General features: G+C 54.6%; 47 protein-coding genes (1 of these 47 only partly in view). 12 read left to right on the top strand and 35 right to left on the bottom strand.

What is annotated here, in order from left to right:
- Both acrD and bioH read right to left on the bottom strand, forming a co-directional pair.
- Positions 1-687, bottom strand: the start of a protein-coding gene (gene acrD, locus BUB06_RS16205) for a multidrug efflux RND transporter permease AcrD (RefSeq protein WP_039474125.1). Its footprint begins 2,427 nt before the window's first position; 687 of the gene's 3,114 nt are visible here — the first part of the coding sequence; the start codon lies at positions 685-687; its stop codon lies off the left edge, out of view.
- Positions 688-869: 182 nt separating this feature from the next.
- Positions 870-1,637, bottom strand: coding sequence for a pimeloyl-ACP methyl ester esterase BioH (gene bioH, locus BUB06_RS16210; RefSeq protein ID WP_039474128.1), 768 nt, complete (start codon positions 1,635-1,637; stop codon positions 870-872).
- Between the two features lie 99 nt (positions 1,638-1,736).
- On the opposite strand from bioH, the gene gntX reads away from it, so the two are divergent.
- Positions 1,737-2,438, top strand: a complete 702-nt coding sequence (gene gntX, locus BUB06_RS16215) for a DNA utilization protein GntX (RefSeq protein ID WP_039474131.1) — start codon at positions 1,737-1,739, stop codon at positions 2,436-2,438.
- A 60-nt stretch (positions 2,439-2,498) separates the two neighbouring features.
- Positions 2,499-3,074 (top strand): Fe-S biogenesis protein NfuA, encoded by a 576-nt coding sequence (gene nfuA / locus BUB06_RS16220; protein WP_039345583.1) that lies wholly within the window; start codon positions 2,499-2,501, stop codon positions 3,072-3,074.
- A 70-nt stretch (positions 3,075-3,144) separates the two neighbouring features.
- Here the strand turns inward: nfuA and malQ are convergent, their stop codons facing one another.
- The 4 genes from malQ to glpG are packed head-to-tail and all read right to left on the bottom strand — an operon-like array spanning position 3,145 to position 9,447.
- Positions 3,145-5,229 (bottom strand): 4-alpha-glucanotransferase, encoded by a 2,085-nt coding sequence (malQ, locus tag BUB06_RS16225; protein ID WP_039474135.1) that lies wholly within the window; start codon positions 5,227-5,229, stop codon positions 3,145-3,147.
- A 12-nt stretch (positions 5,230-5,241) separates the two neighbouring features.
- Positions 5,242-7,788: a maltodextrin phosphorylase gene (malP, locus tag BUB06_RS16230; RefSeq protein ID WP_080726796.1), complete on the bottom strand. Its 2,547-nt coding sequence runs from the start codon at positions 7,786-7,788 to the stop codon at positions 5,242-5,244.
- A 42-nt stretch (positions 7,789-7,830) separates the two neighbouring features.
- Positions 7,831-8,589, bottom strand: coding sequence for a DeoR/GlpR family transcriptional regulator (locus BUB06_RS16235; protein WP_010299419.1), 759 nt, complete (start codon positions 8,587-8,589; stop codon positions 7,831-7,833).
- 24 nt (positions 8,590-8,613) lie between these two features.
- Positions 8,614-9,447 carry a rhomboid family intramembrane serine protease GlpG gene (gene glpG, locus BUB06_RS16240; RefSeq protein ID WP_039474138.1) on the bottom strand — a complete coding sequence of 278 codons (834 nt, stop codon included), beginning with the start codon at positions 9,445-9,447 and terminating at the stop codon, positions 8,614-8,616.
- A 221-nt stretch (positions 9,448-9,668) separates the two neighbouring features.
- On the opposite strand from glpG, the gene agp reads away from it, so the two are divergent.
- The gene (gene agp, locus BUB06_RS16245) at positions 9,669-10,922 is read left to right on the top strand and encodes a bifunctional glucose-1-phosphatase/inositol phosphatase (RefSeq protein WP_039474140.1); all 1,254 of its coding nucleotides are present in this window, start codon (positions 9,669-9,671) and stop codon (positions 10,920-10,922) included.
- Positions 10,923-11,006: 84 nt separating this feature from the next.
- On the opposite strand, the gene glpE is transcribed toward agp, so the two are convergent.
- The gene (glpE, locus tag BUB06_RS16250) at positions 11,007-11,330 is read right to left on the bottom strand and encodes a thiosulfate sulfurtransferase GlpE (RefSeq protein WP_039474143.1); all 324 of its coding nucleotides are present in this window, start codon (positions 11,328-11,330) and stop codon (positions 11,007-11,009) included.
- Between the two features lie 338 nt (positions 11,331-11,668).
- Between glpE and glpD the strand changes: the two genes are divergently transcribed.
- On the top strand, positions 11,669-13,168 hold the full coding sequence (glpD, locus tag BUB06_RS16255) for a glycerol-3-phosphate dehydrogenase (RefSeq protein ID WP_010299433.1): 1,500 nt from the start codon (positions 11,669-11,671) through the stop codon (positions 13,166-13,168).
- A gap of 89 nt (positions 13,169-13,257) precedes the next feature.
- Here glpD and glgP read toward each other — a convergent pair whose 3' ends face one another.
- The 5 genes from glgP to glgB form a co-directional block, all read right to left on the bottom strand.
- A complete protein-coding gene (glgP, locus tag BUB06_RS16260) occupies positions 13,258-15,705 on the bottom strand; it encodes a glycogen phosphorylase (protein WP_039474323.1) in 2,448 nt (815 codons plus the stop codon).
- Positions 15,706-15,780: 75 nt separating this feature from the next.
- Positions 15,781-17,220 (bottom strand): glycogen synthase GlgA, encoded by a 1,440-nt coding sequence (gene glgA / locus BUB06_RS16265; RefSeq protein ID WP_010299440.1) that lies wholly within the window; start codon positions 17,218-17,220, stop codon positions 15,781-15,783.
- Between the two features lie 28 nt (positions 17,221-17,248).
- Positions 17,249-18,526 carry a glucose-1-phosphate adenylyltransferase gene (glgC, locus tag BUB06_RS16270; RefSeq protein ID WP_010299443.1) on the bottom strand — a complete coding sequence of 426 codons (1,278 nt, stop codon included), beginning with the start codon at positions 18,524-18,526 and terminating at the stop codon, positions 17,249-17,251.
- Between the two features lie 35 nt (positions 18,527-18,561).
- On the bottom strand, positions 18,562-20,538 hold the full coding sequence (glgX, locus tag BUB06_RS16275; RefSeq protein WP_039474146.1) for a glycogen debranching protein GlgX: 1,977 nt from the start codon (positions 20,536-20,538) through the stop codon (positions 18,562-18,564).
- Entirely contained in the window at positions 20,539-22,716 is a 2,178-nt protein-coding gene (gene glgB, locus BUB06_RS16280; RefSeq protein ID WP_039474149.1) for a 1,4-alpha-glucan branching enzyme, read from the bottom strand.
- Between the two features lie 372 nt (positions 22,717-23,088).
- On the opposite strand from glgB, the gene BUB06_RS16285 reads away from it, so the two are divergent.
- Entirely contained in the window at positions 23,089-24,807 is a 1,719-nt protein-coding gene (locus BUB06_RS16285; protein WP_039474152.1) for a sensor histidine kinase, read from the top strand.
- Between the two features lie 72 nt (positions 24,808-24,879).
- Here the strand turns inward: BUB06_RS16285 and BUB06_RS16290 are convergent, their stop codons facing one another.
- The 3 genes from BUB06_RS16290 to asd form a co-directional block, all read right to left on the bottom strand.
- Entirely contained in the window at positions 24,880-26,148 is a 1,269-nt protein-coding gene (locus BUB06_RS16290; RefSeq protein ID WP_039474154.1) for a type II toxin-antitoxin system HipA family toxin, read from the bottom strand.
- A complete protein-coding gene (locus BUB06_RS16295) occupies positions 26,138-26,458 on the bottom strand; it encodes a helix-turn-helix domain-containing protein (protein ID WP_175552171.1) in 321 nt (106 codons plus the stop codon). The genes BUB06_RS16290 and BUB06_RS16295 overlap by 11 nt, the downstream gene beginning before the upstream one ends.
- Before the next feature lie 254 nt (positions 26,459-26,712).
- Complete coding sequence (gene asd, locus BUB06_RS16300; RefSeq protein WP_039474155.1) at positions 26,713-27,816, bottom strand: aspartate-semialdehyde dehydrogenase; 1,104 nt, start codon at positions 27,814-27,816, stop codon at positions 26,713-26,715.
- Positions 27,817-28,115: 299 nt separating this feature from the next.
- On the opposite strand from asd, the gene BUB06_RS16305 reads away from it, so the two are divergent.
- Complete coding sequence (locus tag BUB06_RS16305) at positions 28,116-28,709, top strand: YhgN family NAAT transporter (protein WP_010277887.1); 594 nt, start codon at positions 28,116-28,118, stop codon at positions 28,707-28,709.
- Between the two features lie 374 nt (positions 28,710-29,083).
- Here BUB06_RS16305 and BUB06_RS16310 read toward each other — a convergent pair whose 3' ends face one another.
- Complete coding sequence (locus tag BUB06_RS16310; RefSeq protein WP_010294502.1) at positions 29,084-30,460, bottom strand: GntP family permease; 1,377 nt, start codon at positions 30,458-30,460, stop codon at positions 29,084-29,086.
- Between the two features lie 158 nt (positions 30,461-30,618).
- Between BUB06_RS16310 and BUB06_RS16315 the strand changes: the two genes are divergently transcribed.
- The gene (locus tag BUB06_RS16315; RefSeq protein ID WP_039474158.1) at positions 30,619-31,131 is read left to right on the top strand and encodes a gluconokinase; all 513 of its coding nucleotides are present in this window, start codon (positions 30,619-30,621) and stop codon (positions 31,129-31,131) included.
- Between the two features lie 9 nt (positions 31,132-31,140).
- On the opposite strand, the gene gntR is transcribed toward BUB06_RS16315, so the two are convergent.
- The 5 genes from gntR to glpA form a co-directional block, all read right to left on the bottom strand.
- A complete protein-coding gene (gntR, locus tag BUB06_RS16320; RefSeq protein WP_010294506.1) occupies positions 31,141-32,136 on the bottom strand; it encodes a gluconate operon transcriptional repressor GntR in 996 nt (331 codons plus the stop codon).
- A 161-nt stretch (positions 32,137-32,297) separates the two neighbouring features.
- Positions 32,298-32,993, bottom strand: coding sequence for a pirin family protein (locus BUB06_RS16325; protein ID WP_010294510.1), 696 nt, complete (start codon positions 32,991-32,993; stop codon positions 32,298-32,300).
- A gap of 367 nt (positions 32,994-33,360) precedes the next feature.
- The gene (gene glpC / locus BUB06_RS16330; RefSeq protein ID WP_039474161.1) at positions 33,361-34,572 is read right to left on the bottom strand and encodes an anaerobic glycerol-3-phosphate dehydrogenase subunit GlpC; all 1,212 of its coding nucleotides are present in this window, start codon (positions 34,570-34,572) and stop codon (positions 33,361-33,363) included.
- Positions 34,569-35,831 (bottom strand): glycerol-3-phosphate dehydrogenase subunit GlpB, encoded by a 1,263-nt coding sequence (gene glpB, locus BUB06_RS16335; protein WP_039474164.1) that lies wholly within the window; start codon positions 35,829-35,831, stop codon positions 34,569-34,571. The genes glpC and glpB overlap by 4 nt, the downstream gene beginning before the upstream one ends.
- Positions 35,821-37,488, bottom strand: coding sequence for an anaerobic glycerol-3-phosphate dehydrogenase subunit A (gene glpA, locus BUB06_RS16340; RefSeq protein WP_039474166.1), 1,668 nt, complete (start codon positions 37,486-37,488; stop codon positions 35,821-35,823). Before glpA ends, glpB begins: the two co-directional genes overlap by 11 nt.
- Before the next feature lie 314 nt (positions 37,489-37,802).
- On the opposite strand from glpA, the gene glpT reads away from it, so the two are divergent.
- Both glpT and glpQ read left to right on the top strand, forming a co-directional pair.
- Positions 37,803-39,152: a glycerol-3-phosphate transporter gene (gene glpT / locus BUB06_RS16345; RefSeq protein WP_010294518.1), complete on the top strand. Its 1,350-nt coding sequence runs from the start codon at positions 37,803-37,805 to the stop codon at positions 39,150-39,152.
- Between the two features lie 75 nt (positions 39,153-39,227).
- Complete coding sequence (gene glpQ, locus BUB06_RS16350; RefSeq protein ID WP_039474168.1) at positions 39,228-40,295, top strand: glycerophosphodiester phosphodiesterase; 1,068 nt, start codon at positions 39,228-39,230, stop codon at positions 40,293-40,295.
- 178 nt (positions 40,296-40,473) lie between these two features.
- Here glpQ and yigL read toward each other — a convergent pair whose 3' ends face one another.
- Both yigL and pldB read right to left on the bottom strand, forming a co-directional pair.
- On the bottom strand, positions 40,474-41,274 hold the full coding sequence (yigL, locus tag BUB06_RS16355) for a sugar/pyridoxal phosphate phosphatase YigL (RefSeq protein ID WP_010294521.1): 801 nt from the start codon (positions 41,272-41,274) through the stop codon (positions 40,474-40,476).
- 104 nt (positions 41,275-41,378) lie between these two features.
- Positions 41,379-42,416, bottom strand: coding sequence for a lysophospholipase L2 (gene pldB / locus BUB06_RS16360; protein WP_010294523.1), 1,038 nt, complete (start codon positions 42,414-42,416; stop codon positions 41,379-41,381).
- 130 nt (positions 42,417-42,546) lie between these two features.
- On the opposite strand from pldB, the gene rhtB reads away from it, so the two are divergent.
- Positions 42,547-43,167 (top strand): homoserine/homoserine lactone efflux protein, encoded by a 621-nt coding sequence (gene rhtB / locus BUB06_RS16365; protein ID WP_039474171.1) that lies wholly within the window; start codon positions 42,547-42,549, stop codon positions 43,165-43,167.
- Positions 43,168-43,227: 60 nt separating this feature from the next.
- Here rhtB and rhtC read toward each other — a convergent pair whose 3' ends face one another.
- The 3 genes from rhtC to pldA all read right to left on the bottom strand — a co-directional run bounded on the left by rhtC (position 43,228) and on the right by pldA (position 46,723).
- On the bottom strand, positions 43,228-43,851 hold the full coding sequence (rhtC, locus tag BUB06_RS16370; protein ID WP_039474173.1) for a threonine export protein RhtC: 624 nt from the start codon (positions 43,849-43,851) through the stop codon (positions 43,228-43,230).
- Positions 43,852-43,894: 43 nt separating this feature from the next.
- Positions 43,895-45,724 carry an ATP-dependent DNA helicase RecQ gene (recQ, locus tag BUB06_RS16375; protein WP_039474177.1) on the bottom strand — a complete coding sequence of 610 codons (1,830 nt, stop codon included), beginning with the start codon at positions 45,722-45,724 and terminating at the stop codon, positions 43,895-43,897.
- Between the two features lie 132 nt (positions 45,725-45,856).
- Positions 45,857-46,723: a phospholipase A gene (pldA, locus tag BUB06_RS16380; RefSeq protein ID WP_010294533.1), complete on the bottom strand. Its 867-nt coding sequence runs from the start codon at positions 46,721-46,723 to the stop codon at positions 45,857-45,859.
- Positions 46,724-46,993: 270 nt separating this feature from the next.
- Here pldA and BUB06_RS16385 point away from each other — a divergent pair, with 270 nt between their 5' ends.
- Together BUB06_RS16385 and rarD are read left to right on the top strand one after the other, a co-directional pair.
- On the top strand, positions 46,994-47,482 hold the full coding sequence (locus BUB06_RS16385) for a thioesterase family protein (protein WP_039474180.1): 489 nt from the start codon (positions 46,994-46,996) through the stop codon (positions 47,480-47,482).
- A gap of 98 nt (positions 47,483-47,580) precedes the next feature.
- Entirely contained in the window at positions 47,581-48,510 is a 930-nt protein-coding gene (gene rarD / locus BUB06_RS16390) for an EamA family transporter RarD (protein WP_010294537.1), read from the top strand.
- On the opposite strand, the gene BUB06_RS16395 is transcribed toward rarD, so the two are convergent.
- The 9 genes from BUB06_RS16395 to dapF all read right to left on the bottom strand — a co-directional run bounded on the left by BUB06_RS16395 (position 48,476) and on the right by dapF (position 57,668).
- The gene (locus tag BUB06_RS16395; RefSeq protein WP_039474184.1) at positions 48,476-49,534 is read right to left on the bottom strand and encodes an AbrB family transcriptional regulator; all 1,059 of its coding nucleotides are present in this window, start codon (positions 49,532-49,534) and stop codon (positions 48,476-48,478) included. The genes rarD and BUB06_RS16395 overlap by 35 nt on opposite strands.
- A gap of 466 nt (positions 49,535-50,000) precedes the next feature.
- Positions 50,001-50,951, bottom strand: coding sequence for a magnesium/cobalt transporter CorA (gene corA / locus BUB06_RS16400; RefSeq protein ID WP_039466184.1), 951 nt, complete (start codon positions 50,949-50,951; stop codon positions 50,001-50,003).
- Positions 50,952-51,117: 166 nt separating this feature from the next.
- On the bottom strand, positions 51,118-51,174 hold the full coding sequence (gene ysgD / locus BUB06_RS22480) for a YsgD/CorL family protein (protein ID WP_349814568.1): 57 nt from the start codon (positions 51,172-51,174) through the stop codon (positions 51,118-51,120).
- 188 nt (positions 51,175-51,362) lie between these two features.
- On the bottom strand, positions 51,363-52,109 hold the full coding sequence (locus tag BUB06_RS16405; protein ID WP_039474188.1) for a cyclase family protein: 747 nt from the start codon (positions 52,107-52,109) through the stop codon (positions 51,363-51,365).
- A 144-nt stretch (positions 52,110-52,253) separates the two neighbouring features.
- The gene (gene uvrD / locus BUB06_RS16410; protein WP_039474192.1) at positions 52,254-54,416 is read right to left on the bottom strand and encodes a DNA helicase II; all 2,163 of its coding nucleotides are present in this window, start codon (positions 54,414-54,416) and stop codon (positions 52,254-52,256) included.
- A 78-nt stretch (positions 54,417-54,494) separates the two neighbouring features.
- On the bottom strand, positions 54,495-55,211 hold the full coding sequence (gene yigB, locus BUB06_RS16415) for a 5-amino-6-(5-phospho-D-ribitylamino)uracil phosphatase YigB (protein WP_010294547.1): 717 nt from the start codon (positions 55,209-55,211) through the stop codon (positions 54,495-54,497).
- Positions 55,211-56,146 (bottom strand): tyrosine recombinase XerC, encoded by a 936-nt coding sequence (xerC, locus tag BUB06_RS16420; protein WP_039474195.1) that lies wholly within the window; start codon positions 56,144-56,146, stop codon positions 55,211-55,213. Before xerC ends, yigB begins: the two co-directional genes overlap by 1 nt.
- On the bottom strand, positions 56,143-56,847 hold the full coding sequence (locus tag BUB06_RS16425) for a DUF484 domain-containing protein (protein ID WP_039474199.1): 705 nt from the start codon (positions 56,845-56,847) through the stop codon (positions 56,143-56,145). Before BUB06_RS16425 ends, xerC begins: the two co-directional genes overlap by 4 nt.
- Positions 56,844-57,668, bottom strand: a complete 825-nt coding sequence (gene dapF / locus BUB06_RS16430) for a diaminopimelate epimerase (protein WP_039277685.1) — start codon at positions 57,666-57,668, stop codon at positions 56,844-56,846. Before dapF ends, BUB06_RS16425 begins: the two co-directional genes overlap by 4 nt.
- Between the last annotated feature and the right edge of the window lie 3 nt (positions 57,669-57,671).

Raw genomic sequence — 57,671 nt, forward strand, 5'->3', positions numbered from 1 at the left:
CGCCTGATTATCCACCGACGGTACACCGCCGACCTGCCCTACCGAGACCTGGCTGTTCTGCGATTCGATGGCCCGTACCACGTCGCTGGTGGTCAGCGCATAATCCATCAGTTTGGCCGGATCCAGCCAGATGCGCATCGCATACTGCGACCCATAGGCAGAAACTTCACCCACCCCGCTGATGCGGCTGATCGGCTCCTGAATATTTGTTGCGACGTAATCGGCGATGTCCTGTTTGTCCATGCTGCCATCGGTAGAGACAAACGCGACCATCAGGATATTGGTATCGCCGGTTTTACTGACGGTGACGCCCTGCTGCTGGACTTCCTGCGGCAGTTTGCGGATGGCGGACTGAAGCTGGTTTTGCACCTGCTGGCGGGCTTCATCGGGATCCGTGCCAGCCTCGAAGGTCAGCATAATTCGGGACTGACCGGTGTTGCTGCTGTCCGAGGACATGTACATCAGGTTATCCAGCCCAGTCATGCTCTGTTCGATAACCTGTGTAACGGTATTTTCCAGCGTCTGCGCCGATGCACCGGGGTAGCTCGCCGTGATCCGCACGCTGGGCGGTGCCAGATCGGGATACTGTTCTAGCGGCAATGACTTGATGGCCAACATACCGCACAGGCTGAGAAGGATAGCCAGCACCCACGCGAAAATGGGACGGTCGACAAAAAAGTTCGCCATCTCTCCTACACTCCTCAGCCCTATTTTGACGTGGCTGCTTCACGAACAGCCTACTTATTATCAACCGGAATAGATTCACTCAACCCAGAGAAAAACCCTGCGCACAGGGTGCCAAGTTACCTTAACTGCCGACGTCAGCTAAATCGTGGAGAAATTGAGGAGAAAATGTAAATTATCGTCGGCTACGCCTGAGCAAACGCGATCACCTGCTCGGTAAAAGCATCAGGATGCGAGATAAACGGTGCATGCGCAGCCTTTGGAATCACTACCGAAGTTGAGTCCGACCACTCATCATCCAGCAATCCGGCAACCTTGCGCGGCACCAGCCCATCTAACGCACCATAGAGCCGCAGGAACGGCACGGCCAAGTCGGCTAACGGCTGGCGTAAATCTGCTTCACGCAAAATGGCCAACCCGCCGTTTAATACCTCGACTGACGGCATCGGTTGTTCCAGCACCACGCTTTTTAACAGTCGGGCATCCTGCCGTGCGCTTTCCGTTCCCAGTGTTTGCAGCGCCAGAAACCGTTCGACCGTACGCTGGAAATCTTCACTAAGCTGCTGTTGAACCCCCTGCAAGACGTCTGGCTTGATTCCCGGCCAGCCGTCCTGTGCGCTGAAACAGGGCGATGACGCCACGGTAATCAGCTTTTCCACCCGCGCAGGGGCGCTCAGCGCAATCTGGCTGGCAACCAGTCCGCCCAGCGACCACCCCAGCCAGACGGCACGCTCCGGTGCCTGCGCCAGCACGTAGTCCGCCATGTCACTCAGCGACATCGGCCCAAATCCCTGACTTCTGCCATAGCCCGGCAGATCGACCAGATGCAGACGAAAATGCGGAGCGAGTCGCGCAATAATGCTTTGCCATACCTGCGCATTCAATCCCCATCCGTGCAGCAACACAAGATCCGTGTTTCCTGCACCTTCGGTCTGCCAATACAACGCCGCCATCAGTTATCTTCCTTTCTCAGGGAACCCCTTAACGCTTGCATGGGGTCAATATATTTCAGGGAAAACCGTATTTAGGAAAAACGATCTTTAAGGAAAACAATGTTAACCATCTCCGCACGCTGCTGGCTATGCTTATTGCCGCTTCATCACAGCCAGCAGGGTATTTGCTCGTACTGCCAGCGCCATTTGCCCCGCTTGCCTCTCTGCTGCCCGCGCTGTGGCTTGCCCTCAGCCGACACCACGCATCAGTGCGGACGCTGCCTACAGACCCCACCGCCCTGGCAGTCGATGACCTTTATCAGCGACTACGCGCCACCGTTCAACACGCTGCTGAAGCATTTCAAGTTTCACGGTAAAACCGAACTGGCAGCGGTACTCGCCCGACAGCTGTTATTGCGCTGGCAGATGACCTACCGCGAACGAAAGCTCACCGGACACGTTCCCCTGTTTCGCCCTGACCGCCTGTTTACCGTTCCCTTGCACCGGAACCGCCAGTGGCGGCGTGGCTTCAACCAGACCGAGCTGCTCGCTCGGCCTCTCGCCCGCTGGCTGAACTGTACTTACGAGCCACGCGAATTGCAGCGCACCCGACGCACACCGCTACAGCAAACGCTCAGCGCCAGCGCGCGGCGGCGAAACCTGCGGGGTGCGTTTTCCTGTGATGTCTCGCTGTCTGGGCAACAGGTGGTTTTACTGGATGATGTGGTTACGACGGGTAGTACCGCAGCCGAAATCAGCAGGCTGCTGCTGGGCCAAGGTGCAGCGGGTGTTCAGGTCTGGTGTTTGTGCCGCACCTTGTAGTCGGGGGGAGGATGGGCGTATTATAACCGATAAGTGCAGTCAACTATCGAGCTTACTATTATGATCCGTATTACCGATGCTGCTCAGGAGCATTTCCTGAAACTGTTGGCAAAACAGGAAGAAGGCACACAGATTCGCGTATTTGTTATCAATCCAGGTACGCCAAACGCCGAGTGTGGCGTGTCGTATTGCCCGCCGGATGCCGTAGAAGCCAGCGATACCGTACTGAAGTTTGAAAAAATTTCCGCTTACGTGGACGAACTCAGCGCGCCTTATCTGGAAGACGCTGAAATCGACTTCGTGACTGACCAGTTAGGTTCTCAGCTCACGCTGAAAGCGCCAAATGCTAAAATGCGTAAAGTGGACGACAGCGCCCCGCTGATGGAACGCGTGGAGTATGTGCTGCAATCGCAGATCAACCCACAGCTGGCGGGCCACGGCGGCCGTGTGACGCTGATGGAAATTACCGATGACGGCTTGGCGATTCTGCAATTTGGCGGCGGCTGTAACGGCTGTTCTATGGTTGACGTCACGCTGAAAGAAGGGATTGAGAAAGAGCTACTGGAAAAATTCCCCGATCTGAAAGGCGTGAGAGATCTCACCGAACACCAGCGCGGCGAGCATTCCTACTATTAATCGTCTCCCCTGCTGATTTCTCTGTGCTTTTCCTCCCCAATTCAGGGGAGGAAGAGTATTCGTTCTGTTGTCAGGCTTTCTGCGCTTTCATCGGCGCGCCACGACGCAAATCCATATCCCGAACCAATCGTTCAAGGCAGCGGTCAGCGAAGATCGACTCCAGCGGACGCGTGAGCTTGCGCCGCCAGTTGGGGTATTCACGATTGGTGCCCGGCACATTGACCGGTGTCGCCATATCCAGCCAGTCTTCCAGTTGGAATCCCACCAGTGCGCTTGCGCTGTCGGCGACGTAGCGATGAACGCCACGGCTTAGCGGTGCGCCCATTGTCGTCAGCGCCGAGTTGCGGCCAACCCGCTGCGGCAATAGCCCGAATTCGTGCAACGCGTTGAGCAGCCCCTGTTTCGCTTTCTCACGCTGCTGCATTTGTTCTTGCAGTAACGCTTCCGTCGGATACAGCCCCAACTCCCGCCCCAGTGATAAATCCACGGTTTGCCAGTAGCCGCGCAGCGTTGGGAGATCGTGCGTGGTAATGGTTGTCATCGCCTGACGCGGATAGTCTTCCGGTGCACGGAAGTGGTTCTCGTCGTCTTTTTCAAAGAACAGCACCTTGTAAGAATAAATACCGAAGTCATGTAGTTTACTGATAATTTCCGGCGGCACCGTGCCTAAATCCTCGCCGATAATCAGGCATCGATGACGCTGACTTTCCAACGCCAGCACGGCCAGCAGGTCGTCGACCGGATAATGCACGTAAGCCCCGTTGCCCGCCGATTCCGCCTTGGGTATCCACCACAGGCGCAAGAGCGCCATCACATGATCGATACGCAGGGCACCACAATGCGCCATGTTGCTGCGCAGTACGTCGATAAACGGTTGATAGCCACGCAGTTGCAGCATGGTGGGGTTCATCGGTGCAAGCTGCCAGTCTTGTCCCTGCGGCCCAAGCGGATCCGGTGGTGCGCCGATAGACGCATCAAGGCAATAGAGCTGACGTTCGTCCCAGGTTTCCGCACCACCCTGTGCGACCCCAACGGCTAAATCGCGATACAGGCCGAGCGGCAGACCAAGCTGTTTACTGTGCGCGTAGCACTCCGCAAGTTGCTCGTGCGCCACCCATTGCAGCCAGCTGTAGAACGTAATTTCCTCGCTGTTTTCACGGCGGAATGACTTCACAGTTTCACTGTGCACATCATGATAACTGGCAGGCCATTGGTGCCAGTCCGCGTAATTCTCACCCTGTTTTTTCAGGTAAGCCTGTAACGCATCAAACGTCGCCTGAAGTTGCAAGCTCTGCCCACCGCTAACAACAAACTGGCGAAAGGCGCTAATGCGCGGATCCAGCGCACTGCGCGTCGTAAAGTAGCGGAAAGCCAGCCGCAAAGCGGTCAGCTTAAGTGACGTCACCGGTTCATAATCGACCCAGCGCCCTGCCCGCAGCGCAGAAACCGCGCTTTGCGTATCCTCACGATGCCACCATGCCTGCGCTTCACTGCTCTGCTGGAAATCATCGATCCGATTCACATCGATATAAATAATGTTCAGCCAGTGCCGGGAGGAAGGGCTGTAAGGGCTCGCAGCCTCTGGCAGCGCGGGATACAGCGAATGCAGCGGGTTCAGCCCCACAAAGGCACCACCGCGCCGGGCAATCTGTTCTACCAGTTGGCGCAGATCGCCAAAATCCCCGACGCCCCAGTTATTCTGCGAGCGCAAGGTGTAAAGCTGGACGGTCACGCCCCACCAGCGTTTACCCTGTAGTAAGGCTTCGGGTTCATAGCAGCGGTGCGGTGCGACAATAATCCGGCAGCTCCAGCGCTGGTCGGCTTGCGTCAACGTCAGGTAGTGGTAACCCAGCGGCAGCACACCCGGCAGAGCCAGCGTTGAACCGCCTGTGATCTGTCCTTGAATTTGACCGCCGTTTTCATACATCAGCGTCCAGAGGAATTCACCGTGACCAGCAAGCTCGATGACCGCATCCCGGCCTTGCAAAAAGACCCGAACGGGCGGCAAGGGTGCATTACCGCTATCAGAAACGTCCATCATTGCCTGAATTTGGTTTCTGATTGCGGCCGCAACCATGTGCTCTTTGCCATACGCATCGGTGTAGCTTTCCGCGATGCCTGTCTGCTGGCTTGCCAGTTTATCCACCTTGAACACCCTCTCCTTTTCCTAACGATGCGCCTGCCAAATGCGCGTCTGGTAATCATGAATCGCCCGGTCCGAACTGAACATCCCCATTCTGGCGGTATTCAGCACACAGCGGCGCGTCCATTCATCCGGCTCACGGTAAAGCGCATCAACACGCTGCTGCACCTCACAATACGGTGCAAAATCGGCCATTAACATATAGGGATCGCCCAGCTTCAGCAGGCTATCCAACAGCGGGGCAAACGCGTTTTTATCCCCCTGACTGAACGCACCGCTCGCTAGCTCGTTCAGTACTTCACGTAGCAGCGGCGTCACGGCGAGGTAGTCAGACGGCTCATAGCCCTGCGTCTGTAGCGCTTTTACCTGTTCGACGGTGTGACCAAAAATGAACAGATTGTCTTCACCGACCTGCTGCGCCATTTCTACATTCGCCCCGTCCAGCGTGCCGACAGTCAGCGCGCCGTTCAGCGCCAGCTTCATATTGCCCGTACCGGACGCTTCTTTACCTGCCGTCGAAATTTGCTCAGAGACATCCGCAGCAGGAATCATCCGTTCAGCCAGCGAGACGCGATAGTCCGACGGGAAGACAACCCTCAGGCGATCGTTAACGCGACGATCCTGATTAATGACCGCGGCGACCCGGTTAATGGCATAAATGATATTTTTCGCTAATACATAGCCCGGTGCTGCTTTGGCACCGAACAAAAAGACGTGCGGCACTATATCCAGATGCGGATTGTCACGCAATTGACGATATAGCGCGAGGATATGCAGCAGATTCAAATGCTGGCGTTTGTACTCATGCAATCGCTTGATTTGCACATCAAACAGCGCCTGCGGATCGATGACGATGTCGTACTGCTGGCGGAGATAGGTCGCCAACTGCGTTTTATTATCGGCCTTGATTTGTCGATAGCGCTCACGAAAGCCAGCATCGTCAGCGTAAGGTTCCAGCCCTTGCAGCGCAGGCAGATCATTCACCCACGGCGTGTGCAGCGTGTCGTCGATCAGCGCGGACAGCGCCGGGTTACACTGTTTTAGCCAGCGGCGTGGCGTAATGCCGTTGGTGACATTATGGAATTTGGTCGGCCACAACTGGTGGTATTCCGGGAACAGATCTTTCACCACCAGTTCCGAGTGCAGCGCCGCCACGCCGTTGACCGCAAAGCAACTGACGACGCACAGATTTGCCATGCGAATCTGGCGCTGATGGCGAATTGCGAGCTTCTCCCATACCTGCCGATCGCTGGGCCATTTCTGCTCAACCTGCGCCTTAAACTGCGTATCAATTTGCCGGATGATAGACAGGTGGCGAGGAAGCAGGCGGCTAAACAGTCGTTCGTCCCAGCGCTCAAGCGCTTCCGGCATCAGCGTATGATTGGTATAGGCAAAGGTGCGTCCGGTTATCGACCAGGCTTCATCCCACGGTATCTGGTGTTCATCCAGCAGCAGACGCATCAGTTCAGGGATCGCCAACGTCGGGTGGGTGTCATTAAGCTGGATGACTTCATAATCCGGCAGCGTGGACAGCGCGCGCCCCGCGTTGAGATGACGACGCAGAATGTCGGCCACCGAACAGGCGCAGTGGAAATACTGCTGCATCAGGCGCAGGCGTTTGCCCGCCGCGTGATTGTCATTCGGATACAGCACGCTGGTCAGGCTGGAGGCGGAAATCCCCTCCTGTGCCGCACGCAGATAGTGCCCTTCGTTGAATAGCGTCAAATCAAACGGATCGCGATGCGTCGCACGCCACAAACGCAGCGGCTGCGCAGCGCCGTTGTGATAGCCAATCACCGGCAGGTCACAGGCTTCACCTCTGAAAACGGTATCCGGCAGCCAGCGCAGGGTTCCGTCAGTTTGAGGTTGCAGACGCCCGCCAAACCCGACATCCACCGCCAGCTCCGCGCGTGGTAAAAACCACGGATAGGTATCGCGCTGCCAGTCATCGGCCGTTTCCTGCTGCTTTTCCTGCGCAAAGTGCTGGCGGAACAGGCCATACTGGTAGTTGAGGCCGTAACCCGTTGCGGGCTGCCCCACCGTCGCCATCGAATCCAAAAAGCAGGACGCCAGCCGACCTAACCCACCGTTGCCTAACCCCGGATCGGTTTCCTGCTCCAGAATATCACTCAGGTTCAGCCCTTGCTCGGCCAGCACGGCGGCAACCGCGTCATACCAGCCCAAATTCAACAGATTGTTGCCCGTCAAACGACCGGGCAGAAATTCCATCGACAGGTAGTTCACATGGCGCTGAGGCGTATGGGTATTGGCAACAGGAGACGTTGGAGAGTCGGAGTGCATCAGCAACTGTTCAGACACCGCAAGGCTGACAGCACGCCAGCACTGCACTGGCGTCATCGCGTTAAGCGAGGCGACGCCACCGAGCCGCTGTTGGCGGCGCAGCGCAGCGGTAAATTCTGATACATCAAAGGCGATGACGGGATGGGCGGAGGAAACGGGCTGCGTTAACGCATCTGGTTTTTTTGCAGCCGCTGAACGTTTTGGCGATCCTGATACTTTTGACGATTCTGATCGCGTTGCAGAACCCAGCTTTCTTGAAGAATCTGACATCGTGCCTCCTCCTTTGTCCATCATGGAAAAGGCACATCGGGTTCAACACAACTCCAACTGTACCTTATGTTGTTCAATGATTTTCAGTACGCTGGGTGGTGGTGACTGATCGGTAAAAAGATAGTCGATCAAATCCATGTTGCCCAAATTCACCATCGCATTACGACCAAACTTGGAATGGTCCGTCACCAGCATGACGCAGCGAGAGTTTTCAATAATCGCCCGTTTTGTGCGCACTTCATGGTAATCAAACTCCAGTAATGACCCATCCATGTCAATACCACTGATGCCCAAAATGCCGAAATCCAGACGGAACTGAGAGATAAAATCCAGCGTCGCCTCACCCATGATACCGCCATCGCGGGTACGCACTTCACCACCGGCCAAAATCAGGCGGAAATCCTCTTTTGCCGTCAGCAGCGTTGCCACGTTCAGATTATTGGTGACCACACGCAGATCCTTATGCTGCATCAGCGCATAGGCCACGGCTTCGGGCGTGGTACCGATATCGATAAACAAGGTGGCGCCGTCTGGAATCTGGCTCGCTACCCGACGGGCAATGCGCGCTTTTTCATCCGACCACATCATTTTACGGTCATGGTAGGCCGTGTTAACCGAACTGGACGGCAATGCTGCACCACCGTGGTGGCGATGGATTTTATTCTGCTCGGCCAGCTCGTTCAGATCGCGACGAATGGTCTGCGGGCTCACCGCAAAATGCTCCACTAGCTCTTCAGTACTGACATAGCCCTGCTGGCGCACCAGCTCAATAATGGCGTCATGCCGTTGTGTCTGCTTCACATTTATCCCCTAAGACGCCCCGATTTACCGGGGGTTTGTTTTATTATACGTGTCCCAAAAGGCCATCAATAGCCCGACAACCAGCCCAGCTACATGCGCCGCATTCGCAATCGACATGCCTAAAATATCGAAATATCCGGCGATCAGCCACAGTAAAGCGAAGGCCATCAGACTGCGCGGCATGGATAAATAACCGTCAGGCTCTCGTTCCCCTCGCAGCCAGACATAGCCCATCAGGGCATAAACCACGCCAGACAGGCCACCAAAATGGGTGCCGCTAAACCAGGACTGCGCCCAGCCGCTAACCAGCGCGGAAACCAGCGTGATGACCAGCAATTTTCCGGTTCCCAGCACTTTTTCAACCGGGCCGCCCAGATACCACCACCACATCAGATTGAACAAAATATGCAGCAGGGAAAAGTGCAACAAAACATGACTAAACCAGCGCCACACCTCGACCTGTTGCCCTTCAGCCGGGAACGCCAGCCATACCATCACGCTCTCATAGCCCGAAATCTGCATCAGGATGAACACCGCAATCGTCACGACCATCAGGGATAGCGTCAGTGGACCTGCCTTTTGCTTCAGCATTTGCAGGTAAGAGTAGCGCTGGTATTGAATACCGGTATCCATCGATCCCGTTTGCCAACTGGCCGCCAGATAGCGCGGGTTTGTCGGGTCGCGCAGAAAAATCTCCAGCGCTTCCTGAACCTTGCTCAGTTGGGTTTCATCCTCCAGCCACAGTTCAGCTTCATGCCCCTGAGGCCGCATTTCCAGATGGACCTGCTGTGTACGCATGTAATCAACAAATGCCTGAGCCAGACGCGGGTTGGAGAGAGCAATAACGCGAGTCATCATAGCGGGAAGCGCCAGTGAGTAGGTTGAGTTAGGAACATGATAATAAAGATTCTACTGAATAGGCAGGACTATTGAATAGGCAGGGCTATTTCGGTGAAGTCAGTCAATCGTCACATTTCCGTCACAAAATATTTTTCGGTTCACAAAAAAAAAGCATGATGTGAAATCGTGTACTTCTACGCATTCACTATACGTGCCACTCACTGACCAGGAGCATGACCATGTCTTTACAACGAAAAGCGCTGTTTTGCCTCCCTTTACTATTGCCAGCCACCCTCTCTTTCCAAGCCGTTGCCAAAGAGGGCTATACGCTCGAACAGGTTGTGGTGTTTAGCCGCCACGGGTTGCGCGCGCCGTTAGCCAGTCCAAGTAGCGCACTCGGCAAGGTCACACCCGATGCCTGGCCGCAGTGGGATACGCCCAGCAGTTACCTGACCACACGCGGCGGCGTGTTGGAGGCCTACTTCGGTCACTATTTTAGCGAATGGTTGGTGGATAACCACCTGCTGGCTGCCGATACCTGCCCCACAGAGAAAGACGTCTCTTTCTACGCCAACAGCCTGCAACGCACTATCGCTACCGCACAATATTTCTCAGCGGGAGCATTCCCCGGCTGTCTGGTGCCGGTGTTACACAAAGAAAAACTGGGCACAATGGATGCCACCTTTAACCCGATCATCCGCGACAACAGCGCGACGTTTAAGCAGCAGGCCATCGATTCGATCAACCAAAAAGCAGGCGCTGGCGGGGTAAAAGGGCTCAATGAGCGATTGAAACCTGTGTATCAGCAGATGGCGGAGATTATTCGTTATACAGATTCTGCTAACTGTAAACAGGATAAACAGTGCGATCTGATGGCACAGGAAACAAACGTGCAGATTGAAGCAGGAAAAGAGCCTAGCGTGGTTGGCCCACTGAGAACGGGTACCGCCATTGCCGATGCCTTTATCTTGCAGTACTACGAGGGAACACCGATTAACAAGATCGGCTGGGGGCGCATTAAAGATGAGAAGCAGCTTGCCGATTTGGTGTCGATTAAGGAGTACTACAACAGCGTAGTGTTTAGCGCACCGGTTGTGGCCAAGGCTGTCTCTGCCAATCTGGTCGGCGCACTCGCGGGATCGTTTGGCACACAGCAACCCAAATTCACTTTTTTGGTCGGCCATGACTCAAACGTCGCATCGCTGTTCTCTGCGTTGGGCGTGAAGCCATATCACCTGCCACATCAATTAGAAACCACGCCGATAGGCGGCAAAGTGGTGTTCCAGCGCTGGCGCGACAGCCTTCATAACAAGGATCTGCTGAAAATCGAGTATGTGTACCAGTCTACTGAGCAGCTCGCTTCGCTGGCACCGCTTAACCGCGCCACCCCGCCGCAGCGCGTCACGCTAGCGCTCAATGCTTGTCCTGCTGACGAGGAAGGATTCTGCTCATTTGAGGACTTTGAAAAGATCACTAAGGCGCTGATGCCATAGCCATAAACAGAGAGTCTTTGCGATCTTTCGGATAGTGCTTGAGTTATTGCTGTGAGGGCTTCGTGTTTACGAAGCCCTCACCTCTCATACGGCTGACCGCACATCCTGCGGGTAGCGATTTTGCCAGGCTTCAAAGCCGCCATCGATGCTGTACACCGAATCAAACCCCAGGCTAATCAGGTACTGTGCAGCATTGCGGCTGCTAATGCCGTGGTAGCAAATCACCATGACCGGTGCTTCGAGGTCAGCGCCGCGCACAAAGTCAGACAGCGTCTCGTTCGTCAAGTGCGTCGCGCCGGGAACATGGGCTGTGGCAAAACTCTGTGGATCGCGAATATCAACGACAACGCCCCCTTCCTGCCAGCGGGAATGGGCTTGCTCAATACTGATAGCTTCAAATTGTTCCATCGAAAGTGACAACCTTGTTAATAATGGACAGGATGTTAGTAACCACTGACGTCATGGCAACCCGAGGCGTCATTGTAACCCGCCTTCAACGGCATAAAACCCATATGATTATAAGGTTATTTATAAAAACAGTGCTTCACTAATGTGGAGAGTGACGACAAAACAGCACAATTCCAGCCCAATATCCCTCCTTTTAATGTGACAACTATCATCATATTGTTAGGTTCGTCACGCATAAATGTTTTTATTTGGTTAACCATTGGCTGATTTGTTTGTTTTCGATTATTATAATGCTCGAAAACGAACATTTTGATTTATTCGAGGGTGGAGGAAGAAACGTGGAAACCAAAGATCTAATCGTTATCGGCGGCGGAATTAACGGTGCAGGCATCGCCGCAGATGCGGCTGGGCGAGGGTTATCAGTCCTGTTGTTGGAAGCGCAGGATCTTGCCTGTGCCACGTCCTCCGCCAGTTCCAAGCTGATTCACGGCGGCCTGCGTTACCTTGAGCACTATGAGTTTCGTTTGGTCAGCGAAGCGCTGTCTGAGCGCGAAACGCTGCTGAAAATGGCTCCGCACATTATTTTCCCCATGCGCTTTCGTTTGCCCCATCAGCCGCACCTGCGTCCGGCCTGGATGATTCGTATCGGCCTTTTCATGTACGACAACATTGGCAAACGCGTCAGCCTGCCTGCCAGTAAAGGCCTGAAATTCGGCGCAGATTCTGTGCTTAAGCCTGAGCTGAAACAGGGCTTTGAATACTCTGACTGCTGGGTGGACGATGCGCGTCTGGTGGTGTTAAACGCGCAGGAAGTGACAAAACGCGGTGGGGAAGTCCGTACACGCACCAAAGTCACCCGCGCTCGCCGTGAGCAAGGCGTGTGGATTGTGGATGCGGTTGATTCACTGACCGGCGAAACCTTCACCTGGCGTGCCAAAGGTCTGGTGAACGCCACGGGTCCGTGGGTGAAAGAATTCTTTGATGACGGCCTACAGCTGAAATCGCCTTACGGCATCCGTTTGATCAAAGGCAGCCACATCGTGGTGCCAAAAGTCCATAACCAGCCGCAGGCGTACATTCTGCAAAACAAAGATCACCGTATTGTGTTCGTGATCCCGTGGCAGGATGACTACTCAATCATCGGCACGACCGACGTGGAGTACAAAGGCAATCCGCACGATGTGAAGATCGATGACAACGAAGTCGGCTACCTGTTGGATGTGTATAACGACCATTTCAAACAGCAGCTTACGCGTGACGATATCGTCTGGACTTACTCTGGCGTGCGTCCACTGTGTGATGACGAATCCGATTCTCCGCAGGCGATTACTCGTGACTACACGCTGTCAGTCGATGATGATAACGGTCAGGCTCCACTGCTTTCCGTGTTTGGCGGCAAGCTGACGACATACCGTAAGCTGGCAGAACACGCGCTGGACAAGCTGCACAAATACTACCCGCAAGCGGGTAAAGCCTGGACGAAAGGTGCAGTACTGCCGGGTGGCGATATCGCTGGCACGCGTGATGACTACGCCGCCGCGCTGCGTCGCCGCTTCAATCTGCCTGAATCACTGACGCGCCGTTACAGCCGCACCTACGGTTCAAACAGCGAACTGATTCTGGCAAACGTGAAAGGCCTCAGCGACTTGGGTGAAGATTTCGGTCATGACCTGTATGAAGCGGAACTGCGCTATCTGGTCGAAAAAGAATGGGCCGTTATGCTTGATGACGTCATCTGGCGCCGTACCAAACTGGGCATGCGCTTCGATGACGCCCAGAAACAACGCATCAGCGACTGGCTGGCAAACCATTACCAGCAGATGGCGAAAGCGGGTTAATCAGCGGTTATCGCAAGCGCCTTTTAGTACAAAAACAAAAGCGCCGTAGGTTTTTGCCTACGGCGCTTTTTCATATCATCAACGCGTAATCACAGCCGTATCGGTTTGATATTCCAGATATCTTCTGCATATTCGCCGATGGTGCGGTCAGACGAGAAATAGCCCATGTTGGCAATATTCTGGACGGCACAGCGCGCCCATTCGTCCTTTTTCGCATACAGCTCATCCACCCGATCCTGCGTATCCACATAGCTGCGATAGTCTGCCAGTAACTGGTAGTAATCGCCAAAATTCACCAGTGAATCAAACAGATCGCTGTAACGTCGGCTATCATCAGGGCTGAAGACGCCCGTGGTGATTTGCGTCAGCACGCGGTGTAGCTCTTCGTCCTGATCGTAGTATTGCCGTGGGTTGTAACCGCTCTGACGTAGCGCTTCGACCTGATCGGCCGTATTGCCGAAGATAAACATATTCTCTTCGCCAATGTGTTCCAGCATTTCGACATTCGCCCCATCCAGCGTACCGATCGTCAGCGCACCGTTCAGGGCAAACTTCATATTACTGGTCCCGGATGCTTCCGTCCCCGCCAGCGAGATCTGTTCAGAGAGATCCGCCGCAGGGATGATCAGCTGTGCCAGGCTCACGCTGTAGTTCGGGATGAAGACCACTTTCAGTCGATCGTGCAGAGTCGGATCGTTGTTGATCACCTTCGCGACGTCGTTGATCAAGTTAATAATGTGCTTCGCCATGTAATAGGCTGATGCGGCTTTGCCCGCAAAAATGACGACACGCGGCACACGCTCGACCTCGGGGTCATCCTTAATGCGGTTATAGAGCGTAATGACGTGCAGCACGTTCAGCAGTTGGCGCTTGTATTCGTGAATACGCTTAATCTGCACATCAAACAGCGATTCCGGGTTAACCACAATATTCAGGTTTTCCGCCATATAGGTCGCTAAGCGCACTTTGTTCTTCAGCTTCACCTTGCTAATTTTCTGCACAAATGCCGGATAATCGATGTGCTGTTTCAGTTCGCTCAACTGGCTCAGATCGGTGCGCCAGGTCTGCCCAATAGTGTCATCCAGCAGCTTGGAGAGCGACGGGTTAGCCAGCGCCAGCCAGCGCCGCGGCGTCACACCGTTGGTTTTATTGCAGAACCGGTTAGGGAAGAGGCGGGCGAAATCGGCAAACAGAGACTGCACCATCAGATCCGAATGCAGCTCCGATACGCCATTCACCTTATGACTAGCCACTACGGCCAGCCACGCCATGCGTATTTTACGCCCGTTGTTTTCATCAATGATGGAAACCCGCGCCAACAGTTCGTTGTCATCGGGGACTTCTTTCTGGACGTACTCCAGAAAATGTTCGTTAATTTCGAAAATCAATTGCAGATGGCGCGGCAGGATTTTACCCATCATATCAACCGGCCAGGTTTCCAGCGCTTCCTGCATCAGCGTGTGGTTGGTATAGGAGAAGACTTTCCTCACCACCGTCCACGCCTCTATCCACTTGAATTTATGCTCATCAATCAGCAAGCGCATCAATTCAGGAATAGCCAGCACCGGATGCGTATCGTTCAGATGGATAGCAAATTTCTCCGCCAGATTGGCGTAAGTCTTATGCATCATCCAGTGGCGGTTGAGGATGTCCTGCACCGTAGCAGAAACCAGAAAGTATTCCTGACGCAGGCGCAGCTCGCGGCCTGAATAGGTGGAATCATCGGGATACAGCACACGCGACACGTTTTCCGAGTGGTTTTTATCTTCCACCGCCGCAAAATAGTCGCCCTGATTGAATTTACCCAGATTGATTTCGTTACTGGCCTGCGCGCCCCACAGTCGCAGTGTATTGGTGGCATCGGTATCAAAACCGGGAATGATTTGGTCGTAGGCACAGGCAATAACTTCTTCCGTTTCCAGCCAGCGCATTTTGCTGCCTTCCTGCTGGATTCGGCCGCCGAAGCGCACTTTGTAGCGTGTGCTGTGACGCGGGAATTCCCACGCATTACCGTATTCCAGCCAGTAGTCCGGTGATTCCGCCTGCCTGCCGTTAACAATATTCTGTTTGAACATACCGTATTCATAGCGAATACCGTAGCCACGCCCCGGCAGCGCCATCGTCGCCAGTGAATCCAGAAAACAGGCGGCCAGACGCCCCAAGCCGCCGTTCCCTAAGCCGGGATCGTTTTCTTCCTGTAGCAGATCGTCCAGTTCCAGCCCCATACCATCCAGCGCGGCCTTCAGATCGTCATACAATCCCATCGCCAGCAGCGCGTTCGACAACGTCCGCCCCAGCAAAAATTCCATCGACAGGTAATAGACCTGCCGCACATCTTGCGAAAGCTGTGCCCGATTCGAGCGCAGCCAGCGTTCCACCATCCGGTCACGCACGGCCAGCAGCGTGGCGTTCAGCCAGTCATGTTTATTCGCAATGGAGGGATCTTTCCCCACGCTAAACATGAGCTTGTAAGCAATGGAGTGTTTCAGCGCTTCCACACTGAGCGTTGGTGAAGTATAGATAAACGGCGAGTTCATAATATTCATTCCCAAGTGAGTGTTACCCTACCCTGTCGCTTTCAGATTGCACGCGGATGACGCGCAGTAGGAAAACTAGTGGGTATACAAGCGTTGATAGAGCGCACCATAAGCCTGAGCAGAAACCTGCCAACCAAAATCCATCGCCATCGCCTGACGCTGCACATAGCGCCATAGCGTGGGTCGGGACCACAACACAAACACACGACGAATCGCGCGGGATAGCGATCCCACACTGCAATCGTTAAAGACGAACCCGCTTGCCAGCCCATCCGCCAGATTCTCCAGCGAACAGTCCGATACCGTATCCGCCAGCCCGCCGGTTCGGCGCACCAGCGGCAACGTGCCATATTTCAGGCCGTAGAGCTGCGTTAACCCGCAAGGCTCAAATCGGCTCGGCACCATGATGACATCCGCGCCGCCAATAATGCGGTGCGAGAAGGACTCGTGATAGCCAATCTGTACGCCAACCTGACCGTGATATTCCGCTGCCGCCGCCAGAAAACCCTCCTGCAAATCGGCATCTCCTGCGCCCAGCACCACCAGTTGCCCGCCCTGTTCCAGCAGGTCCGGCACCGCGCTTAGCGCGATATCGAGCCCTTTCTGGCTGGTCAGGCGACTGACGATGGCAAAAACCGGTGCCTTGTCGTCAACCTTCAGGCCCATCGCCGTTTGCAGATGCCGCTTGTTTGCGGCTTTGTCCGCTAAAGCGTCTCGGGTGTAATGGCTGGTGAGTAAAGGATCGTGCGCCGGATTCCAAATCGTTTCGTCTACGCCATTGAGGATACCGGACAGCCGTCCTTCTTCTTCGCGCGTTTTCAGCAAGCCCTCCATGCCGTAGCCATAAGCTGGCAGCGTAATCTCGTGCGCGTAGGTTGGGCTCACGGTCGTAATATGGTCAGCGTAGTACAATCCCGCCTTGAGGTAGGAAATCTGGCCGTAAAACTCCAGCCCGTACACCTGAAAGAAATCGCTCGGAAGTTGGAGATTCGGCATATGCCGGGCTTCAAACAGCCCTTGATAGGCCAGGTTGTGAACGGTAAAGACCGATTTCGCCGGACGGTTGCGCGCCGCCAGATAGGCGCAGGTCAGCCCCGCGTGCCAGTCATGGGCATGCACAACATCAGGTCGCCAATAGTGATCTAAACCGCATGCCATTTCGCATCCCATCCACCCCAGCAACGCAAACCGCAGGTAGTTGTCGGCATAAGCATAAAGCGCTGGGTCGTGATAAGGGCTGCCCGCGCGTTCATACAGCTCAGGCACATCAATCAAATAAATACCGACGCCGTTAAAATGGCCGAACAGCAACGTGACATGCCCCGCGAAGGTATCCAGCTCACGCACGACCTCTAGGTTGGCAATGCCTTTTTTCAGATCGGGGAAGGCAGGCAGGATGACACGGGCATCCATCCCTGCCGCAATCTGCGCGCCGGGCAACGCACCAGCCACATCCGCCAGTCCACCGGTTTTCAATAGTGGAAATAGCTCTGAACAAACATGTAAGACCCGCATTATTACTCCCGTTTTGTTCCGATGGTGTTTACAGCTTTTCCAACATTGATCGTGTGACCAGCACGATCCCCTCTTCCGAACGGTAAAAACGGCGGCTATCCTCTTCCGCGTTTTCACCAATCACCATGCCTTCCGGCAAGTGGCAGGCGCGATCGATCACACAACGGCGTAAACGACAGGAGCGCCCCACGTTGACGTCCGGCAGGATCACCGTCGAATCGATACTGCAAAACGAATTCACCCGCACGCGCGGGAACAGCACGGAATGCGTGACAACAGAACCAGAGACGATGCAGCCCCCGGATACCAGCGAGTTCATCGTCATGCCGTGACTGCCGGAACGGTCCTGAACAAATTTGGCGGGCGGCAGCGATTCAATCGCGGAACGAATCGGCCAGTGCCGATCGTACACATCCAGCTCCGGCGTCACTGACGCCAAATCGAGATTGGCACGCCAGTAGGCTTCCAGCGTACCGACATCCCGCCAATACTGGTTTTCATCTTCGCCCGACGTGACGCACGACAGCGTAAAAGGGTGCGCCCAGGCCAGACGCTGCGAGACAATCTTCGGGATCAGATCCTGCCCAAAGTCGTGGGCAGAGTCCGTCGCGTTACGATCCGCTTCCAGTAATTGATAAAGATAGTCCGCATTAAAAACATAGATCCCCATGCTCGCGAGCGCCATATCGGGGTTATCCGGCATCGGCGTCGGGTTATCCGGTTTTTCAGCAAAATCGAGGATGCGATGCTGTTTGTCCACGCTCATGACGCCAAAGGCGCTGGCCTCTTCTATCGGCACGGGCAGGCAGGCGACCGTACATTCCGCCCCCTTCTCCACGTGATCGATCAGCATACGTGAGTAGTCCATTTTGTAGATGTGATCGCCCGCGAGGATCACCACATACTCCGCACGGTAGCGCCGAATAATGTCGAGATTCTGACAAACCGCGTCCGCCGTTCCCCGATACCAGTGATCGGTAGAATGGCGCTGCTGCGCAGGAAGCAAATCGACAAATTCGTTCATTTCCGCATTCAGAAATGACCAGCCGCGCTGAATGTGCTGCACCAGCGTATGCGACTGATATTGCGTAATCACGCCAATACGGCGGATACCGGAATTCAGGCAGTTAGAGAGCGCGAAATCAATGATGCGAAATTTGCCGCCAAAATGGACGGCGGGCTTGGCACGCAATGCCGTCAGCCCTTTCAGTCGCGTTCCACGGCCTCCGGCCAAAATTAATGCCACGGATTTCAAAGGGAGCTGTCTTGCCAACATCAGAGGGTCATGCTTGTCGTTATTCACCATGGCTATCTCCTGATTATTCTTTTAATGGCTTGCGCTTAGGCGGTCTGTTTTATCAAGACGCCTACCGCCTGCGCTTGTCCGTGCCAAATTCCACCCTCAGGCGGATTCGTCTCATCAAACGGCGGTGAAACCTGCCAGTGGCCTTCTGGCAAAATGAACGCACCGGCATGCAGGCTGGCGTTAAACACCACGAGCCAACGACCGGAAAGTAAAATCTGTAGCTGGTGCTCCCCCTGCTCCCACTGTTGCGGCATCAAAGGCTGTCCTTCTCGGTTCAGCCACTGCACCGCGCCATCCCCTTCTTGCCACCACGTTTCCTGCTGTAATGCCGGAATCGTGCGGCGTAACTGGATCAATCCGGCGACAAATTCGCGCAGTGCGCTATTCGCGTTTTCCCAGTGTAGCCAGGTCAATTCGTTATCCTGACAGTAGGCGTTGTTGTTACCCTGCTGGCTGTGTCCCAGTTCATCGCCTGCCAGCAGCATTGGCGTTCCCTGCGACAGAATCAGCGTCGTCAGCAGCGCCTTCTGGCTGGCCAGTCGGCGCTGAAGGATGTCATCGTCCGCTTCCAGCCCTTCCGTGCCGTGGTTATTGCTGAAATTGCTGCCTGTGCCGTCGCGGTTACCCTCGCCGTTGGCATCGTTGTGCTTGTGGTTGAAACTCACCAGATCGCGCAGCGTAAAGCCGTCATGGGCGGTCAGTTTATTGATAGAGGCGTAAGGTAGGCGGTCGCGCTGCTGGAAGATGTCGCTGGAGGCGGCAAAGCGGCGGGCAAATGCGCCGAGAGAAATATCACCATGCAGCCAAAAGCGGCGCATGTCGTCACGGTAGCGGTCACTCCACTCGGCAAACGGTGTTGGGAACTGACCGAGCTGATAACCGCCATGCCCGATGTCCCACGGTTCGGCGATCAGCTTGCAGCCCTGCAAGCGGCTATCATTTTTCATGGCGGACAGCAGCGGCGCGGCGGCGGTAAAATCCGGGGTACGCCCCAGCACCGTTGCCAGATCGAAGCGGAAACCGTCAACGTGGCACACCTCGCGCCAGAAGCGCAGGCAGTCCATCACCCAATCAATTACCGCCGGATGATTCAGGCGCAGCACATTGCCGCAGCCGGTCCAGTTATGGTATTCGCCGTTGTCACCCAGCCAGTAATAACTGCGGTTGTCGATGCCGCGCTGGCACAGCGTAGGCCCTTCGACGTCCAGCTCGGCGCTGTGGTTGAACACCACATCCAGAATGACCTCGATACCCGCGTGATGCAGCGCTTTCACCGCATCCCGAAATTCATTCAGCGCATCATCACCTGCGGCCAGGCTGTTATCGACGGCAAACGGCAGCAGCACGTTATAGCCCCAGTAGTTACGCAGCCCCAACTGTTGAAGTCGGGGTTCATCGGCATGTTGCTGCACCGGGAGCAATTCCAGCGCCGTCACGCCCAGCGACGTCAGATAGTCAATCATCACCGGATGGCCTAACGCCGCATAGCTACCGCGAATGTCTTCGGGAATATCAGGGTGCAACTGCGTCAGCCCGCGAACGTGCGCCTCATAGATCACCGTCTGATTCCAGGGCGTTTGCGGATGCTGGTCATCCTGCCAGTCGTAGTCCTCTGCCGTGACCACGCACTTCGCCATGATGCCAGCGCTGTCACGTTCATCCCGTTGGTCAATCCCGCCTTGCAGGCAAGCGTCATCCACCACCCAGCCATCAAGCTGGCGTGCGCACGGATCCAACAGCAGCTTATGCGGATTGAAACGCAAACCCTGAGAAGGTTCGAACGGCCCATCGACACGAAAACCGTAGCGTAGCCCCGGCTGTGCATCGGGGAGATAGCCGTGCCAGATATCGCCGCTGCGTGCCGTCAGCTCAATACGCTGTTCCTGCTGACGTTCATCAAACACGCACAGCTCGACCCGCTCGGCATCCGCCGAAAACAGGGCGAAATTCACGCCCTGTCCATCAAAACTGGCCCCCAGCGGCGTCGGCTTGCCCGTCTGCAATTCCGCCATTTACGCCTCCTTCACCAAGTACAGCGTGGCAAGCGGCGGAATGGTCAGCACCAGAGAATGCTGGCGCTGGTGGCTGCCGTGCTCCTCGCTGTAAATCGTCCCGACATTGCCCACATCGCTACCGTTGTAGTGGACAGAATCTGTGTTGATCGCTTCTCGCCAACCGCCAGGCTGGTTGATGCCAATCCGGTATCCATAGCGCGGAACCGGCGTAAAGTTGCTGACTACCAGCACTTCATTGCCTTGCTCATCACGCCGGACAAAGGCAAAGACCGAGTTTTCCCGATCATCCACCACCAGCCATTCAAAGCCCTGCGGCTGAAAATCCAGCTGATACAGCGACGGCTGCTGGCGATAGTAGTGGTTGAGATCGCGTACCAGCGTCTGCACGCCACGGTGCCAGCCTTCCGGTTCATCCAACAGATGCCAGTCCAGACTGGCATCGTGGTTCCACTCACGCCCTTGCGCAAATTCGCCGCCCATAAACAGCAGCTTCTTGCCGGGATACGCCCACATAAAGCCGTAATAAGCACGTAAATTGGCAAATTTCTGCCAGACATCGCCGGGCATACGATCCAGCAGCGAGTGCTTGCCGTGCACCACTTCATCGTGAGACAGCGGCAGCACGAAGTTCTCGCTATAGGCGTACAACATGCCGAATGTCAGCAAATCGTGATGGTATTTGCGGTGAACCGGATCGAGTTGCATATAGGCCAGCGTGTCGTGCATCCAGCCCATGTTCCACTTGTAGTGAAACCCTAACCCGTTGCAGTCCGGCGGCAGCGTGACACCCGGATAATCGGTGGACTCTTCAGCAAGCGTAATCGCCGCCGGTGCGGCATGACCCAGCATGTGGTTGGTGTAGCGCAGAAATGCGATAGCTTCGAGATTCTCTTTACCGCCATAATGGTTCGGCACCCATTCGCCTTCGCTACGGCTGTAGTCGCGGTAAATCATGGAAGCCACGGCGTCGACCCGCAGCCCGTCAATGCCATAGCGCTCCATCCAGAACAGCGCATTGCCCGCCAGATAGTTACGCACCTCATGGCGGCCATAGTTATAAATCAGCGTGTTCCAGTCCTGATGATAGCCTTCGCGGGGATCGGCGTATTCATACAGCGCGGTGCCGTCAAACTGTGCCAAACCGTATTCGTCGCCGGGAAAATGCCCCGGCACCCAGTCCAGCAGGACGTTGATACCCGCGTCATGGAGCGCATCAACAAAGGCTCGGAACTCCGACGCCGTGCCGAAACGGCGGGTTGGCGCATACAGCCCCAGCGGTTGATAACCCCAGCTGCCATCGAACGGGTGTTCGTTAATCGGCATCAGCTCCACATGCGTGAAGCCCATGTACTGCACATAATCAATCAGCTGATTCGCCAGTTCCTGATAGCTCAGCCAGAAATTGTTATCCGTATGCCGCCGCCAGGAACCCAGGTGAACTTCATAAATGGAGATCGGTGAACGCAGCCCATTCGCCTCACGCCGGGCGTCGCTGGTCGGGACTTTCTCAGGCAGCGGTGTAATCAGCGACGCGGTATCCGGGCGCATCTGCGCTTCAAACGCATACGGATCGGCCTTCAATCGGACGCTGCCGTGGCTGTCGATCATTTCATATTTGTAGAGCTGTCCCGCTTTCACATCGGGCAGAAACAGCTCCCAAATGCCGTTTTCTCTGCGCAGCCGCATCGGATGACGTCGACCGTCCCAGAAGTTGAACTGCCCCACCACTGAAACGCGCTGCGCATTCGGTGCCCAGACGGCAAAGCGCGTGCCTTCAACACCGTCCAGCGTTTCCAGATGCGCGCCTAACCGCTCGTAAGGTCGCAGATGGGTGCCTTCAGCCAAAAGCCAACTATCCATATCCTGCAACAGCGGGCCAAAACGGTAAGGATCTTCAATGACCCAGGTTTCTTCACCCCAGGTCACGGCTAATTGATAGTGAAAAGCCTGCTTCCGACGTGGCACCAGGCCACAAAAAAAACCGCGTTCGTCTACACGATCCAGCTCGACGATTTTTCGTCCATTGCTGGCATCCACAACCCAGACTGCCTGCGCATCTGGCAGCAGTGCCCGAACTTCAAGACCTTTGGAGGAATGATGCATACCTAACAGCGAAAACGGGTCGGCATAGTGCCCAGAAATAAGTGAATTAATCGCCTCAGAAAACGCTGACATGGTATCCATCCTCTGATTAACCATTTGAATTAAATAAATAAGTAATATAAAAAGCGCATTACGTTGCGTTTATATTCTCCCGTTACTTATTTTTAACAAAAAACCAATAAAAATAACGGGTTATTAGCTTGCTAATGAATAACAGCGACGTGTAAAAATAATGAATACTATGAAAGAGTTCTTGAACCACGCCCCCTAATTCAGCGTAGTCAAAGAACGGAGAAATATCAGAGAACTGATGAAATTTTTCCGTTTATATTTATATGAATAAGTTATGACACGGGATAATTAGCATCTTTTGTTTAAAGATCGATTCGTCCGCTAGCAAAAAGCAGTACAATTTGGCGGATTTCGTATGATGAGACCCCGCCCATGGTTAGCCAGATTGATCTGATTCTTTCCCTTTTACAGCAGATGTGTGTGTATCTGGTTATCGCTTATTTGCTCAGTAAAACACCGCTTTTTATCCCGCTGATGCAGGTCACCATCCGCCTGCCGCACAAGCTGGTCTGCTATCTGGTTTTTTCCGTGTTTTGCATTATGGGAACCTATTTCGGCCTGCATATAGACGATTCTATTGCCAATACCCGCGCGACGGGTGCCGTGCTCGGCGGCATGCTGGGCGGCCCTTCCGTCGGCTTTCTCGTCGGGTTAACGGGCGGATTACACCGCTATTCGATGGGCGGCATGACCGCGCTGGCCTGTATGCTGTCGACGATTGCCGAAGGCTTGCTCGGCGGGCTGTTACACCGCTATCTGGCACGCCGCAACCGCATCGATTTGCTGTTCCAGCCCCTCGTCGTCGGCTTGACCGCGCTGGTTGCGGAGATACTGCAAATGGCAATTATCCTACTGGTCGCCCGTCCGTTTGATAACGCCGTTGAACTGGTTCGAGATATCGCCTTACCGATGATGATCACCAACACCATCGGTGCCGCCATGTTCATGCGCATCCTGCTCGACAGGCGCGCTATTTTTGAAAAATACACCTCTGCGTTTTCCGCCAAGGCATTGCAAATCGCCGCCCGCGCCGAAGGGGCGCTGCGTCAGGGGTTTAACCCACAAAACAGTATGCGCGTTGCCCGTGTTTTGTATGAAGAGCTGGGCGTGGGTGCCGTGGCGATTACCGATCGCGACAAACTGCTAGCCTTCATTGGGCTGGGCGACGATCACCACAACGTCGGCGCGCCTATCACGTCATCACACACCCGTCGGGCGATAGACAACAATCAGGTGGTGTACGCCGACGGCAACGAGGTGTCTTATACCTGTTCGGTTTCATCACACTGTAAACTCGGTTCCACGCTGGTGATCCCCCTGCGTGGTGAAGATCAGCGCGTTGTCGGCACGATCAAGCTTTATGAGCCCAAGAATAAGCTATTTTCCAGCATTAACCGTACGCTAGGGGAAGGGATTGCCCACCTGCTTTCCGCACAGATTCTGACGGGCCGCTTTGAACAGCAGAAACAGCTGCTGGCCCAGTCGGAAATCAAGCTGCTGCACGCGCAGGTCAACCCGCATTTTCTGTTTAACGCGCTCAATACGCTGTCCGCCGTAATACGACGCAATCCCGATCACGCTCGCCAGCTGGTGCTGTCTCTGTCGACGTTTTTCCGTAAAAACCTCAAGCGCAGCAACGATGAAGTGTCGCTCAATGACGAACTGGAGCACGTTAATGCCTATCTCGAAATCGAAAAAGCGCGCTTTGCCGATCACCTGACCGTAGAGATTTCGCTGCCGGAAACGCTGCGTGAGGCGAGATTACCCGCGTTTTCCCTGCAACCGATTGTCGAAAATGCGATTAAACACGGTATCTCACAGATGATTGAAAGTGGGCACATCCACATCAGCGGACGTCTGCACGCCAACACGCTGGAGCTGTCAGTGGAAGATAACGCCGGCACCTACCAGCCCCGCAGCGGTGGCGATGGGTTAGGCATGAATCTGGTCGACCGCCGTATCAAAGCACGCTACGGCAACCGCTATGGCATAACAGTGGTCAGCGAAGCGGATAAATTCACTCGGGTCGAAGTACGCGTCCCACTGATCTCACCGCGTCAGGCACTGGAAAAGCTGGATAGCGTGGCGTGATGGGGAGATAAAGGCGTGGCGGGTTGGATGTTGCAGATTAAACACAATATGAATCTGCAACACGCCATAACGTCAACGTTTCTGCAAGCAACGAATATTGTCGTTGATGCGATCCTGAATAGTACGGAGCGTATCCTGCGTGATACATCCAGGAAACATACCTGCGGCTCTCTTAGCGAAACTGGCGGCAACCTCGCCGTATTTCTCTATGATGATATCCACTTGTGAGGATGTCAGATCAGCCTCCTGCACGCCAAGTTCCTGGAGCTGTTTCCGAGTGATTTCTAATGCTTCTCCCATCACGTCCATTTGATGATATCCCCCCGGACCTTCACAGTAGGTGACATCATAGGCTGGTGCCAGTTGCCACTGCCCAGACGATGACATGATATAGGCGAAGTTCTTCGGATGATCGTCCCGGTTATTGAAAATAACGTTAAAGACAACCCGCTCAAAGGCCAGCACTTTTTCCCTTACATCATTGGTGCATAGTTGAGTTGCGCGCAGAAAATTAGCATAGTCCAGCGAACCAGGGCTCTGATAGTTTGCCTCAGTAAAAGCAGCAAGACTTTGCATCGGGATACGTAAACCATTTTGTCGGTCGAATCGCCTGCTGGCAAATGCCGACTGCCCGTTGGGCAACTCAAAATATTCTGTGTCTGGCGTGTGGATATGACATTCTCGCAGGCATTGCGCATAAACTGCTTCGATAGCACAAACTTCCGGATGTTCCTGCCTTGCCGGAAACTTAAACAGCCAGGCCTCCAGACCCGATACAGCAGATGTCGTAAATGTTTTGGCTTCTGGGTCACGATACAGCAGCGCTTTGGGCCTAGCCCCTTGAGGCGATCCGCCCATCTGCAATAGCCTTTGCAGGAACGCTCCGCCCTCCCCCTCTAGCACTTCCTGAACTTCTGCAGACAGCTGGGCAAGCGGAATATCCTCAACCACCGCAGCGGCTTCAGGCTGGGAAGGTTCGAACGACATTGCTCCCATCGCATTGCTGCCGATATAGGTCAGCCGTTCCAAAGGACCGATACGCGCAGTATTGAGACCACGGAGCCTGAACAGACGATCCATCAATAACATGCCCCAGCCGTCAGGAAGCGAATCATAGACAGGTCCCGGTAGACCCAGTTGATGCGAGGGAAAGCCTCGGGATAATCTTGGCCCTTTCAGGGGCAATCTTAAGGACGACAACTCCAGTCCACGGCGCATGGCTTCCTCACTGTACTCAAACATAATCAGTGGGCGGCCAGTCAGCGCGGTAGAAGAGACCAGCGTTCCCCATTGCCAGCGTTCCCCCCATCCCTCGTAGTACACATCAACTTTACTCACCATCGTTAGAACTCCTTTTTATACGTTGGCGGGTGGCGTTTTTTTCGTAACGAAGTAGGTCATCAAGGCTGTCTATCTTTGGCATAAACAGCGTCGCCAGCTCATTACCACGCCCAAGAACCATCGCTACTCTGACCACATTCTCAAACCCGACATTACGTCCAGACTCCAGATTGGACACGGTGTTGACGCCAATGCCTGAGCGAGCTGCCACATCTGACTGGGTCATCTGCTGCGACAGCCGCTCCTTACGCAATCGCTCACAGAGCAGTTTGACGATCTCGTCAGGCTTACTCATGGATAAATCCATCATATTGTGAGTTACCTCGTACAAATTAACTTAACACCCAATATTATAGATTTATTTACTGCCATTCGACAGTAAGGTAGCGTTAATTTCAGCAATAAATGCGATGCCGAAATCCATCAAAACCAAAACCTGACAGAGATAAGATAAACGAGTGCAAATTGCCGAAGACGTAACTAAAAGAAGGGATTTGATCTTAGAAACTGACGCAACACCAACTGATGTTGCGCCAGAAAAGCAGGAAGACTATAGCAAGATAACTACAGCAGGATGCGCAGCATACGGCGCAGCGGTTCAGCGGCTCCCCACAGCAGCTGATCGCCGACCGTGAAGGCGGACAGGTATTCCGGCCCCATGTTCAGCTTACGCAGACGACCCACCGGCGTGGAAAGCGTGCCCGTTACCGCAGCAGGGGTCAGCTCACGCATGGTGATGTCACGATCGTTCGGCACCACTTTCACCCAGTCGTTGTGGGTTGCCAGCAGTTGTTCGATTTCCGGCAGTGCCACGTCTTTTTTCAGTTTGATGGTGAACGCCTGGCTGTGGCAGCGCAGTGCGCCGACACGGACGCAAAGACCGTCAACAGGAATGACGCTGCTGGTGCTCAGAATCTTGTTGGTTTCCGCCTGACCTTTCCACTCTTCGCGGCTCTGGCCGTTATCCAGCTGTTTGTCGATCCACGGAATCAGGCTGCCCGCCAATGGCACACCGAAGTTATCAGTCGGCAGCGAACCGCTACGGGTCAGTGCTGTCACTTTACGCTCAATATCCAGAATCGCAGAAGCCGGATCCTGTAGCTCTTTCGCCACTTCACCGTGTAACGAACCCATCTGGGCCAGCAGTTCACGCATGTGACGCGCACCGCCGCCAGAAGCAGCTTGATACGTCGCAGCAGAAACCCACTCCACCAGATTGTTAGCAAACAGGCCGCCCAATGACATCAGCATCAGGCTGACGGTACAGTTACCGCCGGCAAAGGTTTTGATGCCTTTATCCAGACCCTGTTGAATCACCCCGTGGTTCACCGGATCCAGAATAATAATCGCGTCGTCTTTCATACGCAGTGAGGATGCCGCGTCGATCCAGTAACCCTGCCAGCCACTTTCACGCAGCTTTGGGTAAACTTCATTGGTATAATCGCCGCCCTGACAGGTAATGATGATGTCCAGCGCGCGCAGGGCTTCGATATTATAAGCATCCTGCAACACGCCTTTATGACCGCCCAGCGCTGGAGCAGCGTCGCCGTGCTGAGAAGTCGAAAAGAATACCGGGTGAATCACATCAAAGTCGCGTTCTTCCACCATGCGCTGCATGAGAACCGAGCCGACCATACCGCGCCAGCCAATAAAACCAACATTTTTCATGGTAACTGTCCTGCTTTGGGGGTAACAAAAAGAATTCTGGCTAACGTCGATAGCGCTTAGTGATTGCTGACTCGGTGATCTCCCGCAGAGGTCGCGCGCGCGTCGTGTCGTAAACCTGTAAATAATCGTGTCATTCAACCTTACAAAATGTACATAAAGTCGCAAGTGAATTTATTCGATAGTACGGCAATTTTCAGCAGTCATTCTAATATCATCAACCTGGCACAGGATAACAATGTTGGTCAGCCCGTAAAGATGGCCCAGGTCAGGAAACAAGGTTTCGGGAGTAAAAAACCAAAATGACAGAAATGATCTCCGCAACAGTGCTGCTGTTGCTCATTATGGATCCACTCGGCAACCTGCCGATTTTCATGTCCGTACTCAAACACCTCGACCCCAAACGCCGACGTGTGGTGCTGATCCGTGAAATGCTGATCGCACTCGGACTGATGCTGATTTTCCTGTTCGCCGGTGAACACATTCTGGCGTTCCTGAATCTGCGCACCGAAACCGTGTCGATTTCCGGCGGTATCGTGCTGTTCCTCATCGCGATTCGTATGATTTTTCCTTCGCAGGAAGGCAATAGCAGCGGTCTGCCAGCCGGAGAAGAACCGTTTCTGGTGCCAATGGCGATTCCGCTGGTCGCGGGGCCGTCGATTCTCGCGGCGCTAATGCTGCTTTCCCACCAGTATCCCAATCAGCTACCTCACCTGACGCTGGCGCTGTTTATCGCCTGGACGATCTCTTTCATCATCCTGCTGATGTCCGATGTGTTCTTGCGTTTGCTGGGCGAGAAAGGTGTGAGCGCGTTGGAGAAATTGATGGGGTTAATTCTGGTGATGCTATCAACGCAGATGTTCCTCGACGGCGTGCGGGCTTATATGAAGTTATAACTGCTCCGTTTCCCCCTGAGTCTTATACATAAATGCGCAAATGATTTTGGGGTTGACGTTATCTGGCGTAAAAATTATGCAGCGGTGGGCATGACCACCGAGTGAGCGGCAGGGACGCCGCGAAAGACGGTGCCGCGCCGGGAGCGCGTCACCGTCGGCTCGAAAAGTGGTCATGAACGCCGATGGCACCGCGTAGCGGCATAATTTAGCCAGGAGCCTGGGGTCATGGGGCGAGCGGCGTTTGAGCCGCCCCATGTCGGGCGCGTGCGACGAAGTAGCATGAAAATAACGACATTATCGCGCACGAAACCGTCTCTTCGTCGGCATAAAAAATGTGACTAAAAGCCCCCTCCACAAGGAGGGGGTTAAACACATTAGAGGAAAATACTCCCCACCAGCGCTATCAGGAACGCGATGGTGCCGAGCAGCGTTTCCATCACCGTCCAGGTTTTCAGAGTCGTTTTCTCATCCATTTCGAGGAAACGGCCAACCAGCCAGAAGCCTGAGTCGTTCACATGCGACAGCACGGTCGCACCACCCGCAATCGCCACAACAATAAAGCAGAGATCGAACTGGCTAAGGCCAGGGGTCGCTGCCACCGCCGGTGCCATCAGCGCCGCTGTCGTCGTCAGTGCCACCGTCGCAGAGCCCTGCGCCACACGCAGTGCAGCAGACACCACAAACGCCGCCACAATCACCGGCATTCCAGTATCTGCCAACGCACCAGACAGCGCATCGCCGATGCCGCTGGAACGCAGAACGCCACCGAACATCCCGCCCGCACCGGTTACCAGAATAATCGAACACACCGGACCCAGCGCGCCTTCACAGATTTTCTCAAGGTGTCTACGGCTATGCTGGCCGCTAAACATAATCATGGCGAACAAGACCGTAATCAGCAGCGCAATCGGCGTTTTCCCCAACATACGCAGGAACTGCACCAGACCACTATCGCCGCTGATAACGCCCATTACCGTCAGCGTATTCAACCCGGTATCGAGGAAAATCAGGATCAGCGGCAGCAACAGCACCCACATCACAACGCTGAACGGAGGCGGCGTATGCTGCTCATCGGCCTTTACTTCGGTCAGGAACGTTGACGGCAGCGGCAAATGGAATTTTTTACCTGCCCACAGGCCGAACAGATAACCACCAAAATACCAGGTGGGGTAAGCAATCACAGCACCAACCAGTACCAGCAGGCCGATGTTGGCACCCAGCAGTTCACTGGCCGCAACCGGACCGGGATGCGGTGGCAACAAGGCATGCATAACGGCAAACGCGCCCGCAGCAGGGAATGCATAAGTCAGCGTTGAGCCGCCAAAACGTTTCGCCACGCTGAAAATAATCGGCAGCATCACGATCAGCCCGGCGTCGAAGAAGATCGGGAAGCCGAATAGCAGAGAAGCAAGACCCAGCGCGAAAGGCGCGCGCTTCTCACCAAATTTATTGATTAGCGTATCCGCCAGCACATTTGCGCCACCGGTCACTTCCAGCAGGCGACCAATCATTGCCCCCAGACCAACCAACAAGGCAACGGATGCCAACGTGCTACCGAAACCGCTGAGCAGTGTAGGAACGAGTTTCTCAAAAGGGGTTTTCGTCGCCAGTGCCGTGATCAGGCTCACCAACGTCAACGCCAAAAACGCGTGGACGCGGAAGCGCATAATCAGTACCAGTAACAGTGCGACCGCACCTGCGGCGATGGTTAATAGCACACTGGCGCTATAGGCGGATGTTATTTCTGTCATCGTTAATAATCTCTTTAGGGCACCCGGTCTGGATTGGCTGATTGTTTGTGAGGTGTATCACATCATCATTTGATACCGGTAACATGATACGGGTAACATGTTAAAATCAGGAACTATCAAACACCATTTAATTTACATTTTGAGATAGAGATCAAATTATGTCAGGTCGAAGCATTATTCTGATGGGCGTATCAGGCAGTGGAAAATCCTCAGTTGGCGCTGAACTTGGCCGCGCCATTCAGGCAAAATTTATTGACGGCGACGATCTGCATCCGCGCGCAAATATCCAGAAAATGGCCAGCGGTACGCCGTTGAATGACGACGACCGTGCACCGTGGCTGGAGCGACTCAGCGATGTTGCCTACAGCCTGGCGCACAAAAACGAGACGGGCATCATCGTCTGTTCCGCGCTGAAAAAGCGTTACCGTGACCGCCTGCGCGAAGGGAACGAAAAGATGGTGTTTATCTATTTGAAAGGCAGCTTTGAGCTGGTTCTTGAGCGTCACAAAGCCAGAGCAGGCCACTTCATGCCGACAGATCTACTGAAAAGCCAGTTCGATGCGCTGGAAGAACCGGGCAGCGATGAGCCGGATGTCCTGAAGGTCGATATTGACGGTACCCGAGAGGACGTCGTGCAGCGCTGCGTTGAGGCACTGCGTGCAGCAGGCTAACGCAGACGCTTAGAGGCTTTCACCGTCCAGTACGGTAAAGCCGACATCGATCCTATCCTGTGCGACTGGCTCGCCCCGCAGACGAGCCAGCAGTTGTTCGGTGCCGACGCGCCCCATGTGTTCACGCGGCGTCAGTACGCTAGCCAGCTTCGGCACCATCGCCTGACCAATGTCGTGCCCGTGGAAACCCGCTACGCCAATGTCATCCGGCACGCGCAGCCCCTGCCGCTGGCATTCGAACATCGCCCCGACGGCTAAGTCGTCATTGGTGCAAAACACGCTATCGACCTGCGGGTATTCCGCCTGCGTCTGCCGCAGCAGTTCGCCACCAAGCGAATAGGAAGATGCCCGCTCGCTCATCACGCAATAGCTCTTGAGCTCACTTTCCCACATCGCTTGTTCATAGCCTCGGCAACGCATAATCGTACGCTCATCCTGCCGTGCGCCGAGATAGACGATATGACGATGCCCCAGCGCGACCATACGCAATGTCATCTGCCGTGCGGCTTCGACGTTATCAAACCCGACAGCCATATCCAGACAAGGGGAGACAGAATCCATCAGCTCGACTACCGGAATACCGGCAACGTCCAGCATCTGGCGCGTGCGCGGCGTGTGGGTTCGTTCGGCGAGAATAAGCCCATCGATGTGATACGACAGCAGTGAAGTCAGACGCTGTTCTTCTCTGTCAGGATGATAGCCATAGTGCGCCAGCATAGTCTGGTAGCCGTGCGCTTCCGCCGTGCGTTCAATCCCGCGCAAGACTTCGGCGAAAACCTGATTGGTTAATGACGGCAGCAGCACGCCAATCGCCCGGCTGGTGGAGCTGGCGAGCATATTCGGCGCGAGATTGGGGATATAGCCCAGCTCATCCAATGCAATAGCGATCTTTTCCTGCAACGCGGCGGACACCTGAGCGGGATTACGCAAATAACGGCTTACCGTCATTTTGGTAATCCCAACACGGTCAGCAACGTCCTGGAGAACGGGTCTTTTTTTCTTCATCGTCGACTAAAATGCCTGAAAAACAGTAAGCTAAGTCTAACAAAAAAAGCATAAAGAAAGTAAAGGCAAAGGGGCAGAATCTGAATGATGACGTCAGGCAGTGACAAATAAAAAGCCCGCGTCTTTTCCTACGCGGGCTTCTTCATTTTTCTCACTCGTCATTATACCGGCGGCAGATCAAACAGCAGGATTTCGCTGTCCTCGCTGGCGTGTACGGAGATCGCCGTTTCATCCCACACGGCAAACGCATCACTGGTTTCCGCTTTCTGGCCGTTAATCTCTACCGTACCGCGCACCACCTGAACCCAGACGCGACGGTCAGCCTGAATCTGATACACCGATTGCTCCTGCGCTTTCAGCGCCCAGCGCCACAGCGTCATGTCCTGAAAGACCTTCAGAGAGCCTTCACGCGCATCCGGAGACAGCACCAGTTGACGCCCTTGCAGCACATCAAAGCGCTTCTGCTCGTAGCGCGGCGTCAGGCCGGTTTTTTCTGGGATAATCCAGATTTGATACAGGTGCAGTTGCTCGTCCTTGCTGGCATTGTATTCAGAATGACGAATACCCGTTCCCGCACTCATAATCTGGAATTCGCCCGCTGGCACCTGCTCTTTATTTCCCATGCTGTCCTGATGTTCAACCGCACCGGACAAAACATAGGTCAGAATTTCCATATCTTTATGTGGATGCGTACCAAAGCCCTGACCGCCTTCGATATAGTCTTCATTAATGACGCGCAGTGCCGAAAATCCCATGAAATCAGGATCGTAATAATCGGCGAATGAGAATGTGTGCCAGCTGTCGAGCCAGCCGTGATTCGCATGTCCGCGATCTTGCGCTTGACGTAAATAGATCATGTTATTTCCTCCCGCGTTTTTGATAAGGAAAGTGTAACGGGCGGTGGTAAATAAGATAGCGCAAAAAACTCATCGCTCTGTTCGAAAAATCAGAACGGGATAATGGCTGGAAAGGAATTGCAAAAAAAAAAGCCAGCACCCGAGCTGGCTAAATAATACTGGAAGCAATGTGAGCAATGTCGTGCCTTCACAGGGAAGCCGGATCGTCGTGAACACCATCAATAACTAACACAGGCGCATGACATCGTTCCCCGGAACGCACAGCAATAATAATCATTATCATTCGCACTTGTAAAGTGCTTTTTGCGATAAATTCTTATTCTCAATACGGACTGTGGAACAGCCCGTTTTGCTCCCCTTCTGTTTGCTACTCTGGCTGCGCTAATGCCCTTGCCAGCAGGGTGATCGGGTGTTCACACTTTTTGCTGGTCGACATCTCAATCTGCCATTTACAGGTTTCGCAGTCCGTCACCACGATATCGACCCCGCTCTCTTCAATCTGCTGAAACAGCGGTGCGCCAATACCTTGCGACGTGGCGTAATTCTCTTTCTTGAAGCCGTAGGTACCCGCAATGCCGCAGCACTGGGAATCCAACATCACCAGCTCAAGACCGGGAATGCGTTGCAGCAGCGCCAGGGTATACGCCGTCCAGCCCATTCGTTCCAGATGGCAAGGCGTGTGATACGCCACCCGCAGCGGCAATTTACCCAGCGGCAGCGTTCGCCCTTCTTCTTCCAGCAGACGGTAGAGCTGACGCGTCACCAGTTCGACGCCATCGCGCACGTGACCGTTATCCACGCCCAGCAGATGTGGATACTCGTCCCGCAGCGTGAACGTACAGCTGGATGACGTCGCGACCACTGGCAGGGATTTCTGATTAATCGCCTCATCCAGCGATTTGATATTCGCGTGCGCCTGCTTTCTGGCCTTGTCGTGAAAACCATTGGCGATCAGCGGCACGCCGCAGCACTTCTCTTTATTCAGCAACTGGACGCCAATACCCATCGCGTTAAAGACCTGAACCAGATCTTTACCTAGCTGTGGATGGTTGTAGTTCACATAGCAGCCGTGGAAGTAAGCGATCTGCTCATCATAGGCCTGCTGTTTTGCCGCCTGTTGGCGATACCAGCGCCGGAAGGTGCCGAACGAGTATTTCGGCAACTGGCGACGATGGTCGATTTTCAACGCTTTATCCAGCAGTTGGCGCACCGGTTTCAGGCTAGTCGCCGTATTCACCAGAGGCGCAAACGGTGTAGCAATTGACCCCATGAAGTCGGTATGACTCAGAATCGCATCACGCAATGTCGGCTTGTGACTGCTGTGCGTGGCTTTCGCACGCTGAATAATGTCGCCAATTTTGACATCCGACGGGCACGCGACTTCACAACGTTTGCAGTTGGTGCAGTATTTCAGCGCATCGTCATACAGCGCTGGATCTTTACGCCGCAAGCGTTCGCCGTCTGGGCCAGCCTGTTTCGGGCCGGGATAAAGCGGGTTCACGCGCGACACCGGACAGTACGTGGTACAGACCGTACACTTGATGCAATCTTCAAAACTGTTATCGCTAAGCAGGCTCATGGGTTGCCCTCCTTCAAAATCTGTTCGGCAACATGAAGTGCGCTGAGCAAGGAAACCCCCGCTCCACATCCCTGCACAATGGGGTCGAAGCCTTCCAGCACCGCACCAATCGCGTACAAATTACTGACCGTTTCGCCCTCAATGCGAGGATGCAGATGTTCATCGACAATCGCACCAAATTGCAGATAAGGCTGCGGCGCAAACACATCCTGCTGGCTCCAGCCCTCGCGCTGGTCAGCAAACCGAACGTCCAGCCCAAAGACCGGTTCGGTCACGCGATCGAACTGCGTCACCAGCCCGTTACTAAAGAAGCTACCACTCGCCAGCACCGCATGCTTCGCCCGCAGCGGAATATCACGGTGGTGGAGACTATGGATCGCAATCTCCTGCGGCGATAGCGAGGCGCGCACCGCGCGATCGCCCGGCATCACCATGCCACCCAGTTGGCGAAAGCGCTGCGACAGCGCCTGATGCAGGCGTAAGCCGAGTACTGACGGCGGTAATGTCGGTAACAGCAGCACCGGTTTACCTAACGCACCAGCGAGTTCATTGATGATTTCAGTGCTGTCCAATCCCAGACAGGCAGGCATGATGATGGCATCGTTACCGTTAGCCAGAAGCGACAGTTCCTCCACCAGCGCCGAGCGATTTTCCGGCCGATCCAGCACGCGGGCGATATTTACCGCGCGGAATTCGCTGGGGTTCTGGCGTAGCCGATCCAGCACGGGCAGCTTGAGTTCATCACTGCGTGCCGCAATACCCTGCGCCTGAAGCGTGCCGGCCACAATACGGGACTGAAAATCCAGAAAGCCTTCGATACCCGCAATCAGCGGATTGTCGCCAAAGCGGGCATCCGGCAGACCACGCGTGACGCCATCGACCGGGCTCAGCCAGCATGAACGAAACTTACCTAACGGCGTCATGCGCCAGTGGTTCTGGTGATGACTGCCTTGCAGGATGATATTGCTGCGTTCCAGCAGCGCCTCAACCTGTGGCAACAGGGTCGCCACTGCCGTCGCGCCCATACGGGAATAAGGATGATGAGGAGCCTGACGCGCCAACTCATCCAGCGCATCGAGCGGCTGGCTAACAGGCTGTCCGTCAGGGAGATGGGAAAGTAAATCCAACGCACCGGAAGAAAAATGCAGCGCATTCTGCCCCGCGCTGACAATCGCACAGCGTTTTCCCTGCTCCGCTAAGCGAATGCCGCAGGTCAATCCCGCCAGCCCGCCGCCGATAATCACAACGTCATAGCGCATGACGATCCTCCTGACTGTCGCTGGCCGTCAGGCCGCACAATCCCTGATAAATCCAACTGGTAAACTCGCTTTCGCGCAGCGCATTGCCCCACGCAATCGGGCGAATGCCTTTCCAGCGTTCGTTCAAAAACTGGCTGAGCTGCGTGAGCGACTGCTCCGGCGTCGCAGTACCCAGACGGCACAGCAGACCCGCTGCACGACAGGCGCACAGTTCGCCCTGACAGGTGCCCATACCCACGCGAGTGCGCCGACGTAAATCAATCAGGTTATTTACCTGCAACGACTCCACGGCGTAGCGCACTTCCCCCGCCGTCACGGCCTCACATTCGCATACCAGGCTGCGATCCAGACGCTCACCGGACAGCATTCGTCCTGCTCGTTCACCGTGACGATAAATCGCCGAACCGCGCAGCGGCGCAGATAACGGTTTTGCCACAGGATAAGCAGACAGGGCGTGAGGGGCAGATTTCACTTCCTCCAGCGATTCAGAACCGGGCAGCGGCGTCTGTGCCGTCGAGCAGGCCACGTCATGGCCCAGCTTTTTGCAGATAGCGTCAGTCACCCATTCCGCCATCAGGCGGTAGGTCATCAGCTTGCCGCCGGTGATGGTAATAAAACCTTCCAGCCCGTCGCGAATGGCATGGTCGAGCAGCACAATGCCGCGGCTCACGCTACGTCCGCTGGGGTCGCTATCACTGGCAACCAACGGTCGGACGCCCGCATAGGCGCGTAGAATGCGCGTACTCGCCAACGTCGGCGCCAGCATCGAGCCTTCCCGCATCAGCGTTTCCACCTCAGCAGGTGTCACCAGCATATTGTCGATTTGATCGTAATCGATGTGAGTTGAAGTGGTGCCAATCAGCGAAATGGTATCGCCCGGCACCAAAATGTCGGCATCCGCCGGCTTACGGCAGCGGTTGATCACCATGTTATTGATGCGGTGTCCAAGAATCAGCAGAGCGCCTTTTGCCGGAAACATACGCACGCGCAGATCGGCATATTCCGCAATGTGTTGCCCCCAAATACCGCCCGCGTTGACCACCACCTGTGCATAGATTTCTGTTTCTACACCTTTTTTATGGTCGAAAACGCGCACGCCAGTAATACGGTCGCCCTGACGAATCAGCCCGATGACCTCATGATAGGTCAGCACTTCCGCGCCGTGCTCGCAGGCATCAATCATGTTGGCCGCCGTCAGGCGAAAGGGATCGACAGAGCCATCCGGCACACGCACCGCGCCAATCAGGGTCGGGTTTGCCGCCGGTTCCAGCCGTAGCGCTTCCTGCGGATCCAACGCCTGAGCGCGAATCCCAGCCTGCTGGCAGGCGGTAATAAACTGCGCCTGCCAGCCGAGATCGTCTTCGGGCAAGGTGATAAACAGACCGTCGGTAGGCTCAATACAGTGGCGAGCAATCCGCCGGAGAATCTGGTTTTCTTCAATACATTCGCGGGCAGACTCACCATCGGTTACCGCATAGCGGGCGCCGCTGTGTAATAAGCCGTGATTACGCCCGGTCGCTCCGGTCGCAATGTCATAACGTTCAAGCAGCAGGCAGCGCAGTCCGCGCAGGGCACAGTCTCGTGCCGTACCCGCCCCCGTCGCACCACCGCCGATGACAACCACGTCAGTTTCACGCCAGTTCCCCATGTTTTTCATTCTGCTCTCACTTCAGGCGGAGGGTATACATGTTGCTATTGGGACACAGAAAGAAGGGTTGATGTTTGATAAAGAGCAAAAACGAACACTAAACGAAAATAAAGCAGGATTTAAAAACAATAAGTGTGATTTAGGTCACTAAAACCACGCTGTGGAATTTTCCTATTCTGTTAACATGAGCGCAAAAATCGTCACAGTTTCATAAAAGTGTAACATTAGCGTCATGAATCACACTCATTTGCACGCTATCCCCTTACAATAACGTTCGTAATAGAACAAAAAAGCTATCGTTTTTTTTCGCATTGGAGATATCTATGCTGAGTATTTTTAGGCCCGCAGCCCACCAGCCGCGCGTGTCGCAAGAACACGTTGATCCGCTCTATCGCCGCCTGCGCTGGCAGATTTTCATGGGGATCTTTTTTGGCTACGCGGCCTACTATCTGGTGCGTAAAAACTTCGCACTCGCCATGCCTTATCTGATTGAACAGGGCTTCTCACGCGGCGATCTTGGCTTTGCGCTGTCCGGCATTTCCATCGCCTACGGCTTTTCCAAATTCATCATGGGGTCGATATCTGACCGCTCTAACCCGCGCGTGTTTCTGCCTGCGGGTCTGATTCTGTCAGGTGCGGTCATGCTGTTCATGGGCTTCGTGCCGTGGGCAACGTCCAGCATTGCGATTATGTTCGTCCTGCTGTTCCTGTGCGGATGGTTCCAGGGTATGGGTTGGCCGCCGTGCGGACGTACGATGGTTCACTGGTGGTCGCAGAAAGAACGTGGTGGCATCGTGTCCGTATGGAACTGTGCTCACAACGTCGGCGGTGGTATTCCTCCTCTGCTGTTCCTGCTGGGTATGGCCTGGTTCAACGACTGGAAAGCAGCACTCTATATGCCGGCCTTCGCCGCCATTCTGATTGCCATGATCGCTTTTGCACTGATGCGTGACACGCCGCAATCCTGTGGTCTGCCACCGATTGAAGAGTACAAAAACGATTATCCGGTTGATTACAATGAAAAAGCGGAAGAAGAACTGACGGCTAAGCAGATCTTCATGCAGTACGTTTTCCCCAACAAACTGCTGTGGTACATCGCGATCGCCAACGTCTTCGTTTACCTGCTGCGTTACGGTATCCTCGACTGGTCACCGACCTACCTGAAGGAAGTTAAACACTTCGCACTGGATAAGTCTTCCTGGGCCTATTTCTTCTACGAATATGCGGGTATTCCGGGCACGCTGCTGTGCGGCTGGATGTCCGACAAGGTCTTCAAAGGCAACCGTGGTGCAACAGGCGTGTTCTTCATGACGCTGGTGACAATAGCAACTATCGTTTACTGGATGAACCCAGCCGGTAACCCGGGTGTGGACATGGCCTGTATGATCGTCATCGGCTTCCTGATTTACGGCCCAGTCATGCTGATTGGTCTGCATGCACTGGAACTGGCACCGAAAAAAGCAGCGGGTACCGCTGCGGGCTTCACCGGCCTGTTCGGCTACCTCGGCGGTTCTGTTGCCGCTAGCGCCATCGTCGGCTACACCGTTGACTTCTTCGGTTGGGACGGCGGCTTTATAGTCATGATCGGCGGCAGCATTCTGGCTGTACTTCTGCTGGTTGTTGTTATGCTGAATGAGAAAAAGCATAAAGCAGAGTTAGCCAATCGCGCCTAACCCGCTCTTGTAAGCATCCCTCTGGCGGCGTCCTGATGACGCCGCCTTTCTCTCAACAGAAAGAGGTTTGATCGCATGAACGTTACCGTAACATCCCTACTCTCCGCCCTCGCGCTCTCCGTATCCTTTAGTGCTTCCGCTTCATCTACCGACAAAATCGTTATTGCCCACCGCGGTGCCAGCGGCTATCTGCCCGAGCATACGCTTCCGGCGAAAGCGATGGCCTACGCTCAGGGTGCTGATTATCTGGAGCAAGATCTGGTGCTCACCAAAGATAACGCGCTCATTGTCCTGCATGATCACTATCTGGATCGCGTTACCGACGTGGCAGAACGCTTTCCGCAACGCGCCCGCAAAGATGGACGCTTTTACGCCATCGATTTCACGCTGGAAGAAATCAAGTCACTGAAATTTACCGAAGGGTTCGACATCAAAGACGGCAAGCAGGTACAGAGCTACCCGAACCGTTTTCCGATGTGGAAATCCGACTTCCGTATTCATACCTTTCAGGAAGAAATTGAATTTATTCAGGGGCTGAACCACTCAACTGGCAAAAACATCGGACTCTATCCCGAAATCAAAGCGCCGTGGTTTCACCATCAGGAAGGAAAAGACATCGCGCGCGAAACGCTGGCCGTGTTGAAGCAGTATGGCTATACGAAAAAAAGCGATAAGGTCTTCCTGCAATCGTTTGATGTTGCCGAGCTAAAGCGTATCAAAACCGAATTGCAGCCGCAGATGAAGATGGATCTGAACCTGATTCAACTGATTGCCTATACCGACTGGCATGAAACCTACGAGAAGCAGGCCGATGGAACGTGGGTGAATTACCACTACGACTGGATGCAAAAGCCCGGCGCTATGCAGCAAATTGCGACCTATGCCGACGGTATCGGCCCGGACTATCACATGCTCGTCCAGAAAGGTTCGACGCCTGACAGCATCACCTTTACCGACATGGTGAAGGAAGCCCACCAGCATAAACTTCAGGTACACCCGTTTACGGCAAGAGCCGACAGGCTACCGGCGTACGCCAAGGATATCGATCGTCTCTACGGCATCCTCTACTATCAGGCGGATGTTGACGGCCTGTTCACCGACTTTCCCGACAAAGCGGTCGATTTCCTGAAAAAACCGCGCTGAAGCGCTAATACTGGTCGCTTAAGCATGGATTTAGAGGGAAACACGATGATGAGGCTCCCGCAGGGATGCCTCGCACCGTGGTCGCCCTCGGTATCTCGATCCTTAAACGATCGCTGAGGCTCAGCTTTCCCATCGGGCACAATGTGCCCGATGATGCGTTGGCTCGATAACACATCGATTATTTCAGAAACAGTTCACGCAGGTAATTCGGCACCGCGCTGTCCGCGTTAGAACCAATCACTTCGCGATCCGGCAGCATATCTTTCAGACGCTGATGCGCGTTCTGCATCACGCAGCCTTTTCCGGCCATAGACAGCATTTCGTAGTCGTTCATGCCATCACCAAACGCCACACATTCTTTGAGCGAGAAGCCGATAATCTTCGCCACCTGCTCCAGCGCATGGCCTTTAGACACGCCGCCCGCCATCACTTCCAGACAGGTAAGCGTCGAAAAGCTCACGTTGACACGGTCACCCCAGCGCGCGTTGATCGCTTCTTCCAGCGGTAACAGCTGTTCATGAGAATCGCAGGTAAAGAACACCTTGCTGACACCATCGGTTTCGAGCAGCGCAGGCTCGAACAGCTTGTATTTAAAGATCGACTCTTTGAAGAAACGTTCTTCTTCCGCACGCGGACGGTTCATAAACCACTCATCATCGCGGTAAACGTGCGTCAACATATCGGGATTATTGTGTACGACGCTGTAAAGGTCGCGGGCAATGTCCTGATCCAGATTGTGGCTGAAAATCAGCTCGCCCTGCGAGTTGTGCACACGCGCACCGTTCGAGGTAATCATAAACGCGCTGATGCCGAGGTTATCGCGGATCTGCGCGACATCCATGTGGTGCCGTCCGGTAGCGAACACAAAGTGAATCCCTTTTTCCGTCAGCAGCCTGAGGGTTTCTTTGGCATACGGGGACAGCGAGTGGTCAGGTGACAGCAGTGTGCCATCTAAATCGGAAGCAACGACATGGTACATAGCGATGAGATCTCACTTCTGGTGTGTTGTGGCGGCACGCGCCGCAAAAAATTAACGAGGTTGCTGGCAGCGTCCGTTGAACGACCCCCGCCAACAGTCTAAAATTAATGATAACGCGCAAAGTGCGCCAGAATCAGCGCAAATGCCTGAGCGCGGAGGTTATCCGTTTCAAAGAGAATTTCATGCCGCGCACCGTGGATAACCTGCAAAACGCCGTTTGAATTAGCGTTACCGCTTTGAGCCAGTGCCTGACAAAACGCATTCTGGCTGCGGTTATCCACCACGCGTTCTTCTCCCGCCTGTAACAGCAGAAGCGGCGTGGTGACGGCGCTGGCCTGAGCCAATAGCTGTTTCCCCGCCTGTATCGCCTCTCGCACCCAATGATAAGTGGGGCCGCCGATGCGTAAATCCGGAGAATCCGCATAAAAGCGAATGCCGCGCTGGTAGCGTTCACGGCTGTGCGTCAGCACATTCATCCGGTAAGGCAAAGGACGCCATTGCCCTGTGCCGATGGCGTAGTAATCGCGTATCGCCGGGCGGCGCTCCGCCCAATCGACGATCCAACCCGCAACGCAGTGAGGAAGCGGCAAACGAATACCAAACATCGGCGCGCACAGCGCCACGGCATCAAACGTTTCAGGTTGGCGAATCAAAAGCTGCGCCAGAATCGCGCCCCCCATTGAATGCGCTAAGGCAAATCGGCGGGTGTAGTGTTTCGGGCCAATATGCTGCTGACACAGCGTTTCGGCATCATCGACATAATCACTAAAGCGCAGCACGTGTCCACGGTGGCCGTCTTGCAATACTCGCCCCGACCGCCCTTGCCCACGGTGATCCATGATGAGCACATCATAGCCGCTATGAAAGAGGTCGTAAGCCACTTCGCTATATTTGACATAGCTTTCGATACGACCTGAAAAAACAACGACAATCTTGTCGTGCTGCGGCGCGGTAAAGCGAACGAACCGGATCGGCACATCGTCTACGCCAGAGAATTCGCCCTCTTCGCGCTGACGCCAGAAATCCAGTAATTCTCCGGTAGCAAAAGCGGCAAACTGCGCTTCTCGCGTTAACAGGTTCGAGGTTAACCCTTCAGGCGTTAACCGTTCCGACGTAAACAACGTATTGTGGCGTTGAATCATCACACCTCTCCGGTGACGCGGGAAAACAAAGCTAGCGGAAGAACATGACAAGCAGTGGAGCACAAGCGTATTGTGACATAAAAAACAGACAGACTCTCGTAATACAGAACGTGATTCAGGGGCATGCTTCATGACATTGGACTGGTGGTTAACTTACTTACTCACAACGCTTATTCTCAGCCTGTCGCCCGGCTCTGGTGCCATCAACACCATGAGCACCGGAATTAGCCACGGCTATCGCGGCGCGGCGGCCTCGATCTGTGGTTTACAGGTCGGGCTGGCGATTCATATCGTGCTGGTCGGCATTGGGTTAGGCGCGTTGCTTAACCAATCTGTACTGGCTTTCGATGTACTAAAATGGCTGGGCGCGGCGTATCTGATTTGGCTGGGGATTCAGCAGTGGCGCGCCGCAGGCGCACTTGACCTTCAGGCGATCGCCAGCGCCATGCCGCGTCGTAGGCTCTTTAAACGAGCGGTGCTGGTGAATCTGACCAACCCGAAAAGCATCGTGTTTCTGGCGGCGTTGTTCCCACAGTTCATTATTCCCCACCAGCCGCAGGCCGCACAGTACTTGGTATTGGGCGTCACCACCGTTGTGGTCGATATCATCGTGATGATTGGCTACGCCACACTGGCCACGCGTATCGCAGGATGGCTGAAAGGCCCACGGCAGATGAAGACGCTCAACCGGATATTTGGATCGCTGTTCGTGCTGGTCGGCGCGTTACTCGCCACGGCGAGAAAGGCCTGATTAAGGCAGCGCGCCGTAGCGGCTAGCGGCGCACGCCTATCTATCATTCAGAAGGAAAGGTTAGCGAGAGAAAATCAGGTGCAGGCCGAAACCGGTAAACAGCACGCCCGCCACGCCATCCACCCATTTCGCCAGACGCTGATAGCCACGACGCATTGCCGGTAGGGCGAAAACCATCGCGACCAGGCTGAACCAGATCAGCGTTTCAATCGAGATCAACGCAAACAGCCCCCAACGCGCGCCGCTACCGACGCTGTCGCCGACAAACAGCGAGAACACGCTGCCGAAATAGATCAGCGCCTTCGGATTCGCCAGATTCGTCAATAGTCCACGCATGAAGGTTTTACCGCGCTGAGGCAGTACCACCGCCTTCTCCTGCGTGGTTTCTAACTGTGCTTTATTTCGCGCGGAACACAGCATCTGCCAGCCCATCCAGCACAGGTACAGCCCACCGCCGACGGTAACTGCCGTATGCAACCAGGCCATTTTTTGCAACAGCAGATGCAGCCCCAGCAACGCGATAGCCGCCCAAACCATAACGCCCAGAGAAATACCTAACACGCCCATCATCGCTTCACGGCGGGAACGGCTGGCCGCCGTTTGTGAAACGAAAAAGAAATCCGGCCCCGGGCTCATCAGCGCAATGAAATGCACCAGCGCCACAGTCATAAATAGCATCAGCATGTTGGTTTTCCTGTTTTTTAAATGCAGTCAGACAAGACGAGCATCACTCGTCATCATTATTATCGACATGATCGCGAATCATGTTCATGAAAGGCGCACCGAAACGTTCGAGTTTACGGTGTCCAACCCCGTTGATATTCAGCAGTTCACCCGCGGTGATCGGCATCATTTCGGCCATCTCCAGCAGCGTGGCATCGCTGAACACCACGTAAGGCGGAATATTGTCTTCATCAGCGATGGATTTACGCAGTTTGCGTAATTTGGCAAACAGCTTACGGTCGTAATTTCCACCGTACGATTTTTGATTGGCGCGGGGTTTCAGGTTAATCACACGCGGCACGGCCAGCTGTAGCGGCATTTCTCCCCGCAATACCGGACGCGCAGATTCGGTAAGCTGTACCGCAGAATGCATTGTGATGTTCTGGTTCAGCAAGCCCAGATGAATCAGTTGGCGCAGCACGCTGACCCAATGCTCCTGCGATTTCTCTTTACCAATACCGTAAACCGGTAGTTTGTCATGGCCGAAGTCACGGATACGCTGGTTATTCGCCCCGCGCAGCACCTCAACGATATACCCTAAACCAAAGCGCTGCCCAACGCGGTATACGCAGGAGAGCGCCTTTTGCGCTTCGACCAGCCCGTCGTAACGCTTCGGCGGATCGAGACAAATATCGCAGTTGCCACAGGCCTGTTGGCGCCCTTCACCAAAATAATTCAGCAGCACCAGACGACGGCAGGTCTGCGCTTCGGCAAACGCCCCCATCGCATTAAGCTTATGGCGTTCGATATCCAACTGCGGCCCAGCCGGTTTCTCTTCCAGACAGCGGCGCAGCCATGCCATATCCGCCGGATCGTAGAACAGCGCGGCTTCAGCAGCGAGGCCGTCACGCCCGGCACGCCCCGTTTCCTGATAGTAGGATTCGATGTTGCGCGGAATATCAAAGTGCACCACAAACCGCACGTTAGGCTTGTTGATACCCATACCAAAGGCGACGGTCGCCACCACCACCTGGAGATCGTCACGCAGGAACGCTTCCTGCACCTGTGCACGCCGTTCGTTATCCAATCCAGCGTGATAAGCGCCTGCGCTCAGCCCACGGGCCTGCAAGCGGGCGCAAATATCTTCCACGCGGGAACGGCTGTTGCAATAGATGATGCCGCTTTTTCCACGCTGCCCCTGCACGAACATCCAGAGCTGATCGAGCGGCTTGAACTTCTCCACCAGCGTGTAGCGAATATTCGGACGGTCAAAGCTGCTGATCTGAATCAGCGGTGACTGGAGATCCAACAGGCGAACGATATCGTTCCGCGTGGTCTCATCGGCGGTTGCCGTCAACGCAATGAAAGGAAGATGAGGGAAACGCTGTTTAATCTGCCCCAGCGCGCGATATTCAGGGCGGAAATCGTGTCCCCATTGGGAAATGCAGTGCGCTTCATCCACCGCGATCAGGGAAATCTGCCAATGAGCAAGATGATCGAGGAAGCTGTCCGTCGTCAGGCGTTCCGGCGCAATATAAAGCAGCTTGATATGACCGGTACGACAACCGGCCATCACCTCAAGCTGCTGCTCGCGCGTCTGCGTCGAATTCAGGCAGGCTGCCGAAACACCGTAGGCCTGAAGCTGATCAACCTGATCTTTCATCAGTGAAATCAACGGGGACACCACCAGCGTCAGCCCGTCCATCACCAGCGCGGGGATTTGATAGCACAGCGATTTGCCGCCGCCTGTCGGCATGATAACCAGACAATCCTGCCCACTGAGCGTCGCGCTGATAATTTCCTGCTGACCCGGTCGGAATTGCTGGTAGCCGAACGTGTCCCGCAGAACCTGAACCGCCAGCGCTTCCTTATTCAATACTTCCGCCGTAGACACGCCTTCCCCAATTCAATGAAATCAAACAGGCGCTATTTTCAGCGCCGTTGGGTAAAACTGCAATCGTTAGTTTGGTAAAACGACAGGGCTAAAGCGGTAATCGCTAAAACCCCGATCGCGAAAACATGGTCGTTAGAACATGTCGTTCAGCGTCACACCAACGCCAAAGCGGGTCTGGCGGTGGTTGTAATCAATCAGGGATTCGCCGTAGCCGCTAAACACCTTGGTGTAGAAACGGACATGACGCGTCAGCGGGTAACTCCAACCCAGTTCACCGCCACCGTAGCCGCTATTCCAGTTATAGCGCCCTTCTGCGCTAAACACGCTGTCGCCCCACACATAGCCGACGCGCAAACGGTAATGGCCCATGTATTTGGTGATATCTGGATTGTCATCCTGACTGTCGGAGAAACGCACCCACGGCTTCACATCAACCTGCCAGTTGCCGTTCTGCGCCATCAGGCGGACATAAGCGCGGTTCCAGCTACGCGACGTCGGGTCAGAGCGGCCATTAGACTGGTGATTAAAGCCCGTTTCCACATCCCGCAGCGTCCAGCCTGCTAATGTGTAGTTCGTTGCCCAGCCCAAAAAGACCTGTGGCTCATAGTTGGTTTCACGGAACGGAGAAGACTCGCTCTTATTAGACAACTGCCACCACGAGCGCTGCGTATAGGAAGCCCCCAGTAACGAGTTATCACCCAGAATGCCACGCCAGATCGGGAATCCCAGACTCAACTGGTAATGCACTTCATCTTTACGTGCTTCATCGCCCCAGTTATAGCTCTGTATCGCCGTTTTATTGATGTTGCTGGTATAGGTATACAGTATGTAGTTGCTCTCATAAGGATAGAGAACAAACGGGGTGTTGTGCTCTTCTAACAAGCTGGCAATAATGCTGCCACGTACCGCAGGTTGATTTGGCGCAGGTGCGTTTGTTGTGTCTTCGGCATGAGCCTGTGCTGTCAGTAATACTGCCAGTACGAATCCGATTTTATGCATTCATTTTCTCCGACATGTTTTTCTCCAGCATGCTTTTATCCAAATAAAATCTTTTATCTAAATAAACTCATTTATCTAAATAGTGATAAGCCTTCCCCACTCAAGCCCGCCATTCTACACAGTTCAGCGACGTTTGAATTATCGTTCTCCCGTTTCTCTGCCTTTTCTGGAAAGAAACAAAATCAACGCAAAAAACAAACAATCACATAACCTTACCGCATCAAATCAACTACATTTAACAAGTCTCTCTCACCCAAACAGGAAACCACTATGGCTGACATTCCATCGTTTCACGGAACCACACTAACCAGAGAGACAGTGCGCCAGCTCGTTGGGGAGATTTTCATTTACAAAATGCCCTTCAACATTGAGCTGGGCCTTGAGTTACAGCAATTTGAAGCCGACAAAGCCGTCTTGACGTTCGCCCGGCAAGAGAAGCTCATCGGCAACGCAGCACAAAAAATCCTGCATGGCGGCGTGATTGCTGCCGGGCTGGACGTGGCTGCAGGACTGGTCTGCGTCGGCAACACGCTGCTGCGCCATGAGACGATCAGCGATCAGGAGTTTCATCATCGGCTCGCCCGCATGGGAACGATTGATATGCGGGTAGATTATCTGCGTCCGGGCTATGGCGAACACTTCACCATTACCAGCACGCTGCTGCGCGGCGGCAATAAAATCGCCGTTGCACGCGCCGAATTGCATAACGAACAGGGTTCACATCTCGCCAGCGCCACCGCAACCTATATTGTCGGGTAACCTTTACGTTAGAAAAAATTGTCATCAACACTTTACGTGAAAGCGCTCACCGTTTTGGGTAGACTTAGCGTTTTCCCGCCGTCCTTATCGAGTCACCCATGAACGCGCAACAAACCCGTGAGGGGATCTTTTTCGCCCTCGCCGCGTATTTCATTTGGGGAATTGCTCCCGTTTACTTCAAGCTGCTTGAGCACGTTCCGCCCAATGAAATACTGACGCACCGTATTATCTGGTCATTCTTCTTTATGCTGATCCTGCTGACCATCGGTCGGAAGTGGCGTCAGGTGAGCCTAGCCTGCCGCAACGTCAAGCATCTGTTTCTGTTGGCATTAACGGCGGTGCTTATCGGCGGAAACTGGCTGTTGTATATCTGGGCAGTCAACAACCATCACATGCTGGAAGCTAGTCTGGGGTATTTTATCAACCCGCTGGTCAACGTCATGTTAGGCATGATCTTTCTGGGCGAACGCTTTCGCCGCCTGCAATGGCTGGCCGTGCTGCTTGCCGTGACTGGCGTACTGGTTCAGCTGTGGACGTTTGGATCGTTGCCGATTATCGCGCTCGGGCTGGCATTCAGCTTCGCTTTATACGGCTTGCTGCGTAAGAAGATTGGCATCGACGGGCAAACCGGCATGCTGATCGAAACGCTGTGGCTGCTGCCAGTAGCCGTCATTTATCTGTTTTTTATTGCCGACACGCCAAGTAGCCATCTGACAGCCAACCCTTGGTCGCTGAATCTGCTGCTGCTCTCGGCAGGCATCGTCACCACGGTACCGCTATTGTTCTTTACCTCGGCAGCGATGCGTCTGCGCCTGTCGACGCTCGGCTTTTTCCAGTACCTCGGCCCTACCATCATGTTTATGCTGGCAGTGGTGTTCTACGGTGAAACGTTTAGCAGCGACAAGCTAGTGACGTTTGGCTTTATCTGGGGTGCGCTGGCGCTGTTTATTCTGGATGCGCTTTATACGCAGCGTAAGCTACGGCGCACGCCAGCTACAACGTCCCTGCCTCAACACGACGGGAAATAAAGCGCGATAAGATCGGGCTGAACAACAGCGTCGAAAACAGCCGCAGCGTCTGCATGGCGATGACAAACGCCATATCGACCCGACTGCCTGCGGCGATAATCGCAATCGAATCCAGCCCGCCGGGGCTGGTCGCCAGAAAGGCGGTCAGCATATCCACCGGCATCATTTTCGTCACCATCCACGCCATTCCACCGCACAGCAGCATCAATCCGACTATCGACGCCATCATGTGCGGCAGCGTGCGTATCGCCAGTAAAAAGATGGGGCGAGTAAAGCAGAGCCCGACGCTCCAGCCGATAAAGGCATAGGCCAACGCCAGCAGCCACTCCGGGGTTTGCAGCTGCAAGGTGCCGCTGGCATGCAGCATCGAGCCGATAATCATTGGCCCTAACAGCGCACCGGATGGAATGCGCAAACGTCTTCCCAGCCAGGCGCTGCCAAACGCCACGCCGAGCGTTGCCAGAAAGCGCCAGTCCAGTGCGGGAAACCAGACCAGCATCGCGCTGTTTTCCGCCGCCTCGTCGCCCAAACTCAGGCGTGCCACAAACGCGGCAGAAGCGGTGACCATCAGTACGCGTAAATATTGCATGAAGGCGACCAACCGCACGTCCGCACCGAACTCTCCGGCCATCGCGACCATCGCAGACGCACCGCCCGGCGATGCCCCCCAGGTTCCGGTCGTTCCGGGCAGCTCGCTAAATTTGACCAGTAACCAGCCAGATAGCCCGCTGGCAGCCAGCGTCGCGAGCAGAATGAACAGCACCAGCGGCCATTCGCTCATCAGCGGTTTCAGGATGGAAAATGATAGGCTTTGTGCAACCAGACAGCCCAGAACGGCATTGCTGCCAGCAAAGCAGACGGGCGGGATACGAATCGTCGCACCGTTTAACCCCATGACGACGCCGACCATCATCGGTCCCAGCAACAGCGCGGCGGGAACGTGGTAAATCTGTAGCCCAAACCCCAGAATTAATGAGACCGACAGCAGGATTCCCCATTGCACCCACGGTGACATCCCTTTCATGCACACGACCCTTGTTTAGGAATAAAGAGTAAAAATAGAAAGCAAGAACAGAAAAGCAGTCCACCATTCCATACTCTAAATAATTCGAGTTTCAGGACAAAAACGGCAAGGCGTTTTTGAACAGCGCTTGCGCTGACCCCGAAGGGGTGAGGCCATAAGGCCGAATAACGCGGCAAGCGAAGGACAAATTCGTCGGGAACGAATTTGACCAGCCAACGGCTGGCCTTCGGTGAGAGACAGGATGTCTCTCCCTCATCCCGATGAGCTTACTCACGTAAGTGATTCGGGTGACTGAACGCAGCCAACGCACATGCAACTTGAAGTATGACGAGTATAAACAGAATAGTTGGAGAATAAACAGGAATAGTAAGGTCGCAAACTATCAAGCAGGAAAGGAGTTTTGCATTGAAGGGAAGAAACGCGATGCACCTGATGGTTAATCTCCATCAGGCGCACCGGTGAAAACTTAGAGCCAGTTTTTACGTTTGAAGTAGAGGTACGGTGCCAGTCCGGCGAGAATCATTAGCACAATCGCGCCCGGATAGCCAAACGACCACTTCAGTTCCGGCATAAACTCAAAGTTCATCCCGTAGCTGGATGCCACCAGCGTCGGCGGCAGGAACACCACGGATACGACCGAGAAGATCTTGATAATCCGGCTCTGTTCGATATTGATGAAGCCCATTGCCGCCTGCATCAGGAAGTTAACTTTCTGGAACAGGGATTCGTTGTGCGGCAGCAGAGATTCGATATCGCGTAAAATTTCGCGCGCCTGTTCCAACTGGCCGGATGGCAAGCGGGCTTTACGCACCAGAAAGTTCAGCGCACGTTGGGTATCCATCAGACACAGGCGCACTTTCCAGCCCACGTCTTCCAGTTCCGCCAGCGTGGACAATGCGTCGTCGTACTCTTCACCCTGACGCCCTTCCATAATGATGCGGCTCAGCGATTCCAGATCGCTGTAGATGTTCTCGATCTCGTCCGCCAACTGCTCAATTTTGGTCTCAAAGAGGTCGAGCAGCAGCTCGTAAGCATTGCCGTCCACCAGCGTTTGGTTACGGGCGCGCATGCGATACAGGCGGAACGCAGGCAGCTCACGCTCGCGCAAGGTGTACAGACGACCATCGCGAATAGTAAACGCCACCGTGGAGTTGCCAGCGTGATCGTCAGCATCTTCAAAAAAGAAAAAGGAGTGAATATGCAGGCCGTCTTCGTCTTCAAAAAAACGTGCCGACGCTTCAATGTCTTCCAGTTCCGGGCGGGTTGCCAGGCTTTGTCCCAGTTCGTTTTGTACTTTTTCACGCTCATCGTCTTCCGGCTCGATCAAATCGACCCAAACTGACGTGGTGAGATCATCGGAGTCATCCAGTTCCAGACGAGATAAACGGCAATTATCCAGTTTAAATGCGCTCAGCATGGGCCATAGCTCCCCTTTCAGTAGCAGAGATGGACAACGCGATTGAAGCACAGAAACAAAGGTGAGGTGTCACCAGCAGGTTTCAGTCCGTTCGACGGATCTGACTCGTAGCGACAAAAACAGCGTCGCTGACAACCACGAAGGCTATCAGCAGAGGAAGATAGCCTTAGAAGTTGTACCTAATGAACAGGTTAGTGAGCCAGTATCGACTGGGTGTGTCCAAGGCGTTAGTCCTCCGAGAATAATGATGCGCGCATGTTACGCCGAGATGAAAAAGACTTCAACTTTAAAACCGCGGCTGAAACACGCTGTAAAATATTGGTTAAATGGATAAGGTTTATCCAATAAATTCGGCGCGGAAAGTGGTAAAAAACGCAGTCCTAGGAGTAAAAAAAGAACTGCGTTTATCGATTAAGCGTTGTCGGGTAAATAGGCGATGGCACGGACGGGGAAGCCGGGCGCACCAGCGAAATTAGGGTAGCTGACGTGAATATAAGCGCCGGTAGACGGCAGCTGATGCAGGTTATTCAGGACCTCAACCTGCCAGGCATTTTGGTTCAGCACGAAGAACTCGCCAATAAGCCCGTTATTGCGACGGAAATCCGCGGCGGAATCCGTATCCAGCGTTTCGTGCCCCACCGCGCTAATGCCGCGCTCTTCAAACAGGAACGTCAGTGCCTCAAGCGACCACCCCGGCGTATGGCTGTTGCCTTCTTCATCTTTATTGGCGAAGGCGTCAATATCAGGCCAGCGCGTGCTCCAGCCGCTGGCAAACGCGACAAAGCTGCCTGACGGGATTTCCCCGTATTCGCGCTCAAACGTCAGAATGTCGTCAACCGACAGGCGGTAATCGGGATCGTGCGCGACGGCGTCTTGCTTGTGGATCACCACCAGCGGCAGCAACAGCTCTTTATTATCAATACGATCCAGATAGCGCTTACCTGCGACAAAGTGCCCCGGCGCATCAATATGCGTTCCCGTCTGTGTCGCAAACGTCACAGATTGAGCGAAAAAGCCATGCTCTTCAACGTTGAATAAGGTCTTACGCTGCAATACGCCTTCAAATGCGCTAAAAATAGGAATCGACTCCGTCACCGTATGCGTGAGATCGACCCATTTTTTCTTCTGTAACTCGGCGATAATCTGGTCTAGCGTCATGGGCAGGCTCCTTTTTTATTGTGATACCACACATCCATGGATACGCGGCAGGCCACCTAGCATTGTCGAAAATGACGATAAAGACTAAGACAGGGTTTTTATAAGTTATATAACCCCGTCATACTCCCAGCCGCATCGTGACGATTACACCGTTTCCAGTCTGGCGTAGGCGGCGACCAGCCATTTAATGCCCTGCCCCTGAAACGCAACCTGAAGGCGGGCGTGATCGCCGCTGCCTTCCAGATTCACGATCGTGCCTTCGCCGAACTTGGCATGACGAACCCGCTGCCCCAATTTGTAGCCGCTGTCGTTTTGCGTTATCGGTGTGCCGAGGCGCTGGTGATTGACAGGGCGGGAGACGCTGGCGCGTAGCCGCACTTCTTCCACACACTCTTCCGGCAGTTCGCCGACAAATCGGGAAGGCCGGTGATAGGCTTCTTTGCCGTATAAACGACGGGATTCCGCGTAGGTTATCGTGAGCTTTTGCATCGCACGCGTGACGCCGACATAAGCCAAACGACGCTCTTCTTCCAGACGCCCACCTTCATCCAGCGACATCTGGCTTGGGAACATGCCTTCTTCCATACCGACGATAAACACCTGCGGGAATTCCAGCCCTTTCGCCGAGTGCAGCGTCATAAGCTGCACGGCGTCTTGATTGGCGTCAGCCTGACCTTCGCCTGCTTCCAGCGCGGCATGCGACAGGAAAGCCTGAAGCGGCATCAGATCCTGATCTTCTTCCTGATAGCTGAACTGGCGCGTCGCCGTCACCAATTCCTCCAGGTTTTCTACTCGAGCCTGCCCTTTCTCGCCTTTTTCCTGTTCGTACATGCTCCACAGGCCGGAATCCTTAATCGCCCGGTCAGTTTGAATATGCAGCGGCAGTTCAGAAGTTTCATAAGCCAACGCATCAATCAGTTCGATAAAGCGTTGCAGCGATGCCGCCGCGCGCCCAGCCAGCACTTTCTCCTGCAACAGCGCCCGCGTGGATTGCCACAGCGTCAGCTGACGATCGCGCGCCGTCTGGCGCACCACGTCCAGCGTACGATCGCCGATGCCGCGCGTCGGCGTATTCACCACACGCTCGAACGCCGCATCGTCGTTCCGGTTGGCGATCAGACGCAGATAAGCCAGCGCATCTTTGATTTCCTGACGCTCGAAGAAGCGCATGCCGCCGTAGATGCGGTACGGCATACTCTGCTGTAACAACGCCTCTTCCAGTACGCGCGACTGGGCGTTGCTCCGGTACAGAATGGCGTTATCGCTCAGCGCACCGCCATTTTCCTGCCAGGCTTTAATCCGGTTGACGACGTAACGCGCCTCATCCAGCTCGTTGAACGCGCAATACAGCGAAATCGGCTCGCCCTCTGCACCATCGGTCCACAGGTTCTTGCCGAGTCGCCCGCCGTTGTGGGCAATCAGCGCATTCGCCGCTTTCAGGATATTGCTGGTCGAACGATAGTTCTGCTCCAGACGGATCGTTTCTGCGCCGGCGAAATCTTTCAGGAACAGCTGAATATTTTCGACCTGCGCCCCACGCCAGCCGTAAATAGACTGATCGTCATCCCCGACGATCATCACCTTGGCGCTGTCGCCCGCGAGCATACGGATCCAGGCATACTGGATGCGGTTGGTGTCCTGAAATTCGTCCACCAGAATATTGGTAAAACGTTCGCGATAGTGGTTCAGCACATGCGGCTTATTCAGCCACAGCTCGTGCGCACGCAGCAGCAGTTCGGCGAAATCTACCAGTCCGGCGCGATCGCACGCTTCCTGATAGGCCTGATACACACGCTGCCACGTTTGCTCGATCGGGTTGCCGTAGCTTTCAATGTGCTGCGGACGCAGGCCTTCATCTTTCTTCCCGTTGATGAACCACATCGCCTGACGCGGTGGCCACTGTTTCTCATCCAGATTGAGCGCCCGAATCAGGCGCTTCAGCAGGCGCAACTGATCGTCGCTGTCCAGAATCTGGAAATCCTGCGGCAGATTGGCGTCCATATGGTGCGCACGCAGCAGGCGATGTGCCAGCCCGTGGAAAGTACCAATCCACATGCCACCCTGGCTGGTGCCGATCAGATGGTCGATACGGTGGCGCATCTCCGCCGCCGCTTTGTTGGTAAACGTCACTGCCATGATGGAATACGGTGAGCAGTTTTCGACGGACAAGAGCCAGGCAATACGATGTACCAGTACCCGAGTTTTGCCGCTGCCTGCCCCTGCCAGCACCAATAAATTGCTGCGCGGCGCGGCTACCGCGTCACGCTGTTTGTCGTTGAGGCCATCGAGCAGATCAGAAACGTCCATAGGTACGGGTTATCCGGTGGCGGGAAACACCGCCCAAGGGGCATTTCCACTGGTGATTTATACAGATTAATGCAGTGATTATAGCAATGCCGACAGCGATGCCAACCGCGAAATTTCAATATGCGGCAGCAGTCGGGCATCGCCAATCTGCGTCAGACTGCCTTCACGCAGGTTAATCCAGCAGGCCTGCATACCGCAGCGGATCGACCCTGCGACATCGGTCGTGAGATCGTCACCTACGTGCAGGATCTCATGAACAGGCAGGTTGAGCTTTTGCGCCGCCAGATGGTACATGTCATCAAACGGCTTAGCACGGCCGTGCGGGCCAGCGCGCAGGATGAAAGAAAAATAGCGATCGAGGCCGAACCGGTGTGGTTCTGCGTTGCCATTGGTGATCGCTGCCAGCGGCACTTTCTCAGCTAACGCCGCCAACGTCTGGTGCGTTTCTTCGGTAATTGCAATCTGACTACGCCAGTGGGCGAAGTTTTCCATTGCGGCTTTTGCGCCATCCTTCGACTCGGCGGCGCTCAAGCCGCGTTCTAGCATCGCCAGCTCAACCGCACGACGACGCCATTCGGTCACGTCGTGATAGATCTCCGGCTCGCGCTCAAGCAAGGTCTGGCGTAGGTTCTGAAAGTCATCCGCCTGAAAGTCACGAAGTGCAGGATGGTACTGTTGCAGAAAGTGGATTGACTCTTGCCCCGTGCGCCGAATGACGTCCGCGTTATCGTACAGCGTGTCATCCAGATCGAACGTGATCGCCCGGATCGGGCCAAGAGATCGGTAAAAATGCATCAGGGTTTCCCTCGTTTGGCGCGTGGATGCGCAGCATCGTACACGGAGGCTAAATGTTGAAAATCAAGATGGGTGTAAATCTGCGTCGTGGTCAGGTTAGCGTGACCAAGCAGTTCTTGTACCGCTCGTAAATCGCCGCTGGATTCCAGCATGTGCGTCGCAAAGGAGTGGCGCAATTTATGAGGATGAACATGGCTATTGATGCCCTGCTTAATTCCCCATTCGGCGAAACGCTTCTGCACGTTGCGCATCGAAATGCGTCGCCCCTGATTGGAGATAAACACGGCATCATCCTGCGGGCCAAACAGCTCACGCAGCGCCAGCCAACGTTCCAGCCAGGTTACCGCCGTTTTTCCTATCGGCAATTTGCGCTCTTTGCTGCCTTTCCCCATCACCCAGATTTCACCGCTTGCCAGATCGATGTGCTGATAATCCATACCGACCAGCTCCGCAAGACGCAGCCCCGCGCCGTACATCACTTCCAGCATCGTACGGTCGCGCACCGCAAGAGGATCGTCCAAATTGATTTCCAGCAGGCGATTCGTCTCATCCACATCCATATTCTTGGGCAATGGACGACCCGCTTGCGGCGTAGATACCCCTTTAGCCGGGTTTGCCACCAGCACACCGCGTGACACCATCCAGTCGAGAAAACTGCGTAATGCCGATAAACGTAGCGCCAGACTGCTGGAATGTAGCCCATCGCGCTTACTGCGGGACACCACGGAACGGACGCCAGAGGCGTCCAGCTTGCGCCAGTCAGCCACACCCGCCGCGGAGAGTATCGTGATAACCGCTGACAATTGGCGTAAGTAGCTGGTCTGCGTCAGCGGGCTTAGCTGACGTTCGACTTTCAGGTAGCGCAGGAACGCATCAACATCGGTTTGTAACGGCGAAGAAGAAGGAACCTCCGATGGCGCGGGCTGCCGGCTCATACCCGCTCAACCCAGCGCGCCAGCATCGCTGGTAGCATCATGGCCATTTGCTGAAGCAGCACGGTTCCCATGCCATCCTGATAATGGTGACTGTCGCGGCTGCTGAAAATCAGCACGCCCAAATCGTGATGATTTCCCATCAGCGACAGCGCGACCGACCCAACCTGCCTGGCCTGCGGCAGCAGGAGCAACAGTTCAGGCCCGTTCAAGCTGCCGAGGTAATGATTCTTTTGCCCGAAGCGCTGAATGCGCAACGGCTCAAAGGTGGAGCGATTAAGCCCAAGATGGGTAAACCCAGAAGGCGCACCAATACGCCATTTATCGCTGAACAGACGAACGGTTGCGCCCGCCAGGCCAAGCTGACGCGCCCAGCGCTGCAAGCGCTCCAGCATGTCCGTCAGGCTGTCCGCAGAGGCCAATTCGGTTTGTAACCCAAGCAGGCGATTGAACAACACTTCGTTCGCGCCCGCCTGTTCCATCAACAGCGTGATTTCTTCCTCAAGCTGAGTAATGTGGTTACGCTGACGTGCCAACTGCCATTCCACCAGCGACACGGTTCCCCTGACGGGGTGGGGAATGCGCATCTGCTCGACGGGACGCGCATTGCGGATAAAAAAATCGGGATTCTGTTGCAGGAACTGCAAAACCATCTCGTCACTGAGTGCGATCTCGCGTTCTGCCTGTTCCTCGACATTCTTCATAAATGAATAAATCCATCGTAGACATGCGTTGCAGGCCCGGTCATGAATAACGGATGTCCCGGCCCATCCCACTGGATATCCAATTCCCCGCCCGGCAGAGATACGCGAACGTTCGCGGACAATAACCCCTGCTGGATCCCTACCGCCACAGCAGCACACGCGCCGCTACCGCACGCCTGCGTTTCTCCCGCACCGCGTTCATACACCCGCAGACGGACAGTGTGGCTATCAACAATTTGCATAAAACCGATGTTGGCGCGCTCGGGAAAACGCTCGTGGCTTTCCAGCAGCGGCCCCAACGTTTCCACCTTCGCCGTGTCCACATCCTCAACCTGAATCACACAGTGCGGGTTGCCCATCGACACCACGCCACACAGCACCGTATGCTCGTCGGCACGCATGATGTAAGTTTTCTCCGCTTTGACCGCGCGAAAAGGCACCTGTTGCGGCTCGAAATTCGGTTCGCCCATGTTGACGCGCACCAGTTCATCGTCCGTCACCGACAGTACCATCCGGCCCGTCTGCGTACTGACGGCGATGTCACGCTTGTTAGTTAACCCTTTCAAGCGGACAAAGCGAGCAAAGCAGCGCGCGCCATTACCGCACTGTGCCACTTCGCTGCCATCCGCGTTAAAAATGCGGTAATGAAAATCCAGTTCAGGATCGTAGGGCGGCTCGACAACCAGCAGTTGGTCGAACCCTACACCACAGTGTCGATCCGCCAAACGGCGAATCAATTCGGGTGAAAAATAAACGTTTTGCGTAACGGCATCAACAACCATGAAATCGTTGCCTAACCCGTGCATCTTAGCGAACTGCATTAT

The organism is Pectobacterium carotovorum (genome assembly GCF_900129615.1).
Taxonomy (GTDB): domain Bacteria; phylum Pseudomonadota; class Gammaproteobacteria; order Enterobacterales; family Enterobacteriaceae; genus Pectobacterium; species Pectobacterium carotovorum.

Excerpts from the sequence above, each read along its gene's own strand:
- glgA (WP_010299440.1), bottom strand. The coding sequence starts at position 17,220 with ATGCGGGTCTTACATGTTTGTTCAGAGCTATTTCCACTATTGAAAACC.
- BUB06_RS16315 (WP_039474158.1), top strand. The coding sequence starts at position 30,619 with ATGTCAGGTCGAAGCATTATTCTGATGGGCGTATCAGGCAGTGGAAAA.
- BUB06_RS16295 (WP_175552171.1), bottom strand. The coding sequence starts at position 26,458 with ATGATGGATTTATCCATGAGTAAGCCTGACGAGATCGTCAAACTGCTC.
- BUB06_RS16285 (WP_039474152.1), top strand. The coding sequence starts at position 23,089 with ATGGTTAGCCAGATTGATCTGATTCTTTCCCTTTTACAGCAGATGTGT.
- glpE (WP_039474143.1), bottom strand. The coding sequence starts at position 11,330 with ATGGAACAATTTGAAGCTATCAGTATTGAGCAAGCCCATTCCCGCTGG.
- yigB (WP_010294547.1), bottom strand. The coding sequence starts at position 55,211 with ATGCATTTTTACCGATCTCTTGGCCCGATCCGGGCGATCACGTTCGAT.
- gntR (WP_010294506.1), bottom strand. The coding sequence starts at position 32,136 with ATGAAGAAAAAAAGACCCGTTCTCCAGGACGTTGCTGACCGTGTTGGG.
- asd (WP_039474155.1), bottom strand. The coding sequence starts at position 27,816 with ATGAAAAATGTTGGTTTTATTGGCTGGCGCGGTATGGTCGGCTCGGTT.
- BUB06_RS16310 (WP_010294502.1), bottom strand. The coding sequence starts at position 30,460 with ATGACAGAAATAACATCCGCCTATAGCGCCAGTGTGCTATTAACCATC.
- rhtB (WP_039474171.1), top strand. The coding sequence starts at position 42,547 with ATGACATTGGACTGGTGGTTAACTTACTTACTCACAACGCTTATTCTC.
- bioH (WP_039474128.1), bottom strand. The coding sequence starts at position 1,637 with ATGGCGGCGTTGTATTGGCAGACCGAAGGTGCAGGAAACACGGATCTT.
- xerC (WP_039474195.1), bottom strand. The coding sequence starts at position 56,146 with ATGAGCCGGCAGCCCGCGCCATCGGAGGTTCCTTCTTCTTCGCCGTTA.
- glgC (WP_010299443.1), bottom strand. The coding sequence starts at position 18,526 with ATGGTGAATAACGACAAGCATGACCCTCTGATGTTGGCAAGACAGCTC.
- agp (WP_039474140.1), top strand. The coding sequence starts at position 9,669 with ATGTCTTTACAACGAAAAGCGCTGTTTTGCCTCCCTTTACTATTGCCA.
- glpC (WP_039474161.1), bottom strand. The coding sequence starts at position 34,572 with ATGAGCCTGCTTAGCGATAACAGTTTTGAAGATTGCATCAAGTGTACG.
- rarD (WP_010294537.1), top strand. The coding sequence starts at position 47,581 with ATGAACGCGCAACAAACCCGTGAGGGGATCTTTTTCGCCCTCGCCGCG.
- yigL (WP_010294521.1), bottom strand. The coding sequence starts at position 41,274 with ATGTACCATGTCGTTGCTTCCGATTTAGATGGCACACTGCTGTCACCT.
- pldB (WP_010294523.1), bottom strand. The coding sequence starts at position 42,416 with ATGATTCAACGCCACAATACGTTGTTTACGTCGGAACGGTTAACGCCT.
- BUB06_RS16305 (WP_010277887.1), top strand. The coding sequence starts at position 28,116 with ATGACAGAAATGATCTCCGCAACAGTGCTGCTGTTGCTCATTATGGAT.
- dapF (WP_039277685.1), bottom strand. The coding sequence starts at position 57,668 with ATGCAGTTCGCTAAGATGCACGGGTTAGGCAACGATTTCATGGTTGTT.
- rhtC (WP_039474173.1), bottom strand. The coding sequence starts at position 43,851 with ATGCTGATGCTATTTATGACTGTGGCGCTGGTGCATTTCATTGCGCTG.
- glpG (WP_039474138.1), bottom strand. The coding sequence starts at position 9,447 with ATGATGACTCGCGTTATTGCTCTCTCCAACCCGCGTCTGGCTCAGGCA.
- glgP (WP_039474323.1), bottom strand. The coding sequence starts at position 15,705 with ATGAACTCGCCGTTTATCTATACTTCACCAACGCTCAGTGTGGAAGCG.
- glpA (WP_039474166.1), bottom strand. The coding sequence starts at position 37,488 with ATGAAAAACATGGGGAACTGGCGTGAAACTGACGTGGTTGTCATCGGC.
- glpB (WP_039474164.1), bottom strand. The coding sequence starts at position 35,831 with ATGCGCTATGACGTTGTGATTATCGGCGGCGGGCTGGCGGGATTGACC.
- glgX (WP_039474146.1), bottom strand. The coding sequence starts at position 20,538 with ATGGCGGAATTGCAGACGGGCAAGCCGACGCCGCTGGGGGCCAGTTTT.
- BUB06_RS16325 (WP_010294510.1), bottom strand. The coding sequence starts at position 32,993 with ATGATCTATTTACGTCAAGCGCAAGATCGCGGACATGCGAATCACGGC.
- BUB06_RS16405 (WP_039474188.1), bottom strand. The coding sequence starts at position 52,109 with ATGACGCTAGACCAGATTATCGCCGAGTTACAGAAGAAAAAATGGGTC.
- gntX (WP_039474131.1), top strand. The coding sequence starts at position 1,737 with ATGTTAACCATCTCCGCACGCTGCTGGCTATGCTTATTGCCGCTTCAT.
- nfuA (WP_039345583.1), top strand. The coding sequence starts at position 2,499 with ATGATCCGTATTACCGATGCTGCTCAGGAGCATTTCCTGAAACTGTTG.
- BUB06_RS16290 (WP_039474154.1), bottom strand. The coding sequence starts at position 26,148 with ATGGTGAGTAAAGTTGATGTGTACTACGAGGGATGGGGGGAACGCTGG.
- BUB06_RS16385 (WP_039474180.1), top strand. The coding sequence starts at position 46,994 with ATGGCTGACATTCCATCGTTTCACGGAACCACACTAACCAGAGAGACA.
- uvrD (WP_039474192.1), bottom strand. The coding sequence starts at position 54,416 with ATGGACGTTTCTGATCTGCTCGATGGCCTCAACGACAAACAGCGTGAC.
- BUB06_RS16395 (WP_039474184.1), bottom strand. The coding sequence starts at position 49,534 with ATGAAAGGGATGTCACCGTGGGTGCAATGGGGAATCCTGCTGTCGGTC.
- glpT (WP_010294518.1), top strand. The coding sequence starts at position 37,803 with ATGCTGAGTATTTTTAGGCCCGCAGCCCACCAGCCGCGCGTGTCGCAA.
- pldA (WP_010294533.1), bottom strand. The coding sequence starts at position 46,723 with ATGCATAAAATCGGATTCGTACTGGCAGTATTACTGACAGCACAGGCT.
- corA (WP_039466184.1), bottom strand. The coding sequence starts at position 50,951 with ATGCTGAGCGCATTTAAACTGGATAATTGCCGTTTATCTCGTCTGGAA.
- glpQ (WP_039474168.1), top strand. The coding sequence starts at position 39,228 with ATGAACGTTACCGTAACATCCCTACTCTCCGCCCTCGCGCTCTCCGTA.
- glgB (WP_039474149.1), bottom strand. The coding sequence starts at position 22,716 with ATGTCAGCGTTTTCTGAGGCGATTAATTCACTTATTTCTGGGCACTAT.
- malP (WP_080726796.1), bottom strand. The coding sequence starts at position 7,788 with ATGTCAGATTCTTCAAGAAAGCTGGGTTCTGCAACGCGATCAGAATCG.
- BUB06_RS16425 (WP_039474199.1), bottom strand. The coding sequence starts at position 56,847 with ATGAAGAATGTCGAGGAACAGGCAGAACGCGAGATCGCACTCAGTGAC.